Source organism: Novosphingobium resinovorum (assembly GCF_036352595.1).
In the GTDB taxonomy this organism is placed as follows: domain Bacteria; phylum Pseudomonadota; class Alphaproteobacteria; order Sphingomonadales; family Sphingomonadaceae; genus Novosphingobium; species Novosphingobium resinovorum_B.
Window position 1 is genome coordinate 1 of record NZ_JAZFAX010000035.1, and the last position, 46,797, is coordinate 46,797.

The following is a 46,797-nucleotide window of genomic DNA, read 5'->3' on the forward strand; positions in this document are numbered from 1 at the left end:
AGCCAATGCTCGAGATCCCGCTGCCAATCCTCTTCCATCGCCAGCCTCCATCAAAGCTGGCTCCCTATGAATCACGCATTTCCCCTGCAGGGAATCCCGAAAATCACAATTCTGCCAAAGTAGTGCTGGGTTGGGGACTCATTTGCTCCACTCGGTGACGACCGGTACGAGAGCGATGGCTGCAAGATAGTTGTTGGCATGCCGGTCGTATCTGGCGGCGCCAGTTTTTGAGGCGGCCGAAGAGCCGCTCGATCACATTTCTCCGTCGATAGATACGGCGATCGAGCGGATACGGTGTCCGGCGGGCTGCGGTGGACGGTATGATGGCTTTGACGTTTCGGGCCAAGCCACGTGCGCAGGCTATCGGCATCATAGGCCTTGTCGGCAAGCAGGCGCCTGGGCGGGGTAACCGCACCCAGCAACGGTATGGCGATGCTGATGTCGGCGATATTGCCCGGCATCAGGGTGATGGCGACCGGTCTGCCGCGATCGTCGCCCAAGCAGTGGATCTTGCATGTCCTGCCCCCGCGCGCGCGACCGATCGCTTCTTCATACTCCCCCTTTTTGAGCCGGCTGCCGAGCGATGAGCTTTGACATGGCTACTATCGAGCGACAGTTCTTTCGGGACTCGCCCCGCCGCTGCGACCTTCTCGAACAGGCGCTGCCAGATGTGCCGCTGAGACCAGCGATTGTAGCGGTTATAGATCGTCGTCGGTGGGCCATAGGCGGCAGGGACATCACGCCAGCGGCACCCCGTCTTCAACACATGCAGGATGCCAGAGATCACCGTACGGTCGTCGACCCTCGGTTTGCCCGGCTTGCCGTGTGGCAGATGGGGCTCGATAGCAGCCCATGCCTCGTCCGAAAGCCAAAACAGATGGCGCGACATACCCACTCCTGCTCAAACCCACAGGAACAGAAATTTATAACATATAATCAGATATATGTATCGGTTCTCAACCTAGCCAGCGATGCTTGCCTTTCGTGATGGATCGATTTTCCCTCTCGCTATGGACAGGTGGATCGATGCTGAAGATCACGAAATGGCTGCAGCAGCCATTCTGCGCTGCGCTGGTTGCCCTTCTGATGACGGCGACGCCCGCGTAGGCATGGACGCGTACCGGGCATGCGGCAATTGGCTTTGTCGCAGCAGCCAAGCTCAAGGCTGACAATCGCGCCGTGTGGAATACGATTTCCGAACTGCTCGACGGAGCCGAATTCTACGACGAAGCCGTGACCGGCTGCCGCGATCGCCCGGCTGGCGGATCACGGCGTTCCCTGCGAACCGGTGCGGCGCGACGAGCACTCCGGCAAGCGCTTCGCCTTCTTCCGCGACCCTGATAGGAAACTGCTCGAACTCTACGAGCAGCCATGACGCATCATGTCCATCGGATTAGGCCAGTGGGCCCATGGGTTCTGATCAATGCGCGTAGGTATAAAGCCTGCTTTGGAATGGTTCCACGGTTAGTGCGTTTCTCGTTTCAGTAGACGCCTCTCGATCCAATGACCGCCGGTACTGTCCTTAGGCAAATCGCGAGATCATAGATCGTCGATTTCCTAAGCGCATATAGCGCATCCAGCCGCACCCGTGTTTCGTACGACACTTCGTTACGCCCGCTCACCTGCCATAGACCAGTCAGGCCGGGGCGTACGGAGCAATAAGCTGCGAAGCGGTTTCCGTAGCGCTTGATTTCCGCTTCGACGATGGGGCGTGGACCCACGACGCTCATATGCCCAACAAGGATGTTGAACAGTTGCGGGAGTTCATCAAGGCTGCTCTTGCGCAGAATGGCTCCGATGGGAGTTATACGCGGATCCTTGCGCAGTTTCTGGTCGCGTTCCCATTCCAGCCGGGCGTCGGGCGAGGAAGCCAGCAAGTCCTGCAGCACTTCCTGTGAATTCACCACCATCGTCCTGAATTTGAGACACGGGAAGAGCCGACCATCCCTGCCGACTCGCGGTTGGATGAACAGAGCCGGGCCTGGTGCTGACAGTTTGATGGCAACCATGGCAAGGATCAGAAACGGCAGAAATATGAGGATCGCGACAAGTGCAATCGCCATGTCGAAGGCCCTGCCCACACCCGGATAGGGGCGATGCCTGGCGGTGATCCTGGCATCGCGCCCGGTGTTGCTACCCCGGTCGATGGAGGATGATCTGGGCGCCGGTTCGGATCGTCGACCATCATTGTCATAGACGGCAAAGGGGAGGGGCTTTTCGGACATCGCCGCATTGCCGTAAGTCGAGAGAGCTTCCATTATCCACCCGCCTTGGAATATGGGGTTGCCCCGACGGCACCCGTCCTCATCTTGGTTACTGGCATGGTAATACAAGTTAAGGTGCGGTCAATAAGTCGTTGCTGCGTTGCGGCATCAATATCTGATCCGATTGCAATCAATTAATGGGGGAATCGAGGGGGAATTCTATTTTTGGATAGATCGTGAGTGGTTTTCCGGGACACTTTTGATGTATCCGATTTGGATACTTCAGAAAATTAATCGCTCAAAAAGTGTTCGGTTGACGTCTCCTGCCAGCATACTGTGGCTTTGCTGAGTAGAACGCAATCGATTGAGGCGGGCACATCGACGCATGTTGCGAATCGGCATGTGCTTGATGACGGCAATTCCGCAAGGAGCAAGCAGGCCAGGGCGCTTTGAAAAGGGGCGTTCATCCCTCTCGGAATGCGCGGAAGAATTGATCTGCCAATGGCTTTAGTATGTAGCTGAGCATCGTTCGCTTGCTGGTCTGGATGAACGTTTCGGCAGGCATGCCAGGGCGCAGACGCAGATCCTTGAGTTTTACGAGTTCATCCTTGTCCAGTTTCACCGTCACACGGTAGAACGCGCTGTGCGTGGTCTTGTCGTCGGTCCGATCGGCCGAGACATGTGATACCGTGCCGGTGAGTTCGGGCGTCGTCCGGGCTGAAAAAGCGCTGAAACGCAATATGGCCTTCTGGCCGACGTGGACCTGATCGACGTCCACTGGCGACACCGTAGCCTCCACGATCATCCGATCGTCGTCAGGAACGAGTTCCAGGATCGTCTGTCCGGCGGGAACGATGCCGCCGACCGTGCGGTAAGCGAGCTTGTCGATCGTTCCTGCCTGGGGCGCGCGGATGACGGAGCGATCATAGTTATCGTCGGCAGCGACCTGAGCGCGGCGCAATTCACTGATTCGCGCCAGCACGTCCATCAACTCCGCAGCCGCAGTGCTTCGGGCATCGGCTTGCAGAGAGCCCATCTGCAGCCGCAATTCACCAATGTGTGCCGTGCCGGAAGCCGCTGCCTCACGCGCACTGCTTGCCTCGGCACCCAGCCCCGAAGCCGACCGCTCCAAGGAATTGAGCCTGTCGAGCGTGGTATAACGCTTTTCGTAAAGTTTGCGAGTGGCGTTGAGTTCGTCGTTTATAAGTATGGCCTGGTCGGAATAGCTTCTTGCCTTGGTGCGGGAACTGGCGACTTCCGCTTGCGTCTGGCTGATGCGCTGGCCGAGCTGCGCTGCCATCGATCGCCGCGCGTCGCGTCTCAACGTGAATGTCTTGCGTTCCTGTTCCATGAGAGCGGCAATGTTCGGTTCCGCTGCACGGCGCATCAACTCGGAAGGGAACGTCACGCCGTTCGTACCATCTCTTTCGGCTGTGAGACGCGCGGCGCGAGCCAGCAACTGATCGACATTCTCGCCGGTATACGTGGCGGTTGCACCACTTACCGTGGAGTCGAGGCGCAACAAGGCTTGCCCCTTTCGGACATGGTCGCCATCCCGAACCATGATCTCGGCGATAACCCCGCCGGAGGGGTGACCGATTTCCTTGACGTAACTGGATACGGTAACTTCGCCGGAGCCGATCACGGCGCCGGTCATCGGCAGCAAAGCCGCCAGTCCGCCGAGGCCGAATACCAGCGCGCCGCAGAGAATGAATCCCGCGCGCAGTTCACGGCGCAGGCTCCTTGCAGGCTCATATCCGCCATCCTCGGGCATTGCTGGCGGCATATCTGGCGGAATAACGACGTCACTGGCCATGGCATTCACTCGACTGGGGGATCTACGGGCCGCTGCGGCGCCGGGCTGAAGTTGATGCGCTTGAGCATTTCGGCACGCTCGCCCATTTGCACGACTTGGCCCTCGGCCATGATCATGATGTGATCGACTTGCGCGAAAATGGTCGGGCGGTGGCCGACGACGATCACGATCGCCCCCCTTTGCTTGGCAGTGGCGATCGCGCCCAGCAGAGCGTCTTCGCCCGCGGCATCGAGATTGGAATTCGGTTCGTCGAGCACGATCAGGAACGGTTCGCCATAAAGTGCGCGGGCGAGGGCGATCCGCTGCTTCTGCCCCCCGGAAAGGCCGCCGCCACCCGGGCCTCCCAGAGCGTATTCGTATCCGCCTGGCATCGCCACGATCATGTCATGCACATCGGCTGCACGAGCCGCAGCGATGATCGCTTCGGGATCGGCGTTTACCTCGAAGCGGGCGATATTCTGAGCTATCGTGCCTTCGAACAGTTCGATGGCCTGGGGGACATAGCCGATGTCGCGCCCCAGTTGCACCGGGTCGCGCTGGTCGAGAGCCGCTCCATCGAGCCGCACCGCCCCGCGCAGCAGCGGCCAGGCGCCGGTGATCGCCCGCATCAGCGAGGATTTTCCGGAGCCGCTATGCCCGATGACGGCAAGAGCCTCTCCGGCGGCGAGGCGGAAGGAAACGTTGGCGACCGTGATCTTCTGCCGTCCCGGCGGCCCGCAGACGACAGCTTGGACTTCGAGGCTCGTTTGGGGGCGGGGTAACGGCATGGGTGCCTGCAGCGGCGGAACCCTTTCCAGCAGGGAGGTCAGCCGCCGCCAGGCCTGGCTCGCCTCGGTCATCGGCTTCCACTGGCCGATGGTCTGCTCGACCGGCATCAGCGCGCGCGCGCTCAGGATCGAGCCGGCGATGATGACGCCTCCCGTCGCATCGTTGTCGATGACCAGGAAGGCACCGACGGCCAGCACGAACGATTGCAGGAACAGGCGAAAGGCCTTGCCGAGAACCTGCGTGCGGCCGGATACGCCGGCCAGGTCGTCGTAGGCGGCGATCAGGTTCAGGCTGACCCTGTCCCAGCTATCGCGGCGCCGGCCGCTCATGCCCAGTACGCGCAGCACTTCGCCGTTCCGGCGTATGTCCTCTGCCATGGCGAAGCGTGCCGCCCCTACTGCTGCGGCTTGCAGCGCCGGGGCACGCGTCCTGCGGTCACCAAGGACCATCAGCGCCACCATGACCAGAACCCCGGCGAGCGTCGCGAGACCCAGGGCCCAATGGAATATCGTCAGGATCAGCAAAAACATGGCTACATAGGGCAGATCCAGCAGTGCCAGAGGCCCAGGGCCGGTGATGAAGCTGCGTACGAGGTCCAGATCGCGCACGGGGGCTGCGCCCGACGGCATGGGGCCGACCTCTTGCTCATAGCGGCTGATGATGTCGTAAAGCCGATCGCAAAGGCGCTGATCCGCCTGTGCCCCCGTATGCAGCAATACGCGTGAGCGAATGACATCCACGGCGCCTTGAAACCCGTAGGCTATCGTGACCATCAGGAGCAATCCGGAGAGGGTCGCGCCGCTGCGGCTGGCCAGGACGTCGTCGTATACCAGCAACATGAAGAAGGAGCCCGACAGCAGCAGCACGTTGAATACCGCGCTGAACAGCACGATCGGCCAGATCACCGGCAGGACTGCCTGCAGCATTTCCCGCAAGTCGGTAATGAAGGTGCCTCTGAAGCGGTTCATGTGCGGTGCCCGGCAGTTGGAGGATGATCCGGCATGCTGCACAAACCGGGCGCTGGCTTCGGGTGCATCGTCATTCCTTTCCCGGTTCCGATGCCATCTCGTGACCGGGCTCGGTGTCGTTCTCCCTGGCAATGGGCGAGGGAGTGAACCTGCCATCATAGCCGAGCGCGTCCAGTGCGCCGACTACCGGCCCCGTGGGCAAGCCTGCCCAGCCAAGCCCGCGATATGTCGCGGGATCGAAAGTCGCCACGTCGGGGGCGAATGCCTCCGGACGCAATTGGCCCATCGCACCGAGCAGAAGGGCATGCTGGATGTAGAACTGTGCTTCCGACTGGGCTTGCACCTGGCGGGAATTCAGCAAGTCCCTCGCCGTATCCAGCACGTCCAGTGAGGTGACCTGACCGGCCAGCTGTTGCTGCTGCGCTCCATCCAGTGCGCTTTGTGCAGCGGAAACCGCCCGCGCATAAGCGGGCAGCGCCCGGCGGGTGGCCGCGAGCTGATCCCAATAACTGGCAATGCTTTCGCGGACATCGCGCGAGGTTTGCTCCAGTTGCTGGGCAGCGCTATCCGTTACTTGTCTTGCTTCCCTTATGCGCGCGGAGAGCAGGCCGCCGGAATAGATCGGAACGCTGAGACCAAGCTGTACCTGCCCGACAAGCTCGCGCGTGTCGTCGTTCTCGATCGTCAACGGTGAACGGGCGAGGCTGCCTTGAATGCCGAGATAAGGGCGCGCATTGGCCCGAGCCTGAGCGATGCGAGACTGCGCGGCGACGAGGTCGAGGCGAGCGGCTTCGAGGATGGGACTGGAACTCGCCCCAAGTGCCTGAGCGTCTTCTACCGTCGCCGGCAGGGGCGGCAATTGCGGCAAAGGCGTCAATGCCCCGGGGTAATGTCCCACGATCTTGCGGTAACTGTTGCGGCTGGCCAGCAAGCTTCCGGCGGCGATCTCGAGCTGGGCCTGCCCGCTGAAGATGCGGTTCTGGGTCTGCTGGAGGTCGGTTTCCGTAGCGTAGCGGGCGGAATAGCGCGCGTTGATCTGGTCGAACTGTTCGGTCAACTGCGACAGGTTCTCGCGGGCGATATCGACGAGCTTCTGATCGCGCAGCACCGCAGCATAGGCAATGACGACGTTGGCCATCAGATCCTGCTCGGCGGCACGCATATCCGCTATGGCTGCGCCGTAGCCGGCATCCGCATTGCGACGCTGGGCGGCCAGCCGTCCGAAGGTGAACAGTGGCTGGTCGAGGGACAGTGTCAGTTCCGGGGTCAGGCCATGTTGGCGCAGTACCGTGGAGCCGTTCTGCAGGACACGACGCGACGCGTAAGTGTAGGTTGCTTCGCCGGTGAGTGTCGGCCCATATTGCGCCTTCGCCTGACTGACACGGTCCTGGGCCGCGCGCGTCGATGCGCGGCTTGCTTCGACGCCGGGGTTGTGCCGGTATGCGTCGGCCAGAGCCTCGCCCAAGGTTTCCGCGGCGACCGGCGGACCCGATGTCGCAAGCAGGAATGCCAGGAGCGGCGCCCTCCAGCGGGACCGAAAAGGGATGGTGAGCATGTCCATGGTGCCGGTCCAGTCCTGCCCGCTCAAGGTGAACATGGGGCTTCGATGAGTATCGGGGTTGGCCCTTAGCCGGCTTGGCGCCGACCGACTGTCCAAGTCCAGGTCTCGGCAGTTACGAGGCACGCGAGAGATCGCCCTGGAATGTGATCCAGCGTCGGTTATGCTTGGACAGGCATTGGGTATCGGCCGGCCGGTTGAACCTTGTGCAGTCCCAGAGCACGAGTTCGACACCCGTGCGCTTGTCGCTGATATAGAGAAAGGCGACAGTGCGCAGTACGGGATTCTGCGGAGATCCGTAGCGCGATGCGGCCCGATCCCACCCGACAACCTTGCAGTAGGTCTGGGCGCGACATTGGCTCAGCGCTTCCAGAGCAAGTGCCGTTCCGTTGCCGCCGCCTTCTACCTGGATGAAGTGGTCTCCGCCCAGAGCGGGCAATATCGGCTCTCCGACGGTCGGATCACTTCCGGCGTCGAACGCCGTAGGAGCAACCGGAGTTTGCGCTGCGTGAGCGGGCGACAGGAAGGCCAGTTTTGGTTCGGCCGGTTCGACGTCCGCATAGGGGGAGGTAAACGATGTCTTCCGCCCCCAACTGCCGCGCCATTTGAAGAACAGGTGTGTACGGACCTGCGCGATCTTGTCGAGCGATGCGCTCCAGTACGGATATACCCAGTCGGTATGGTAGTGCGTGGCCAGGCCGATCGCCGGCTCCGTTTTGCCCGCGAGGAATGCGGCAGCAGTGTCCCTCGCACGCCTCCAGGCCGTGAGCGTCGGGGGATGGGCCAGTGCACCATCGCAGGTGAAAGTGAATTGGCAGCCGGTCGTACGCTCGGAACCCTGATAGACGACGCCGCATATTGAATGGGGAAAGGCCGGATGGTGCACTCTATTGACCACGACTTGGGCGACGGCAGCCTGCCCCTCCCGATCTTCTCCCGCCTCATAGAGAACCGCGCTCGCCAGGCAGTCCAGCGCCCGCGCATAGTCGGGATCTTCGGAGCTTATGCGCAAGCGTGCAGGCCGATCGGGGCCAACGGCCACGAACGGCGTCGAGGCATTGATTTTCCGGGCCGTCTGGGCCCCCGCATCGACGAATGACAAGGCGTCCCGGCTGGTCGGGACGGCGGCGGTGGGTTGCGCCAGGCTGGCGCGCCCGGATGCTCGTTCGGGTGGGATATGCGGGCGATGATGGCCGACGGTCAGAAGAAGCGAGCCGATCGATGCCAGCATCATCAACAGTATGGCCAAGCCGCGCCGGTGTTCCGGGTGGCATGGCGATGCGGTGGTTGCGGCTGGCCCCGGCGTGATGGGCGGCAAGCCCGAAGCGACTGCTGAGCCCTGCCCCGGGACGTATGCGATGAGGGCGTTCATCGCGCGAATGTCACCGAAAGCATGCCGCAGAACTGGGAATAAGGTTCGAAAGGTGCCGAACCACTGACGAACCGCTTTGCATAGCTGATGCTGGCATCGGCCGAGAGCCAACGGTTGAAACGCAGCCGCGGTCCGCCGGCGATTTCCAGGCGCCGTGCGGCGTAGGGGCGCTTGGCATAGTCTTCGAGCGTGAACTTCGCCGTCCCGAGCCATGACAGGCTGCGTCGCATTTCGTACTCGACTTCGATCCGGGCAGCGGTCAAGGTTACTGCGCCTACGAGGTCGTAAGGACTGGTCGTGTTGTTCTGTTCGATGCTCCCCCGGATGGCCAGAACGCGCGAGGGAAAGTATCGCAGATGGCCTGAAACGGCGAACCCCTTGATGGCACCGAGAGCGGCGTCCGTGAAGTCGTAACGGCGGTAGCCGACACCGAGCTGAGCATAGAGTACGCGCGTGATTTCGTATCGCAGGCCTGCGGTCCCGCTCCAGTTTTCGGCGTCGCGATTATTGAGGAGCGGCGAGAAGGCGTAGTCGAAGCGGTCATATTCGAGGCTGCTGAATGCCGATGTCCGACCGCTGATTTCAAAAGTGACCAGACCGTGGACTCCATAGCGATCCACGTTACGAAAATTCTGATCGATTATCGTGAAGGATGGGTCATCTACGCGCTCGTAGCGTTGTCGTACCACGAGGGCTTGCGCGTCGATCGAGACACGATTGAATTGCTTGCGGGCTGTTAGCGACCCATGAAGGACACGGCGCATCAACGGCTCGCCGTCTGCAAGGTCATTCTCCACGGTGCCGCGTTGAATCGCTTCGCGCCGATAGCCCAGATTCACCGTCAACGAATTCGGTGTCAGCGTACCCCGCGTATATGTACCTTCCAACCGGTATTCGGTGGCATCCTGGTCATGCAGCTTAAGGTAAGTGCTGGTCCGGAGGCTGCCTTGAAAGGAGACATTCTCCAGACGATTCTCCAGATGTACGCGTATACGTGGTTCGGCTTGCAGCACGAGATCGGAGACCTTTACGCTTGTTCTTGTGAATACGTTGTTATCGAAGCGCGTTCCGAAAGTGACAGCAGGCAGTACATCGAAGCCGGCCAGATTGTAGCCGATCGGCGCATATTCGGGGATCACACGCCTGCCTGGTACGTCGTCAGGCTCATGGATGATCGGCCCTATGGTCTGTGCATGGGCAAAATGGCCCCATCCGGTAGAAACCAACAGCGCGGCGCACCCGACGCGAAGACGTGCCGACAGACAGGTTTGACCGTGGATGCGGTTCCAGAACGAGCCGCGTATCATATTCAAAACCGACGCTCGAGAACACGAATGGTATCGCCGGGCTGTACCGGCGTTACACCGTCTAGACGGTAGAGAACCTCGCTTGCGCCATCTTTATGGCGGATATAGACTCTCCGTTCTTCTGCCCGATAGGTGAAGCCCTCGGCTTTGGCTACCGCACTGAATACGCTCAATCCTTCCGCGAATGGGTATTCACCCGGCTTGTTTACTTCCCCGAGGATGTAGTAGGGTCGGAAATTGAGTACATCGATGGAGACGCTGGGGTTGTCCAGGTAGCCGTTGCGCAAGGCGGAGGTGAGGCGGTCGGCCAGACTGGGAGCGCTCAACCCGCTCGCTCGCACGGTCCCTACAAGCGGGAATGCGATGGCTCCCGATCCATCGACTAGGTATTCGCCGGTAAGCTTCTCTTCTCCGTAGACTGTGATCCTCAACTTGTCGCCTGCACCCAGGGTATAGCTCGCATCGCTAATCGCAAGTGTCAGGTCCGATGGTGCTACGGAACTGGCGCACCCGGACACAAGGGAACCAAGCAGCAGGGCCGAAAGCGCAATCAAAAATTTCCTCATGCAATCGCCCCGAAGATCGAATTTACCGAGATGGCATTTATGATTTGCGACATCGAACCCGTGCTGTTCAAATGGATAACCATTCATTCGCGATGAAGTTTGCGGGTTTTTGATCCGTTCAAGAGCTATTTGGGTCTTGGCAATCAGAAGATCTTGATGGCGAATGATAAAGGGAGGCGCGAGTGCGCCTCCCCTTGGAAGATAAGGCCCGATTGATGCGCGGCGACGATCAATTATAGAAATTGTAGTCGCCGAGAACGAGTTGGTTTCCGTTCATTGATCCGATCGCGATTATATAATCGAGGTTCGTGATCGTGCTGTGGATCGAATAGTACTGAGCATGGATATCGATCCCCGGGATGCCTCCGCCGTTCGCGCCATACCCGACGAACGAGATGGTCGATCCGACACCGAATCCGTCAAGATAAAGGAAGTCGTTGTTGCCCGCTTCGTAAACGCCAGCGCCGTGGAAGTCGTAGATGACATCCTGCGCTTTTCCGATCATCGAGGAAGCGCTTGAAAGCGAGGAATCCATGTCCGACAGGCGAATGACGAACGCGTCATTGCCATCGCCGCCATAGAGATAATCGACGCCTTTGCCGCCCGCGAGGGCGTCGTTGCCGCTGGTTCCTCCGATATGATCGCTGCCATCGGTCCCTAGAATGATTGCCATGCCTGCCTCCTGAGTATTCTTACGGATTAATGGTGTGACGAATGCTTGTATTGCGATTTGAAAAATTCGTTTTTTCCGATTTCATAACCCGTAAATGAACCCAGATTTACGGTATACTCATTATAGTTCGAAAGTTTTTTGTTAAACAAGTGGTCTGGCGTTTCGGATAATATTCGGGGTGAGTCTTACGTATCCGTAATGGATGTTGTTAGAATTCGGATTTCTACATTCTTGTGAAATGGAATGAACGGGAATGCGCCGGATTGTAGGTGTGGGCGATGGGGTCTGCGCGAAGGCAAAGATTGGGCAGGTATGGATCGGTTCAAACTGGATGCGAATGCTCGGATGCCTGGAGGGACTCCATCGATTGGATACGAAATGCGTGCGCCGGAAAACGACGATTCCATCGCTCGTCTGAGCCGGAATTCTGCCCGACCCGCCTCACGCCGTTGCCAGATAGGCGGCTGTGAAGGCCGTCGCCTGGGAGCAGGCGGATGAGGTTGCTGCGATATCGCCCGTCGGCTCCCAATTTCGGGGACGACCTCAATACGGAGTTGTGGCCGGCCCTCGTGCCTTCGCTTTTCGCCAACGAGACCGACGAGGGGGAGGATGCGTTCGTGGGCATCGGTACGATCGTCGGCATCGATCCAGGTCCGAGCCGAAATCTGCACGTATTTTCAAGCGGTGTTGGCTATACCGCGATCGATGCCTGGTCTGGGCGAGCGGTCGAATTCCACTGCGTACGCGGACCCGTGACAGCGCGTGTCCTGGGTGTCGATCCCGACCGGGCGCTGACCGATGGCGCGATCCTGACGACCGCCATCGATCGCTATCGGGCTTTGCCGCAAGAGTGCCGGGAGCGCACGGTCGTCGTGCCGCACTACGAAACGATAGCGTTTCCAGGCTGGGAAGAGGCGGTGCGAATGGCAGGCTTCGACCTTGTCGATCCTCGCACCGCGCCGGAGGCGGTCATCAGGAAGGTTTCCGGATCGCGACTGGTTCTCACGGAATCTCTTCATGGTGCGATTCTGGCCGATGCTTTCGGCGTACCGTGGCGGGCCTTTGGAGTTTCGCGTAACTTCTCCACCGCGAAGTGGGCGGACTGGACCGGCTCGCTGGGCATGCGGGCGCAGGTCGTCCTGCTGCCTCCGCCTGACGCAATCCAGTTGTTTCGGTTCGGAAAGCGGCCGGAGCCATTCGGAGCGATTGTCGCCTTGGACCAGGAAGTCGCCTATCGCGAGTTTCGCGCGCGTATCACCTCCAACTCGCGTGCTTCCTTTATGAAGCGGCAAGCCAAGGGCTTGCTGGAGGCACTGCCGGTTGCACGCCGGACCCTGGGTTTCAGCGTCGAGCGTACGGCCCGAGCTTTGATGGACCTCTCAGCGATGCCGCCGTTCCTCAGTGACGCATACAGGCGAGCAATGCTGAGAGACGAGATGCTTGAGCGATTGCACGGCGTGGCCCGGCGATATGGTGCCGGGTTGGCCGTTACAGGGTGACCTTCCTGCGATGGTGGTTAGGCGCGGCTTGACGGGCTCTGCGTGCTCGTCACGGGCCGGCGGTTAACCTGATCCGAGCACCTGCTTGCTAGAAGTGGGGCATGGAACCTCAACGCACCCCCTTTCGTACTGCCGTTCGCACCCAGACAGTCGGTGCTCGGTCGATTCTTTGGCAAGGATGGGCGGCAGGCGCGGTGGCCAGCCTGGCGATGTGGGCTGCCTTGGGGGCGCTGCTGCTGGCGCGCTGAAGGTTCGCCGGTTGCCTGCCGGCGGTGCTGGACTCCATCCATCTCTTGTCCCGGCGATGGTCCGGATCGCATGTATTTCGGATGCACTTGCGATTGAAGGGACGGTTCCGGGCATTCTAGGCTGATCGGGAAAGGCCTTCGGAGCGAAGGCCCGCAGGTGCCGCTCTCGCTCGAGGTCGGTCGTGACTGGCCCGGGGGCAGCTTGACCAGGAATCTATCGGTATTTCTTGACCTGTTGCGGCTGGTCGCTGCGCTGCTGGTGCTCGTCGCCCATGCGGGCGAAATCTATCGCATGGGACTTCCTGCGATGCTGGGGCACAGCGCGAAGGAGGCGGTGGCCGTATTCTTCGTGCTTTCCGGCTTCGTCATCGGCTTTGTCACGCACTGCAAGGAGCGGGACTGGAAAGCTTTTGCAAAAGCGCGGGCGCTGCGGTTGTATTCGGTGGTACCGCTTTCGGTAGCGCTCATAATCGGTTGCTATCAAATCGGTTCGGCGGCGAATCCCGCCGTTTATGACGCGGCGGTTGGCGGGCAGCCTTCCTTGCTTGCGATTCTGCGCTATCTCACTTTCACGAACGAGATCTGGTTTGATCGTGCCATCGTGGGTACGGCGGCGCCGTTCTGGTCGCTCGGCTTCGAAGTCGCCTACTATGTCTGGTTCGCGGTGCTCATTTATGGCCGGGGGCGTTGGCGATGGGGGCTTATGGGGTTGTGGCTGCTGGTCTTCGGTCCCCGCATCGCGCTTGCGCTCGCGCTCTGGCTGATCGGTGCGGCTGCCTGGACGGTGGTTTCCAGGGGCTTTCGAGTGGGACCGATACGCGGTGGTCTGGTGCTGGCGGCAATCGCGTTTGTAGCCTTCGGCTGGCGCAGATGGTGCGCCTTCGTCGCTATGCCGTTGTTCGAATGGGGCCCGCTCCCGGCGCTCGCGATGAGCATGGGCTATTATCTCGCGCTCTGCATCCTCGTGGCTGCCGCGATCGCGGTCTTCGCGGCATGCACCGGTGAACGTTCGATCTGGCCTCCCGTACTCGAGAAGGTGATCCGCTTTTGCGCCGGAGCGAGTTTCACGATCTATATCGCCCATCTGCCGGTCATGGTGCTGATCCTGGCGATCTGGCCTGGGGCTGCCGGTTCGTTCACTGGCGGAGCCGTTGCGACCTGCATCACCGTAATCGCCATGCTCATCCTGGCCGAGTTTGGAGAGCGAAGGAAAGGTATTTATAAATCTTTTGCGTCTTCATTAGTAAAAAATGTAGAATTAATCTTCAGTAAATTCAAAATTGCAATCGATTAAATTCCATTTACCAGAGTTGTTGTGCCGTCATTGTGGATGATGGTCATATCTAGAAACCCGACACAGCGAAGCAATAGGGCTTGCGTGACGGGATTTTAGATAATGTCTTTTTCCTATAAGAACGCATTCGGGTCTATACTTAATAGTTCTTCGGCGGGCGTAAGCACATTTTTCGGCACCGCTGCAGGTGAGACCATTACCGGTACATCCAAATCCGACGTGATGCGCGGCTACGGCGGTGGCGACAGCTATTACGGCGGCCAGGGCGACGACACCTACATCATCTCGTCCGAGAAGGACAAAGTCTTCGAGGCGAAGGGCGAGGGCATCGATACTGTTCGTTCTTCGGTCTATCATATCCTGGGCGCCAACGTCGAAAACCTGATCCTCGAAGGCAACCAGGCCTGGTACGGCGGCGGGAACGACCTCGACAACGTCATCATTGGCAACGAGTACGCGCAGCAGATCAACGGCGGCGCGGGCAATGACGTGCTTGTCGGCGGTGGCGGCAAGGATACCTTCATCATCCAGGCCGGCAACGGCAGCGACGTCATCATGGACTTCGCCACGGGCATCGACAAGATCAGGCTCGGCGGCTACGGCGTGACTAGCTTCGACCAAATTCAGTCGATCGCGCAGCAGGTCGGCAACGATACCGTCCTGCATTTCGGCAACGGCGAGGATCTTATCCTTCGCGATGTGAAGGCGACCAGCCTTGCCTCGGGCGATTTCACTTATGAATTGAACCGCACGGACCTGGTTCAGACTTTCGGCGACGATTTCAACGCGCTCAGCCTCTATTCCAAGGGCGGCACCTGGCGTACCGAGTTCGGTAACGGCGGCCCCGGCACGATCGCCAGCCGCACGCTGCGAACCGAAGCGCAGCTCTACTTCGACCAGGACTGGGGCGGCACCGGCAAGACGCCGCTGGGTATCAATCCGTTCTCGATCGATGACGGCATCCTGACGATCAAGGCCGAGCGGGCGAGCGCAGACGTGCTCCAGTACATGGACGGCCATACCTGGAGTTCGGGCCTGCTCACCTCGAAATTCACGTTCGCGCAGCAGTACGGCTATTTCGAGATCCGCGCGTCCATGCCGGCGGGCAACGGCTTCTGGCCGGCCTTCTGGTTGCTGCCCACCGACAACAGCTGGCCGCCCGAACTCGATATCTTCGAGCAGCACGGCAAGGATCCGAACGTGCTCTACATGTCGACTCACGGAACCAGTACGCCGGGCAAAACGCTTGAGGCGCAGGACCGGGCGGTGGTCGATACCACGCAGATGCATACCTACGGCGTCGACTGGAATGCGGACCGGATCATCTTCTACATCGACGGCACCGAAGTGGCGCGCCAGGCGACCCCGGCGGCGATGAAGAAGGAGATGTACATGCTCGTCAACCTCGCGGTCGGCGGCGCCCAGAGCTGGAGCGGCCCTACCGACGCGAGCACGCCCACCGGCGAGATGAAGATCGACTACATCCGCGCCTACCGCACGGCCGACACCGTATCGACCACGAGCAATGGCAAGCACGTCGTCTATACGTCGACGGGTTCGACTTCTCCGGCGACGGGTGGTTCCACGACGCCCACGCCGACGACTTCGGAAGGAACGACCCCCACTCCCACTCCCACTCCCACCCCAACGCCTACCCCTACTCCGACGACCACCGCGCCGGCGACCAGTTCGGGCGGCACGGCCACCGGGAAGACTTACACCGGCACGGCTGCCAACGACACGTTCCGCGTCAGTTCCAAGCTGGACAAGGTCGTCGAGGCGGCGAACGGCGGCACCGACACCGTGCTGGCCAGCGACAGCTTCATCCTGCCAGCCAACGTGGAGAACCTGACGCTGACCGGCGACAAGGCGCTTGATGGCACGGGCAACGCGCTCGACAACCGTCTGATCGGCAACAGCGCCGTCAACCTGCTCAAGGGCATGGCCGGCAACGACTATCTCGACGGGGCGGGCGGTGCCGACGTCTTGCAGGGCGGCACGGGCGATGACATCTATCGTGTCGACAACGCCGCGGTGAAGATCGTCGAATACGCGAAGGAGGGCAGCGATCTCGTCATCACTTCGGTGAGCTATACCATCTCTGCGAACGTGGAGAACTTGCGCCTCGACGGAACCGCCAACATCAACGGCACCGGCAATGTCGAGGACAACCGGATGATCGGCAATGGCGGCAATAATGTTCTGACGGGCCTTGCAGGCAACGATTACCTCGACGGCGGTGCAGGTAACGACACCCTGGTGGGTGGCAAGGGCGACGATATCTACGTCGTGGATTCGGCGGGTGACCGTGTCATCGAACTGGCTAACGAGGGCAGCGACACCGTGATGTCGAAGGTCAGCTATACGTTGCCAGCCAATGTCGAGACGCTTCGCCTTACCGGCTCTGGGGAGATCAACGGTGCCGGCAATACGCTGGCGAACAAGATCTATGGCAATGACGCGGCGAACAAGCTGTTCGGCTGGGCCGGCAACGATATCCTCGACGGCGGCCTGGGTAACGATATCCTCAACGGCGGGGCGGGTGACGACACGCTCACCGGCGGCGGCGGCGCGGACACTTTCGTGTTCGGTGCTGGTTACGGCAAGGATACGGTGACCGACTTCCAGCATGGCGTGGACAAGCTCGTGCTCGTCAACGTCCAGTCGAGCGCCGTATCGATCGCACACATCGCCAATTCGACGGTGGTGTCCATCGGCGCCGACAAGATCACGCTCACCGGTGACGCCCAGTTCGCGCTGTCGGACATCGCCTTCATGAGCAACGCCGAATACAACGGCTCGATCGGCCTGCTGGCCTGATCGGTAAGTCAAGTGCGTCCGTAATGAAGTAATCTCCGCAGGCGGCGACATCGACCGATCCGCCGGTGGCATGTATCGAAGCCGGGGTACGTTCCTGTACCTCGGCTTCGAGGCGTTCGGCGCATGCTTCTCAATATCCAGACCTTGAGGGCCATCGCGGCGCTGCTGGTGGTGGTCGTCCACCTGGAGGGCTTCGGGGCCGCCTGGGGCCTGGATGACCGCCTGTTCGCCCCTTTTGCAGCCGGCGTCGACCTGTTCTTCGTCATCAGCGGCTTCATCATGGTCCATACGACCGCCGGAGGGAAGACCTCGCCGGGTCTGTTCCTCCTCAACCGCGCGATCCGTATCGTGCCGCTCTACTGGATGTTGACGCTGCTGGTTTTCGCAGTTGCCCTTGCCATGCCCGGTCTGCTGGGCACCACGCAAGCGGACGGTGATGCGCTGGCGCGGTCGCTGGCCTTCATTCCGTACGAGCGGGTGGACGGCACGATGCGGCCATTGCTTTTCGTCGGCTGGTCACTGAACCTGGAAATGGGTTTCTACGTGCTGTTTGCCCTGACGCTGGTGGTGCCGCGAGCCGGCATGCGGGTGGGACTGGCGGTCGGTCTGCTGTCCATGGCGGTTGTTTCGGGCCATCTGCTGCGCGCGCATATCGCGCCCGAACTGCGGTTTCTCAGCCAGCCGATGGTACTGGATTTCGCGGGTGGGATGCTGATCGGGTGGCTGTATCCTCACCTGAGCACGTCGCGAACCGCCGCGAAAGTGGCTGCTGCGTGCAGCATTCCCGCGCTGGTCATGCTCGTGCTCATGGCCCGGTGGCCGCTAGAGGGTGGGTGGCCAGTGTCGTTGCCGCCTGCCTGCGCACTCGTGATCGCGGCGCTGGTCGCGGAAAAGGGCGGTCTGGCGATTACCTGGCGCCCGGTGCTGGCGATCGGGGATGCCAGCTATGCCTTGTATCTCACGCATCCCTTCGTGACACAGGGGCTGGCAATCGGGACGGCGCGGGCAGGGCTGCTCGCACCGCATACGGCGCCGATGTTGATGGTATTGGCGGTTGCCGTCGCCTGCATCTGTGCGATTGCGGTTCATGAGCGTGTCGAGCGGCCGCTTGGACGCCGGTTGCGGCACGTGCTGGCGCCTCGCTCGACGATGCAGCCGCTGCGGGTGGATTTCTCCCGATGAATGCGACTGCGGCATTCGTGCCTCGATCTCGTAGTCGCATGGAAGAACTGCTGTCCGACCGGACGGTGCAGGACGGTGCGTTCGCGGGGTTGATCGTCCTCTCGCGGATTCCTGCAAACCTTGGGACTGCCGGCGCGGGTCTCGGCCTGGGCTTGATGTGCGTTTATGCGGCCCTGCGCATGGACCAATGCCGCGCCGTCCTGCGGCGGTGCTGGCCGCAGTTCGCCTATCCCGCCGCGGCGTTGCTTTCGATCGCATGGGCAGTCTATCCGATCGTCACTGCGCGGGCCGCCGTGCAGATGGCGATGACCGCATTCGCCGGGCTGCTCGTGTCGCAGGCGATCAGGCCTCGCGCAGTAATCGCCGGGCTGTTCGTCGCCTTCGCGGGCTATACCCTTGCTTCGCTGTTCGCGGGACACTCCCGGCCCGATGGCATTTCCGGCGCTCCCGCGCTTTTCGGGCTCGGGGGGGAGGCGAAGAACTACTTTGCGGACAGTGCGGCCACGGCGGCGCTGCTGGCGGTGACGATCGGTGCCATCTTTCTGGAGCGTCTCGCTTTCGTCCGGGCTGGCATCAGTGCCGGGATCGCGATCCTGTGCGTCATCGCCACGGAGCGGGCGCGATCGGCCGGTGCGTTGGCCTCGCTCGGGCTGGCAGGCAGCCTGTTGCTGGCGTGTCTCGCGCTGCGCGGCCGTTCTCCGGCGACGAAGCTGGGTTTCGCGGTTTTCGCGGTGGCAGGGCTGTGCCTGTGCGCGGTCTTTGCCCAGCCGCTTCTGGCGTTGGTACAGGAATTGTCGGGCAAGGACGCAGGGCTGACCGGACGGGGATATCTGTGGTATCGCGCAGACTTCATCATCGCCGAGCGACCGTGGCTCGGAACCGGGTATTTCGGTTTCTGGACACCAGCCAATCCCGATGCCATCGGCTTTTGGCGCTACTTCGACGTGCGGCAGGAGGGGACCGCATTCTCCTTTCACAACAGCTATATCCAGACGCTTGTCGAAACCGGTTACCTGGGTCTTGCGGTCCTCGCCGCGAGTTGGATCGTCGGCGCGTTGGCGATGCTGCGGCGGTTCGTGCTGACGCCTTCCGTGCCGACCTGCTTCTGGCTGGCTTATCTCGTGCTCGAACTGAGCAAGTCGCCGGTCGAACCGATCCGGCCTGCCGCCCTCGTCGCGCCCACGATCATGCTGTTCGCCGCCCTCGGATTCGGTAACTTTCCCGTATTGCGACCATCGCGCTCAGGTTGATGCCGCTCCCAGCCGACGTTCGTCCTCGCGGTCTATGGCGAGAAGCGAGACGCCCTTGCTTTCGGTCATGACGAGCGCCGAGATGAGGCTGATGGCGCCGGCTCCGGCGACGTAGAAAGCAATCGGCAGCCAGTCATCGTACTGCCGCAGCAGGCTGGTCCCGATCAGGGGCGCCCACGAGCCGGCGAAGATCGCGGTGACCTGGTAGCCCAGCGAGACACCGGAATAGCGCATTCGCGTCGGGAACATCTCGGCCATGATGGCGGGCTGTGGGGCGTACATCAGCGCATGAACGAACATGCCCACGAAAATGCCGCCGAGTACGATTGCCGTATGCGTGCTCGAAAACATGGGGAATGCCACGAAGGGCCAGGCGATGGTGAGCGCCGAACCCATAATGTAGACGGGTCTGCGCCCGATGCGATCCGCCATTGCGCCGAACAGCGGGATCAGGATCACATGCAGGATATGGGCACAGAACAGAAGCGTGAGGATCTTGGTCGTATCCACCCCGATATGCGCAAGGTAAGTGATCGAGAACGTGACGACCATGTAATAGAGGATGTTTTCACCCACGCGCAGGCCCATGGCGGTGAACACGCCGCGTGGATAGCGCCGGAACACCTCGGTCAGGCCATAACCCTGGTGCGCGCGGTCTTCGGCTTCCGCCTTTGCTGCTTCGAAGATCGGTGAATCGGTGACTTGCGTGCGGATGTAATAGCCGATGCCGACGATTACCGCCGAAAGCCAGAACCCGATACGCCAGCCCCATCCCAGGAACTGGCCGTCCGAAAGCGTCGCCGAGAGCACGAGCAGCACCACGGTCGCGAGCAGGTTGCCGAGCGGCACGCCCGCTTGCGGGAAGCTTCCCCAGAAGGCGCGGCTGCGATTGGGACTGTGTTCCGCAACCAGCAGGACCGCGCCGCCCCACTCGCCGCCCAGTGCAAACCCCTGGATGAAGCGCAGCGTGACCAGCAGCACCGGGGCCCAGTAGCCGATCGCTCCGAAACTCGGCAGGCAGCCCATCAGGAAAGTGGAGCAGCCGATGAGCATGAGGCTGAACTGCAGCAGCGACTTGCGGCCGACTTTGTCACCGATGTGCCCGAAAATGACGCCGCCCAGGGGACGGGCGATGAAGCCCACGGCATAGGTGGCGAAAGCGGCGATCACGCCGTCGAGATCGTTGCCCGTCGCTGGAAAGAACAGCTTGCCGAATATCAGCGTGGCAGCCGTGCCGTAGAGGAAGAACTCGTACCACTCCACGACCGTGCCGGCCATAGAGGCCCCCACGACCTTCCGCAGATAGGGTAGATCGGCCGTCTGTTCGTGCTGCATCGTTTCCACATCCCGTTTCCCGCCTCGTCACCGTGCCGGGATCGTGTCCTCGGCGCTTGTGGAGACAGGGATATGTTGCAGCGCATTCAAGCCAACTCAAGTCGTTAGAATGGCCAGGTGCGCGATATATCCCGCGAAAAGGGCACAGGACGATGCGATCATCCGCCATTTTGCGGCTTGGAGCATGATCATACGGTGATCCGGCGGATGTCGTAGCGCCCCGGGAAGGGAGTGGTCTGGTCTGGTCGGGATAGCCGCCCCAAGTGCCGCCAATTGCTGGATCTGCGATGATATAGGCACTCTGCCAGGTGAGCGCCGATGGCGTCGCGGCGCTCGCCGCTTGGAAGTCGGGCCCTGATTTCGAAACAGTCATGCTTTTGCTCGAAACTGAACTTTGTCGTGGTCGCACCGCCATAATACGGCTCGTTCCGAGTCTTTCGGTTGCCAAGGCCGCACTCATCTCGACTATCTCGGCGGGCGGGATACCAAAGCAATTCCAGAACCTCAACGCCCGACAGTCCTTGAGCGGCACATGGAAACAATCCGATCGAAGTGTTCGCGACGAATGGGCATGATGGAGCATGGCAGTGTCGAACTGCGCCCCTTTCAGCTCCGGAATGGATGACTTTACAGTTCGCACGAAGGGCAAGTGGCACTAGATGACGCCGGAAGATTCATGGAGATGGAGAAGGCCATTCATGACAGCGGTGCAATGACGAGACCCATCGTGTCGATCCTGATGGTGGCGCGCAATGCTACCAAGCATATCGATGCGGCGCTGCTGTCTGCACGTGCCCAGACTCTGACCGACATCGAGATAATCGTTGTGGATGATGGTTCGATTGATGAGACCCCGGCACGGGTCGCGGCGCACGTTCATGCAGACCGGCGAGTTAGGTTGATCAGCGGGCCGCAAAAAGGGTTGAGCGCTGTTCGCAATGTCAGTCTCAACGCTGCCCGCGGTGGCCTAGCTGCCATTCTGGATAGCGACGATTGTCTTCATCCCCAGCATATCGAGAACCTAGTCCAGCATCACGCAAAGACCGGTGCGCACATCTGCGTCTCGAACATGATCGAATTCGTCGAGGTTCGATCCACTATCCGCAAGAAGGTCTTTGCGCAGGGCGCCTGCTGGCGTCTTTCGCGCGAGGTGACACTGGAGGAGTTCGTCCTGGGAGGCGCTATTGGCACCCGCGCGACCTCGCTCGGATACTGCAAGCCCTTATTTGACATACAATTTTTGCGATACCATGGCATAACTTACGATGAGAGGTTGCGTGTCGGAGAAGACTTTGATCTCGTACTGCGTATGATGCTTGCTGGGGGCATATATCGCTTCGTGCCTCAGCTTACGTACTATTATCGTAAGCATGCAGCTTCGACTTCGCATCGTCTGACGCTTGCCGATATTGAGGGTCTCATCGTGGCGGGCCGGGGTTATCACATCGATGATACTTCGATAGCCGAGATTCTGGAATCGCGGCTCGAGAACCTTGAGGGTGTCCGCCGGCAGATCTGTGCACTTTCCGCTATAAGGCAAGGTCGGTGGATCCAGGCCTTGCGCTTGGCAGGGACGCATCGAGAGGCCTGTCGGCTAACGCTTTCCAGCTTATGGGAAAGCGTTTTGAAGCGTGTGGGTCTGTTTGCGCTCAGCCATTCCTGGCCTGCGGCATCCCGATACATTGCGGAGCTGCCGGATGTAAATCACGCAGACGGTGCAACCATGGAGGCTTGGTCTTTGACGGAGGCTTTATGCGTCCGCTGATCTTTCTGTTTCCGCACAATCGGATGGATGTGGGCGGTAATTCCGCGCAGGTCCGGATCATGGAGGCCTGTCGTCGGTATCGTCAAATCACAGTAGCGTACTATGGCTCCAGGATCGCGGGCCAGGCTTGGATGGATGATCTTCTCGCGATGTACCCGGAGCGACCTTCGGGGACGGCCGATGCCCCAATTTTCGTGATTCATTGGGGGCCGGACATCCCTATGCTACTGGAAGCCCTTGGAAGACGTGACGTGATATACGTTGCTCATAGTACGGGATGGGGATTGGCGATACCGCCGACGGTGCCTATCTTAAGCGTCAGCCAGCACACCATGGCGTATTGGGGACGATATGCACCAAATTGCTACATCGCCCATGTTCCCAACGTGGTTGAGACGCAGATCGGGTTTGAACCGGTCGTCCGTGATATCGATGTTCTTGTTCAGGTGCGTAAGTCGTCTCGCTACCTGTTGGACCGGTTGGTGCCGGCTTTGGCGTTGCAATGCCGGGTAACCCTCCTCGACGGATGGGTTGAGGACTTGTCGGGCTGGTTTCGGCGCTCGAAGGTCTATCTGTATGATTCTTTGGAGCACTGGATAAAAGTCGGTGCGACGGAAGGGTTTGGCCTGCCACCTCTTGAAGCTATGAGCCAAGGATGCGTCGTCTTTTCCAGCATCAACGATGCTCTGGCTGATTATCTCGATCCTGGTTTTAACTGTCGAAAAATTCGAGTTCACTCGCTTGCATGGGATCTTGCGGCGATACTGCAGGCGGTCGAGGACGGTACTCCCTCGCCACCGCAGAGTGAATGGTTTCAAGATTACACGATGGCGCGGGCGACGGCACGCTTGCGCGTCGTCCTCGAAGATGTCGAGCGTTTCTTTGCTTTTACTCGTCAGAATTCGGCAGATATTGAAGACTTGTGGGCAGTATATAGCCCTGGAGTTCTTCAGAGAGTAAGCCGTGCAGTGCGTATTTTGAAGGGCCGAAGGGTTTGATGTGAAATCTGAGTTATGTTGAATAATTCTCGATCATCTCTCCCGTCGAAGATTTTTATTTAAGAAATATAAGCGATAAATTGTCATTATTTGTTCGATGGTCTTGCGATCTTGGCATATGTATGAACATAAATAAAGCGCTATACCGACAGGCAACCATACTATCATGACGGCAAGGTCGGTCCACGGCGGCGGACAGCCACGGATTCCCGTGAGTAACACTAATACCATCAGCGCCGTGCTGGTTAGGGCGGGTCTCAAAGTTCTGGCGACTTCTCGCAGAGAAACGCCCACATATTTGCGAAGCAAGAAAAATCCATATGGTATAATAAGATAGCCGCGAAGCACGCCGGCTATCAGCATGGCTTGCCAGCCCCAGCGGTGAACGGCGACGGCTGCGGTTCCTCCGAGCACGATCTGGACGGTTGTCCACGACAGCACAGTTCGAGATTCTCCGACCGAGGCCAAAGCAGCGATAATCAGGTTGTTGATTTGGGAAGCGACGACGGCGCATGTAAAAATACGAATAGCGTCGGCTACCAATGCCCAGTCCGGCCCGAAGATTAGCGCAACGATTTGCGGTGCCACGGCGAAGATCCCCATAAATGTGGGGAACATGATAAAAGCCGAAAGACGACTCAATTTAAGATACGTCTCCTTGAGAGCATCCCGATCCGCTGCTGTACGGGCGAGCAGAGGCATGGCAATCTGCTGAAATGGGGTGTAGGTTATCTGACTGATGACTTCTGCGATCCGCGATCCCGCACGTATGAAAGCGACGGCGAGAGGGCCTACAAGCGCGCCGGAAATAATTTCCGTGCTACGAATGTTGATCTGGTTCAGGGTGCCAGAAAGGCCGATGTAGCCACCGAAGCGGATCAATTGACTGCATGTACGCCATTCAAAGCGCATTCGTGGGTACCATCGACTACTGGCCCAGACAAAGATAACCGTTGCGCAAGCAGCCGCGATCCGCTGGCCTACAAGAGCCCAGACGCCACAGCCTGCAAGCGCCAGAGGCAGGCCGACCGCCGCTCCGGCTATAGAGGCGGCGATGTTCCGCAAGGCTATCGATTTAAACTGGAGCGCGCGCGTGAGGCGTGCGCTATGTATCGCACCTAGAGGTGTGATGGCAAAAATGGCGGCCAACGCCGTAACTATCGGTTGGAGTTGCGGTTGGCCGAACAGTCCTGCGATCAAGGGTGCTGTGGCTACCGTGATGGAACAGAATACTAAACCCGAGCCGAGATTGATCCAGAACGCGGTGTCTGCCTCGACGTCATTGAGAACTTTGCGTTGCACTACGGCTTCACCGATGCCCACGCTACTGACGATGAGGAACAGGTCGATCACCAGCGCCGCGAGCGCAACCAAGCCAAATGCGGGAGCGCCGAGCAGGCGCGCAAGAATGGCGAATGTCAGAAAAGACAGCGCTTGCGTGCCGAGGCTGGAGAATGTGCTCCATAGCAACGGCTTTGCGATGTGGGGTGGCGGGTTGGTCACGAGGTCAGGGTTGAGCATGCGCTCGAGTTGGCTTGCAGTTCTCCAGCCAAATGGAAAATTCCGCGTGGCAAGCCTGCGGTGAAAAGTATCTACGCGCGGCATCAAGCGCGGCCTCTGCCAAATTCAATCGATCATGATCGTCTTTCAGGGAAATGATCGCCTGAGCAAAATGCCCGGCATCATCTGCTTGTATCACCGCGTCTGCACATTCGCGTTCGATCCCTTGAAGCGTGATGCTCGTCGCGACGATGGCCTTGCCGTATGCCAGCGCCTCGACGAGTTTAATCTTGAGGCCGGACCCGAAGGTCAAAGGTGCAATTACCACGGCTGCATCGGAATAAAGCGAGTGGAGATCGTTCACCAGCCCATGAAAGATCACACCGGAATGAGGCGAGCGGGAGAATGCTGCAGCAACCGTTCCGGCCACGTCCAGCCGCATGTCTGGTACATGTTCTCTAACTTGCGGCCAGACATTATCGAAAAACCACTCGAGCCCGATGACGTTCGGGGCTGTATTGCTACCAACGAATAGCAGGCGATTTGGTATTCCAGGTTGTGCGGCGCTCACTGGACGCATGCCCATGGGCGTCAGGATCGGTTGCGCGCCGTAGACATATTCGGTGATGAACCGTGCTTCTTCCGACTGTATGGCGATCACTGCATCTGCTTTTGAAAGCAGAGCGATTTCATCCTCGCGGCCGAGTTGCGCAACCGAATCGCGTTTTTGGGCCCCAGGATCACGGCGATGAAAAAGGTCGTGCATCACGATTGCGGTGGGGCGGTCGGGTAGTTGATCGAACGCTTCGGCCTGAAATGCGTAATCGGCAATTACGATGTTGGCATACGGTGCTGCCTTGCGGACATAGGTACGGTCTGCTTCCTCCCATGGCGCTGCGATGGAGTAAGGATAAGGGCGGTCGTCAAACCATTTCACCTTGCAGCCTGCACGGCGCACCAGTCGTGACAGCACGCATCTGACGGCATCGAGGAAGACGCGAGGATCGCGTGAAACTACCCAATCGGCATGCCGAAAGACTCCGCGAATGGCGTGGCTTTCGAATATGGCCATCTCGCGGCGCAGGCGCATGATGGGCCAGCGTCCCATGAGGTTTGGCGACGGTTGAAGGAGATGTGGCGTAAATCCGGCGTTGCGGACGGCGGTGGCCAAATCGATCAGATACGCGCTGCTGCCATTGATCCTGCCGATCATGCGTTGCCGACTCACGAAAAGGACATTGCCTTTGGATATGTCGTTTCCATCGGCTGTGCCGCCCTTGGCTGTCACCGTGTCACCTGGATCGAGATCAGTTGGATCCGGAACGTGGGACGATGCGACGGGGGCGATTTTCCTACTGCCTCGCACGCAGTTTTCCCATGAATCACCCGATATGCGGCGGGTGCCTGAGATGCGGCGGTCGTGCCCGCTTGAAGACCGTTTAAGATGGACTGCCAGAAGTGATTGCAGCCTTGGCTCGATTCGCGCGGCGAGCCATGCAACGACTATCGCGATGGTCAGCGCGACTGCAAACGACAGAGCGGCATTGGGCAGACGGAGAGCTTCGATCATGTGCTTGATCGGTGCGTGAACTGCGTAGAGCGGGTAGGAGATCATGCCAAGCCACGCTCCAATCCGACCGAAAAAGGGGGAGGGCCCTGTGCCGGTGGCCAGCATCAGCAAAAGAGGCGAGGCGATTGTGATGAAGGCCAGGTCGTACGCCGCCCGCCATGTCGTGCTCGGATTCGCACCTAGCAAGGTGATGCAAGAAAGCATCAGCAAGGGAAGCGGAACTCGCGATACGCGAGGTTGCCAGTATTCTTGAGTGCTATGAAGCAGTACGCCGAATGTGAATGAGAAACTGATGCGTGACAATGCGACCGACCAGTCGGCAAGGATTACGCCTCGGTCCAGACCACCCGGTTCGAATGCGGAATGCGCGATGCCCAGACCGCTGGCCAGGCAGACGACGGCCAGAGTGATGTTGCTTCCAAACCTGATTGGCTTCGGGGACGGTAAGTATCGAATGGATAGAGCGAACACCATATTCGCCAGCAGCTCGTAGAATAATGACCATGCGGGCGGATTGAACAGGAATATGCCCCAGGGGAACAATACGTCGGGCAACATTGCCATGTTGAGGGGCAGGGCTGTTGCAATAGCGAGAATTCCGGGCGCATCAGCGCTGCCTGTGGCCCGCTGGACGAGCGCTAGGAAAGCCCCCAGCAATGTCCCGATCGCCATCATTGGCTGTAGCCGGATGATTCTGGCGATCAGAAATTCGCGCACAGTCATTGCCTGAGCGAGGTGGGCTCCGTAGGCGTGGGGAATGATGAAGCCGCTGAGGATGAAAAAGAGGTCTACGGCAAGATAGCCGCTGCCGAAGAATCTGCCCCACGATGGAAGAGTGCTGATCGGTCCAAGTGTGCGCAGATGGTAGAAGACGACGGCGAAAGCCGCCACGCCTCGGAGGGTATCGAAGGCGATAAGGCGTCCTTCAAGCGGCTTTTCAGTCGACATAGTAGCCCTTGAACTTCTTGTAGTAGCCGAATGCATCGGTCAGTCCGGCACTGGCGAATTCCTTGATATCCACTAAGCTTAGAGCGACGCCGCCGATCTTGCTGCCGCTCTGGATCAGTAGATCGAGTGTGGTGCGGACCGCTTTTGCGGGCGTCTTGCGCCAACGGACGACCACCAGGGTGATGTCGGACAGTTGCGCCGCCAGCCGGGTCTCGGCAACGCCCAGGACCGGTGCGGAATCGATCACCACGATGTCGAAGCGAGCCCGCAGATTGGCGATCAACGTTGCCAGAGCTTCTTGCGTGATGACATCGTCCGGGCTCGACTGACCCAGTGTGGTGAGAATTTGCAGGCTGCTTCGATCGTCTGCAGTGAGAGCGCGCTCGATCGGTTCCGTACCGTCGAGAACCCGGAACAGCCCTTCGCTCACCCGGTTCGGAGCCAATGCGTCTGACGTCGAATGATGTCGTACGTCGGCATCGACAAGCACGACTTTACGCTTGCCCATCGCAAGTGTCCGGGCAAGGCACATGGAAGTCGTGGACTTTCCTTCCCTGGGCAGGGGCGAAGTGATCGTGACGACGGTGGAATTTCCTCCGGAGGACAAACCAAGGTAGGTCGCTAGATTGCGTATGCTTTCCGTGAAGAGCGACATTGGCCGCATCGTAACGTAGTCCTGAGGCGTGATGCCTACCGCTTTCGATCGCGTGGCGGAATTGAGTGTCGGGATTGCGCCTGCGTAAATCGCGCCGAGTTCGATCTCGATGTCTCCCCGCGTCGCGACGGTGCCTTCGAGATATTCTGCCAGTGCGATGGTCGCGAAGCCGGCGACCAGCGCGGTGCCCAATGCAGCGAGAGCGCCAAGGGCGTAGTTGGGCGAAGAAGGTACGTTGGGCACGGGGGCAACCGATGCAATACTGGCATCCGCATTGGGTAACGCGCCCGCCTGTGCGGTTTCCTTGGCCCGTGTCAGATAGGCGTTGTAGATTGCGCGGCTCGCTTCCGCGCGCCTCTCCAGTTCGAGGCGCCCCACCTGCGCGGAATTGTTCTGAGCCAGCGCGCCCTTGGCTTGTGCGCGGCTCATCTCTAGGGAGCCGAGACGCGATTCCGCGATCTGCACATCACCGCGTAGGCCAGACACGATCCGGGCAAGCTCCGCAGCCAGTTGCCCTCGAACGTCGGCCAGTTCGTTCTTGGCCTCGACGACATCGGGGTGCAGCGATCCGTAGCGGGCGTCGAGCTGTGCGAGCCGGGCGCTGGCCTGCGCTTCCTGCTGGCGCAATTGCCGTACGGTCTCGGAGGCGAGGGCGGTGCCGATGTCGGCGCCGCCGCCTCCCCTGGCAATCTGCGATTGGGCAGTCCCCAGTTTGCCACGCTGTTCCGCGAGTTGCGCCTGTGCATCGGCGATCTGGCGGTTGAGTTCGGAGACTTCCTGCTCGGCCATGGTGGCACCCTGGGCGCTCATCAGGTTGTTGCGGATCATATAGGCCTGAAGGGCGGCATCGTCGGATACGGCTTGACGTCGCAGCGCGGCGGCCTGGCTCTGGACGTAGTGTGCGGCCTGCGTATTACGTGATCTCTTCTTCGCCGTATCGAGGTCGATGTAGCGACGCGCTAAAGCATTGGCGATGAGGGCGGCGCGTTTCGGATCAATCGACGAGGCGGAAATCTCGATCAGGTAGGTGACCCCGACGCGTTTTGCGTAGCTGTTCGCGAGCAGGGTGCGCGCGGCGCGGCGTTCACGATCGACGACCGGTACGTATGTTTCGGCGGACTTGCTCGCCAAGGCATCCGGTTTGCCGCCGCCGAATTCGGCCGTGTCTGCGAGGTCGAGGCCGCGCACGACATCCAGCGTCAGCATCGGCGATCGGATGATCTGCACGGCAGTATCGATCAGGTTGTCGTCGGCAGGGGCAACGAAGCCGCGATCATTAACTTTGACTGGCTCTGTCTCTCGCGGTTCGAGCAGAAGCGCTGCGGTTGCAGTGTAGGTTCTCGGCAGCAGCGCCAACAGTGACGCTGCCAAGGCGACCGTCAGCGTGAAGGCACCCAATAGCAGCCAGCGCCTTCGGAAGACGATCATTGCGATCACGGAAGCATCGGGCAATATTCGTACTGCGGAATCCGGCAATACCTCATCGGAAATAATGCCGAATTTCCTGTGTTTCACCTAATATCTCCAAATAGGATTATATAAATATTGAGCAATATTGTTGTTCATACAAAATTCCGATTTCCCGCAATCTTATGCCCTTAGGTGTAATGCCGATGCGCTTCCGCGCTGGGAACAAAATCTCACTCCGTTTGAGAGGAAGTTTTGGGTTTTTTGGATGGATTCGGATCAAATCTGTGCGGCGCGGGTCGCTTATCTTGTGCATGACCTTGGCGATGCAGCGGTACGTCGGCGTATCGATCTGCTGGCGGGGGAAGGGATTGCGGTGGACGTCGGGGGGTTTCGCAGGCGCGCCGAAGATCGCATCGATATGCGGCGTGCAAATGCCATCGATCTGGGCGGTACCCGGGATGGGTGTCTGGCGCAGCGGGCAATGGCTGTGCTCAGGCATCTTTTCGTGTCGCGAGCGGTCCGCAGCCTGTGCGACGACACTGGTGTCATCTTGGCGCGCAATCTCGAAATGCTGGTGCTGGGGTGGCGTGTGCGCGGTCCGGGGCAAAGGCTGGTGTACGAATGCCTCGACATCCATCGCATCATGCTCGGCACAGGCCTGGTTTCGCGCCTGATGCGATGGATAGAGCGACGAATGTTGGCGCACACTGATCTTGTGATCGTCAGTTCGCCAGCGTTCGCGCGTCACTATTTCGGAGCGCGTCAGGGGCGCACGGGCCGAGTGCTGCTGGTGGAGAACAAGGTGCCGGATGAGCGCGGCGCCTTGCCTGCCGTCATACGGCTCTCGGACCATAGCGCACCCTACGTGATAGGCTGGTTCGGAATGCTGCGCTGTCGCAGGACTCTGAAACAACTGCTCCTGCTGGCCAGTCAGTCCGCAGGGCGTATCACGGTAGTCATCGCGGGAATTCCCAGCCCGGCCGAGTTCGGGGACTTCGCTGAAGAGATTTCCGGTCATCCCGGTGTGCGATATCTCGGCCCTTACCGGGCGGAAGACATCGGGCGTCTCTACGCGGAAGTCGATTTCGTGTGGGCCATCGATTATTTCGAGGAAGGGTTCAATTCCGACTGGCTGCTACCGAATCGACTTTACGAGGGGTTGGCGCGTGGCGTGGTGCCGATAGCGCTGCGTAATGTGGAGACCGGCCGCTGGCTCGAGCGGAATGGAGTCGGCCTGCTCATCGACGACCCGCTTGCGCAGTTGCCTCTTCGGTTGAATGCGCTGAAGCGGCGGGAATTCGACCGAATGCAGGCCGCTATCGCCGGACTTGCAAAGGATGTGCTGTATCAGACCCCGCAAGAACGCCGTGTGATCGTGCAGGCTATCCTGGGGCCGCCGAATGGCTGATGCCTGGGATGACACCGACGTCCTCATCGTCGTGCCTTGTCTCAACGAAGAAGAGCATTTGTCTGCGCTTCTCACCGACTTGCTGGCCGATGCCCGGGGGGCACTGATCGTCGTAGCGGATGGTGGCAGCGAAGATCGCAGTCCGCAACTGGTGGAGGCGTTGGCCGCAAGGCATTCGAACCTCGTCTTGCTCGACAATCCCAAACGGATTCAAAGCGCCGGTGTTAATCTTGCCGCGCGTCGGTATGGGGCTGGCCGGCGATGGCTGGTGCGGATCGATGCCCATGCCGGATACCCGGTCCGGTTTGTCGAGCGCTTGCGGCTGGCAGCCGGCGGGATGCGGGCGACTTCGGTCGTCGTACCGATGGTCACGCGGGGCAGCGCTTGCTTCCAGAAGGCCGCCGCGGCTGCGCAGAATTCGGTGCTTGGGACTGGCGGGGCACCGCACAGGCATCTCGGCCCGGGGCGATGGGTCGATCACGGGCACCATGCGCTGTTCGATCTCGAACTCTTCATGGCCGTGGGTGGCTACGACGAAAATTTCGCGGCGAACGAGGATGCGGAGCTTGATCGCAGATTGCTTGCGGCGGGCGGCCGCATCTGGCTGGAGCCTCTTGCAGCGATCACGTATTATCCCAGAAGTTCGATGGCGGCGCTGTTCCGGCAGTATCGCAATTATGGCAAGGGTCGCGCCCGTAATCTTCGGCGTCACCCGGCTCCGGTCAAGCTGCGACAGGCTCTTCCGCTGGCAGTAGCGCCCGCGATTGCGGCGGGATTGAGCGGGATCGCATTCTCGGCATGGAATGGTGCTGCATTGCTGCTGGCATTGCCCATGGCATGCTGGCTGGCGGTGTCCCTGGTCTTCGGGGCCTTGCTGGGATACCGCAGCGGGTGCCGGTGTGATGCGGCGGCCGGGGTGGCTGCGATCATCATGCATGCGGGATGGTCGCTGGGCTTCCTGTCGGAGGCGCTGGACCAACGCCGACCGCAGGAGGCGCCGGGGCCGCTCCGTTTCGAACCTGCCGACGGCGCAGTTCAGGATCGCACGATGTTCGTCGCATGAAAGGCGCCGCGAGGCACCCTACTTCCCCCACCCTCGCGCGCGCGCGGCGCGTTCCTGAGCGGCGTCGAGAGGAGGCGCTGCCGCCATGTCCTGCGCTGCCCCCATGAGTTCCGCCTGTGCCGATCCGGCCTGGCGGTAGGTACCGGCCTGACCGGTATCGCCGGTCGTCGTACGCTCCAATACCCAGCCAGGGGACTCCCTGCAGGCGATGCCGGATGACCGACCGGCAGCGTAGACGCGGCAATATCCTCCGCCTTCGCGCTGAAAACTCGCGAGGATTCGCAAGTCTTTCGCGTCTACATCCGCGGCGAGCCGCGTTTCCAGCCCCTTGGCGAGACGGCCGGTGGCAAGCAGGGTACCTTCGGGCGTCAGCTTCGCGTCTTCCTGTTGCACCTGCGTGCCCAGGGCGATGCCCAGGACAAGCGCGGCGGCTGCGGCGATGCCGGTGGTCCAGCTCCCCGACCAGGACGGGCGCCGCCTGGGGAGATTCTCGACATTCCGCCGTACTCGCGCGCTGGCGAGGTCGAAGATGCGGGCCGAGGTAGCGGGGGCGGCGCCGGCTTCACGGGTCTGACTGTCCGTCATTCGCTGCTCCGCAGGCTCGGCGGCTGCCGCCACGATCGGCAATGTCAGGCGCTCTGGCACCGGCTCTGCCGTGACCGGGGCGAAATGCGCGTGGAGCGTCTGGCGCAGGCGGCATTCGGCATCCAGTCTCGCCGCAAGGGCAGGGTCCGAGGCGATGGCGGCCGCGATGCGGTCGGCGTCCGGCCCCGCCAATTCACCGTCCGCATAAGCGGCGAATTCTTCGTCAGTGACGCTCATGCGATTTCTCCCAGTTCGCGCAGCAGTGCTTCGCGCCCGCGCCCGAGGCGAGAGGTCAGTGTGCCTTGCGGCACGCCCATGATTTCAGCAGCTTCCTTGTACGCGAAGCCTTCGACGAGGACGAGCATGACCGCCTCGCGCTGGTCTTCCGGCAGGCGCGCCAGAGCGCGGCCTACGTTGCCCAGTTCGACCAGGTTCTCGGCGGCGCGATCATCGCTGCCGCCGACGTTGGCGCCTTCCTCCGCGCTTGTGAAGGTCTGCGAGCGTCTGGTCCTGGCCCGGACTTCATCGATCCACTGGTTGCGCATTATCCTGTATACCCATGCGTCGAGCCGCGTACCGTCCTGCCAGGACTGGCGGGACTTTAGCGCGCGCTCGACCGTCTGCTGGCACAAGTCGTCGGCATCGGCGGCGTCGTGCGTCAGGCCACGCGCAAACCGCCGCAGGCGCGGCAGCAGGGCGGTCAGGTCTTCGCAGAAGCGGTCTGTGCTCATCGAAATGTCATGTCCGCAGGATGAAACGGTTCGACTGCCGCGTTTCATCCCCGAGCGCCATGAATTTTTGCTATCGGATCGTTCCATGAAGTGCCGAACCGTCATTCTTCTGATTTCGCTGGTAATGGCGACCATGACCGCTTCCGCGCCGGTGGCGGCGCAACTGGGCGGTGGTCTCGGCGGTGGATTGCCCGTGGACCTGCCCGAAACCGTTGGCCGAGTCCGCGAGGCGGTGGGGGATATAGTCGCTCCGGTGGCGGATCCCGCTGGCGCGGTTCTTCGCGATGTGCGTGCACTGGCGCGCGAGCGGGTTCGCCGTCTGGCGGACTTCGTGGCTGAACATGGCGACACGGTGGAGTGGGACGAGAAACGCCAGCCTGCCGTTCGCGGCGAAGTCCTGCTGCTCGATCCCGATGCGGCGTCGATCGAGACCGCGCGCCGGGCGGGCTTCGCTTTGCTGGAAAAAAGCGAGATCGAGGGGCTTGGTGTCGCTTATGCCCGGTTCGCCACGCCCTCGGGCATGCCGTTGGCCAAGGCGGTGGAGGCCTTGCGCAAGGCGGTGCCGGACCGGGAAGTCACGGCGGACCAGATCCATTTCCGCTCCGGCCGTACTCCCAATGCAGGCGGGCGTCAGGACGCGCCGTCGGCGCCGCTGCCGCGTGGCGGGACGGTCGGCATCATCGATGGAGGTATCGCAGGCTCCGGGCGTGTCGCGGCCCAGCGCGGCTTTGCCGCCGGTGCGCCGCGGGCCAGCGATCATGCGAGTGCGATCGCGTCCTTGCTTGCGGGCGCCGGTACGACGCGAATCTACGGTGCCGACGTCTACGGCGACGATCCGGCAGGCGGCAATGCCCTGGCGATCGCGCGGGCGCTCGGCTGGATGCAGGGGCAGGGCGTGCCGGTGGTCTCGGTGAGCCTCGTCGGCCCGGCGAACCCGTTGCTGGCGCGGGCCGTGGCCTCGGCACGGGGAAAGGGCATGGTGATCGTTGCGGCGGTGGGTAACGATGGTGCTGCCGCGCCTCCGGCTTACCCGGCTTCCTATTCCGGCGTGCTTGCGGTCACGGGTATCGACGGGGCCGGGCGCGTGCTGATCGAGGCGGGCCGGGCCGCGCATCTCGACTATGCCGCGCCGGGGGCCGACATGTCCGCGCTGGTGCCGGGCAAGGGGCGCGTTTCGCTGCGCGGGACATCCTATGCCGCACCGCTGGCGGCTTCGCGGATGGCGGCGCGGCTGACGGCGCTGGGCAATATGGAGAAGGCCTCGCGCGCGCTCGATGCCGAGGCGCTGAAAGGGCGGTCGCGGACCGGTCGCGGCGTCCTGTGCAATATATGCCGTTCGGGTCTCTGAAGGAATATTTCAAAAAAATCGCATCGGCTGCGGATGAAAGCTGCAGGGCCATCCGTTCCTTTCATCAGACACCCCCGACGGGGGCAACGATGCAAGGAAAGGAGCAAGACCCATGAAGAAGTTCGCTTTCGGAACCGCGCTCGCCACGCTTGGCGCGACGCTCGCGCTTGTCGCCCTGCCGGGGACGGCCAATGCCCAGTTGCTGGGCGGCGGCGGCCTTGGAGGCGGTCTGGGCGGTAGCCTCGGCGGCTCGCTGGGGGGCACCATCGGCGGCGTCGGCAGCTCGATCGACGGTACGGTCGATGGTGCGGGAGACATCGGCGCCTCGCGTGCCGGTCGCAGCGTTTCCTCCGGGGCTGAGGGCCGGGGGAGTGGCCGCGCGAAGAAGTCGGTGACCACGCCTTCGGTGCAGGCACCTGATACGTCGGCGGTCAGCGGCGCGGCGCAGGGTGCGCGTTCGCAGGCGAGCGGCCTTGCTGGCTCCGCCCGCTCGGCTCTGGGCAGCGCTTCGGCGACCGGCGCCGGCACGGGATCGGCTGCGGGTGCGCTGAACGGCGCGGGCGCCAGCGGTTCGGGCAACGGTAGCCTGACGGGTTCGGGCACCCTGCCGGACACATCTGGCGCGACCTCGCAGCTTGCCAGCACCGCTCAGGGCGCGCGCTCCGCCGCCACCGATGCGGCGCAGGCCACTGGAAGCAAGGCGCGCGACGCCGCCAGCGGTCTGGCTGACAGCTCGGCCAGCGGCTCCGGCAACGGCTCGGCTGCCGCGCAGGCTGGCAAGCGCAGCGCCACGGCCACAGGTTCGGGCAGCGGCTCGGCTTCCCGCAGCGGGGTCAGCGGTTCGGCCAGCCTCGGCGTGGGGACGTCCAGCGGCGACCAGTAAGCGTCACGACACGCAACGTCGTGGCCGGTGCGCCCCCGGGAGAGCCACTCGCTCCCGGGGGCGCATTCGCGTGCAGGATTCGCCCCCGAGCGCGGTCAGTCCCCGTTCCCGCCCAGCTTCAGGCCCTTGAGCGCGGCGAAGGGGCCGCTGTCTTCGGGCGTGCCGATACCGGCGGCCTTTCGCGCGGCGTCCGCCTCGGGACCGGTAAGGAACGGGTCGATCGCCAGTGCCAGGCTCTGTGCGACGGCTTCGGCCAGGTCGATATGCGTGCCATCGTATTCGATCTCGTCGAGTTCGTCGGCAGTCAGCTCGATTTCCTCGTCGGGCTCGTACTCGGTGATGCGCGGGACGAAGCGGAAGAATAGCGGCTCGTCGATGGTGACCGGCAGATCCTCGGCCGAGACCGCACAGGGCTGGATGATCGCGGCGGCAAGCGTGCCGCGCGCCTCGACCAGGAAGCCGCCGTCGCGGTCGGCGGTGGCAAGGTCCAGTTCCGCCACGAGGGTGTCGATCCGCACCAGCCCGAAGCGGACCGCGAGTGCCGCGCGCTCGGCCTCGTTGGGGGTGAGGGTGACGTGTTTGCCCTGGATCTGGCGGACGTCGAAGAGGCGGGAGAATTCGGGGGTCATCGGGCGATCCTCGCTGCGAGCAGGTCGTCGTTGGAAAGGGCATCTATCGCGGCGTGAAGCGCACGGACGCGGGCGGCGAGGCGTCCGGCCTGTGCTCCTTCGACCAGCGTGACGTTGCGTTGGAGGGCCGCGGCAAGGGCCGCGTCATCTTCGGGCAGGGCCTCGCGCAGGGCGCCGATGCGGCCGCCCAGCACGCTCATCAGCCTGCCCATGCGCTTGCCGACGACCAGGTCGCCGACGCCCGATTGGCGCAACTGGCCGTCCATGTCATCGACGAACAACTCGGTCAGGCGGACCGAAGGGTTGATGAGCCTGTCGTCGGACACCTTGTCCCGCTCCATGCGCAGCAGGACCAACGCCAGCACCAGCGTCACGGTATCGAAGCGGCCGGGCACGGTATCGGCGACGCCGCATTCGGCATACCAGGGCTTTTCCCGCGCGATTTCGACGATGCGGTGCCACAGCGGGCGGACCACTTCGCGCGAATCCGGGCTTTTGCCGAGGAGGCGGGAGATCAGGGACACGATGGCATCAGGCCTTTCCTGTAGGGCTTGGGTCGGGACGTTCATTCAGCGGCAATTCAAGCGGCTACCGCCAACGCCCATTGCGCGGGCGCTTTCGGGGCCGTAAGGCCGTCAGGCGATATATGGGTATGGGCGTGGCTGGCAATGGCCGTCGCATCCATCCTACGGTTTGGAGTGTTGAAATGCGCAAGGTGGGTCTCAAGGTCGCGGCAGCGGGCTTCGTGCTGGCTGTGGCCACGCTGGTCGGCGGCTGCACGTCGATCCGTGACCATCGCGGTTACCTCATCGACCAGGCGCTGCTCGATTCGGTGCAGCCCGGAATCGACAACCGCACTTCGGTGGAAAAGACTCTCGGCCGCCCGACGTTCGAGAGCCAGTTCGGCCAGAAGGACTGGTACTATGTTTCGCAGCAGGTCAAGACCCCGCCCTTCCGCAAGCCGCGCACGGACGACCAGACGGTCCTGCGTGTCCGCTTCGATCCGGCCGGCAACGTGGTCGGCGTCGACAAGCGCGGCATGGAGCAAGTCGCGCGGATCGATGCGGACGGGCATACCACCCCGACGCTGGGCCGTCACCGCAGCCTGCTGGAAGACCTGTTCGGCAACATCGGCGCGGTTGGCGCCGGCGGCATGGGCGGTACTGGCACCGCGACCGGTCCGGGTCCGAACGGCAGCTGAGGCCCGGCGCTGTTCCGTGTCGTCAACGGCGCGACTTGATTGATGCGGGGCGCGGCATATATCCGCGCTCATGAACAACGACGGGGCGAGCCACGGCCTTATCCAGTGGCACGGAACGACCATCATCGGCGTACGCAAGGGCGGCAGGACCGTCATCGCCGGTGATGGCCAGGTTTCCATGGGCAATACGGTGATGAAGCCGAACGCCCGCAAGGTCCGGCGCATCGGGGAAGGCGGCAAGGTCATCGCCGGTTTCGCCGGTGCCACTGCCGATGCCTTCACCCTGTTCGAACGCCTCGAGCGCAAGCTGGAGCAGTATCGCGGCCAACTGATGCGCGCCGCCGTCGAACTGGCCAAGGACTGGCGCACCGACAAGTACCTGCGCAACCTCGAGGCGCTGATGATCGTCGCCGACGCCGACACCCTGCTGGTACTCACCGGCAACGGCGATGTGCTCGAGCCCGAGGGCGCGGCTGGCGGTGACAGCCAGATCACAGCGATCGGTTCGGGTGGCAACTATGCGCTTGCCGCCGCCCGGGCGATCGATGCCTACGAGACCGATGCCGAGACCATCGCGCGCAAGGCCATGCAGGTCGCCGCCGACATCTGCGTCTTCACCAACGACCGCGTGACGGTCGAGACCGTCTGAGGCGAACAATTCCATGAACGACACTCTCACGCCCAAGGCGATCGTCGCCGCACTCGATGCGCATATCATCGGCCAAGCCGAGGCCAAGAAGGCCGTCGCCGTCGCATTGCGCAATCGCTGGCGCCGTCAGCGCCTCGACGCGGATCTGCGCGACGAGGTGACTCCCAAGAACATCCTGATGATCGGCCCGACGGGCTGCGGCAAGACCGAGATCAGCCGCCGCCTGGCGAAGCTGGCCGATGCACCCTTCGTCAAGGTAGAGGCCACCAAGTTCACCGAAGTCGGCTATGTCGGCCGCGACGTCGAGCAGATCGCGCGCGATCTCGTCGAGGAAGCGATCCGCATCGAGAAGGAGCGCCGCCGCGAATCCGTGCGTGAAGCGGCCAGCAAGGCGGCGATGGACCGACTGCTCAACGCCCTGGTCGGCGACGGAGCCTCGGAAGCGACGCGGGCCGCTTTCCACCAGCGTATCACCGAGAACGCGATGAACGACACCGAGGTGGAGATCGAGGTCGAGGATGCGCCGTCCGGGCCGATGGAGATTCCCGGCATGGGCGGATCGGTCGGCATGATCAATCTCGGGGACATCATGGGCAAGCTGGGCGGCCAGCGCATGAAGCGCCGCAAGATGAAAGTGCCCGACGCCTGGGACAAGCTGGTCGACGAGGAATCGGAAAAGCGGCTGGACCAAGACGACGTTGCCCGCGTCGCGCTGGCGAATGCCGAGCACAACGGCATCGTCTTCCTTGACGAGATCGACAAGATCGCCGTTTCCGACGTGCGCGGCGGCTCGGTTTCCCGTGAGGGCGTGCAGCGCGACCTATTGCCGCTGATCGAGGGCACGACCGTCGCCACCAAGTACGGCCCGATGAAGACCGATCATGTCCTGTTCATCGCCAGCGGCGCCTTCCACGTCGCCAAGCCGAGCGACATGCTGCCCGAACTTCAGGGCCGCCTGCCGATCCGCGTCGAACTCAAGGCACTCAGCGAGGCGGACTTCGTGCGCATCCTGTCGGAAACGCGCGCCAATCTCATCGCGCAGTACAAGGCGCTGCTGGGCACCGAACAGGTCACTGTCGAAGTCACTCCCGAAGCTATCGGCGAGATCGCCCGCATCGCTGCGCTGGTGAACGAGACGGTCGAGAACATCGGTGCCCGCCGCCTGCAGACCGTCATGGAAAAGCTGCTCGAGGAACTCAGCTTCGAGGCCGAGGACCGCAAGGGCGAGACGGTCACGATCGACGAGGCCTATGTGCGCCAGAAGCTGGAAGGCCTTGCCGGCAACGCGGACTTGTCGAAGTATATCCTCTGAGCGCCACAGGCCTTGCAGAATGAAGGGGCGCGGACGGTTGCGTTCGCGCCCCTTATTTGTTCCTTGAATGTTCTTGTGGTTCGGATAGGTTCCCCGCGAAGGAGAATCAGGATGACGCTTGCAGGAGGATGCCAGTGCGGTGCGGTTCGCTATCAGGTGTCGGGGGAGCCGGCTCATGTCGCGTTCTGCCATTGCGTGGATTGCCGCAGGTCTTCCGGCGCGCCGCTGATGGCGTGGGCGGCTTATCCGGCGGCAGGCTTCGCACTGACTCTCGGTGCGCCCGCCCGCTACAGTTCGAATGGCGATGCCGTGCGCCATTTCTGCCCCACCTGCGGGACGGGGCTCTACTATGTGAACGAGGCGGCGCTGCCGGGACTGGTCGATATCCAGGTGGCTTCGCTCGATGAACCCGCCGAACTCCCTCCGCAGGCGCACATCCAGGTCGCCGAACGCGTGGACTGGATGGCTGACATTGCCAGCTTGCCCGAATTCGCGCGCTATCCCGGATAAGTCATAGCTGCAGCACGGCGCCGTCGCCGCGTTTTGCAGGTGGATTGCGCTGCTATGGACTTGCCTGCGGGGCTGGAATGGCTAGGCATCTGAGCTTGGTTGGAGAGAGATGCCTTTATGTACCAGACCCCGGAAGATCGTCCCGTCTATCGACTGCTCACCGGCGCGGATGACCGCGCTTTTTGCGAGCGGGTATCTGAGGCGCTGGCGCAGGGGTGGAGGCTTTACGGCTCACCGTCGCTGGCGTGGGACACGGCGGAGAACTGCATGAAGGCGGCGCAGGCCGTCGTCTGGCATGAGGCTGACGTGGTGAAATAAGCCCGGTTATCGACGGACCAAGGCTGAGATTGCAGGCACCGATTCGACCGGCTGCCTGTTCAGCTGCGGCTGCCCACTCTGCACAAGTTCGTTCTGGGCATGCGCCGGGCTGGCAGGAAGCGCGACGGGGATCGCGGCCAGCGGGGCCGCCGCCAGCGCAAGTACACCAAGACCGGAAAAGCACGGCCGCATCGAATCGAAACTCCTCAGCATGAACGCTCCTGTTGAGGAACCCATGACCCTTTGACAGGTTCCCAGCCGCTGAATGGTGGGTTCGCCGCGATTGCGGCACGGCCTGCGGGGTTTTCGGTTGCCCGGCGGAGCGGCATCGGGATGCTAGGTAGGCCTAAGCCGATGCAGTAACCGGAAGAACGACATGGTCCCCAAGACGGTCGCCCCGCTGGCCCTGGCAATTCTCGCTGCACCTGCCGCGGCGCAGGATATCGTGCCGATCATTTCCCCCGGGCAGGCCGCCGAGGGGATTTTCCAGCGCTCGCGCATGGAAGCCGAGACGCGCCGACAGCACGGCAAGGAAGCAGAGCCCGCGCAGGTCGCCAGCGCGGCACCTGACACGCGGCCTGCGCCCGGAAGCCCGGAATTCCAGAAGCAGGCATGCGATAACCGCCCGCTTTACCGCAAGCAATATGGCGAGGATCACCCGCAGGTGCAGAAGCTGGAAGCCCTATGCAAGGCCTCCGGATACTGAGGCCTACTCCGCCGCCTCGATCATCGCTTCCGCTTCCGCCGCCTGGCGCGCCCACATTTCCGAGTAGAGGCCGTCGCGGCGCAGGAGTTGCGCGTGGGTTCCGCTTTCTGCGAGACGTCCCTCATTCAGCACCAGAATGCGGTCCGCGTCGGCGATCGTCGAGAGGCGGTGCGCTATCGAGAGCGAGGTGCGATGCTCCGCCACCCGGTGCAGCGTCGCGAGGATATCCTGCTCGGTGCGGGTGTCGAGCGCGCTGGTTGCCTCATCCAGGATCAGGATCGGCGGGTTCTTCACCAACGTGCGGGCGATCGCGACGCGCTGCTTCTCGCCGCCGGAAAGCTTGAGCCCGCGCTCGCCCACTTCCGTGGCGAAGCCCTGCGGCAGCCGGTCGATCAGGCCCATCAACGCCGCTCCGCGCGCTGCCGCCTCGACCTCGTCCGGGCCGGCGCCGTCGCGGCCGTAGCCGATGTTGTAGCCGATGGTGTCGTTGAACAGCACCGAGTCTTGCGGCACGATGCCGATAGCGGCGCGTAGCGAGGCCTGGGTTACCTGGCGGATGTCCTGCCCGTCGATCAGAATCCGGCCGGACAAAGGATCGTAGAACCGGAACAGCAGCCGCGCGATCGTGGACTTGCCGGCGCCCGAGGGGCCGACGATGGCGAAGGCCTGCCCCGCCGGCACCTCGAACGAGAGCCCGTGCAGGATCGTCCGGTCGGGCTCATAGCCGAACACGACGTCGTCGAAGACGATCGAGGGCTGGCGCACCGCCAGTGCCGGTGCCCCGGGCGCGTCAGGCACTTCGACTTCGGTGTCGAGCAGGCGGAACATCTCCGCCATGTCGATCAGGCCCTGTCGGATCGTGCGATAGACCATGCCGAGCATGTCGAGCGGCCGGAACAGCTGGGTCAGGTAGGTCTGCACGAACACCAGCTGGCCCGCCGTGTAGTTCCCGCGCCACCAGCCGTAAACCGTCCAGGCCAGCGCCCCGGCCATCAACAGGTTGATGACGATGCCCTGCACGATGTTCAGCATGCCGAGCGAGTTCTCGCTCTTTACCGCCGCCACCGCATAGGCGCGCGTGGCCTGCGCGTAGCGTTCCTCCTCGCGCTTTTCGGCGGAGAAATATTTCACCGTCTCGTAGTTCAGCAGCGAATCGACCGCGCGGGCGAGCGCTTGCCCATCCAGCCGGTTCATCTGCTCGCGCAGTTTGGTACGCCATTCGGTGATGACGCGCGTGACCCAGATGTAGGCGGCGATGGCGACTCCGGTGGCGATCACCAGCCCGGGGCCGAAATTGACGTAGAAGATCACCGCGACCACCAGCAGTTGCAGCACGGTGGGGGCGATGTTGAACAGCATGAAGTAGAGCATCGTGTCGATGCTCTTGGTGCCGCGTTCGATCGTCTTGGTGACCTCGCCGGTGCGCCGCGCGAGGTGGAAGCGCAGCGACAGCTGGTGCAACTGGCCGAACACGTTCTCGGCCAGTTCGCGGGTGGCGTCCTGCCCGACCCGCTCGAACACGATGTTGCGCAGATTGTCGAACGCTGTCTGCGCGAGGCGCCCGGCCGCGTAGCCGAGCACCATCAGCATCGCCAGCTGGACCAGCCTGGGGCCGGTGGTCCCCATAAGGTCCACCGCCCACTTCATCAGGTAAGGCAGGACCAGCTGAGTCGCGGTCGACAGCACGATGAATACGCAGGCCCAGACGATGCGCCAGCGCAGCGCCGGATTGTCCCGCGGCCACAGGTAGGGCAGGAAACGCAGCAGCGTATGCCAGCCGTCATGGCGGGCGGCGGGATCTCGAACGGCGGTCTCGGGAGGCATCGACGCTATTTAGGGTTTCGTCGCCGCGAAACAATCGGGCAATCGTCGATGACGTGATGCAATCGCGCGCCCGTCATTGCGCGAGGTCGAACAGCACCTTGCGGCTCGAAAAGTCGATGGCGACCCGCTTGAACGCCCGCAGTTCGCGCATGCCCAGGAAGATCGCCGGGCGATGCTGAAGTTTCAGCTCGGCGAAGGCCGGCGCGTCGGCATAGGCGATGATGACGTTGCCGATTCCCATGCGGCCCAGTTCCAGCCGGTCGGCGACTTCCAGGTCGACAGGGAGTTCATGCCCGGTAACGCTCGACAGTGCGCCCCTGAGAGGGGCTGGCAGGGGCGATGCCGGGCGATTGCGGCGCGCACCCCTCTGCTCGGCCAGGGCTTGCTGCAACGCGCGGTTGCCCACGGTCCCGCTTGCCCCGGTATCGATCACCACGTCGGTCTTGATGCCGTCGATCAGCGCGTCGGTCAGGATGAGGCGACCGGAGCGATGCCTGGCCCGCACCACGATCTCGAAACCGCGCGTGCCGCCGGTTTCGGCCGGATCGCCGATCGCGATGGTGTTGCGGGTGAAGTCCAGAAGCACGCGCTGGTGCTGGAAGCTGTCGGTGCCCAGGATGCCGTCGGCGCCGATATGCGCGCGTTCGAGCAGGGGTACGGTAAGGTCGTGAAACGCGCGTGGGCCGATGGCGATGGTATCGACTTCGGCGGTGGCGACGTCATGGGCGCCGGCTATGCCGACGACCCGGACCTGCGGCCCCGGCGCCAGGCCCAGCGAACCCGCCAGCGCGGTGGAGACGACGGTGCGCTGTGATCCGGTGTCGATGAGGAAGCGATAAGGGCCGATGCCCTGGACCGCGACATCGATCGTCATGCGTGAATGCATGTCGGCATCGCCCTGCAATGCCGGCGCGCCATCCTTCGGTACGGCGGTTTCCGTTCCCTGGGACAGCGGCGCGGGTGTCGCCCCGAGGATTACGGGATTGGCGATAAGCATCGCCAGCGCCATGCTGAGGCCTGACATCGATCCCTCCTTGCGCGGTTCGGTGCGCCGCGCTTTTCATAGGGGGTGATGATAGCACCACGGCGCGTGGAACACCATGTGAAACAGTGCCGGGCCCCCGCCGGCGATCAGACCGGACGGCGGCGCAACCGGGCGCGCAAGGGCGTGGTGACATGCACCGCCATGCCGGCGAGATCGCCGCGCGATGGATGGCGCAACATGGCTATCGCTGCCAGCCACGCAAGCCCGGATGCGAGGCCGGTCGCGGCGAGGCCGATGAAGCCCAGCGTCTGCGGCGTGCGCCAGACCGTGACCGCCAGCACCGCCGGCGCGATGGTCACCAGTGCGACACCCGCGCTGGCGGCATAGATTCTGAGGGCCGCTTTCCAGCTGAAGCCGACCAGGCGCTGCAGCCACAAGGCATAGAGGCAGAACCAGCCGAGCCCGTAGACCAGCCGGGATGCGGCTGCGGCCTCGACCCCGATCGCCGCGCCCATCGCCAGCGTGCCGACCGACAGCGCGGTGTCGGCAAGGTTGAACCACAGCAGTTGCCTCAGCCTGCCGAGCAGGATCGGCAGGTCCATGTGCAGGGGCAGGGCGACGAAGCAGCACTCGGCCACTGCCACGAGGGCGAGCAGCGGCGCGGCCTCCGCCCAGCCGGGGCCGTAGAGCAGCAGGATCACCGGCTCGCTCAGGACCGCGAGCAGCGCCATCGCCGGCCACACGATCGCGCCGTGCGCGGCGACGACCCGCTCGTAGTAGGGGCCCAGATCCTTGCCCTCGTCGCGCAGCCGCGCGAACGTGGGATAGTAGATCGAGCCCACCGCTCCCGCGACGAGGTAGTGCAACTGGGAGGCGAGGGCGACGCCGCGGCTGAACAGGCCCGCCGCGCTCATCCCTTGCATGCGCCCCACGATCAGGTCGGGCGTACGCATGCCGATTCCACCCGATAGGTAGAGCACCGCGCTGCCGGACCCGAAGCCGATGATTTCGCGGGCACGCTCGAAGCGGACATGGAGGCTGGGCGGCGTCGGGCGCAGCACCTGGGCCGCGACCGCGCGGACACCGGCCTGCGCAATCATCGCCCAGGCCAGCGATTCGGCCGAGAAGCCGAGTGCGGCGAGCGTGAGGGCACAGGCGCTGTTGGCGGTCGATCCGGCGGCGTTGACGATGAAGGTGCCCCGAAAGTCGAGCCGGCGCGACAGCAGTGCCACCGGCACGATGCTCCAGGGGTTGAGCAGGTAGGATCCGGCGATCAGCCCCAGGATCGGGAACAGTCGGGGTTCGGCATAGAAGCGTGCCACCGGCCAGGCGATCGCCAGGATCAGCGCGGCGAGCACGAACGAGAACGCCGCCGCGATCACGGTGCAATGCCGCACGGTGTCCTCGTCGGCGGTCGGATGCCGGCCAAGGTAGCGGGTAAGCCCGAAGTCCTGGATGACCGAAAGGATCATCGCCGCTGCCAGTGCGACCGAGAACAGGCCGATCTCCTCTGGCTTCAGGAAGAAGCGCGAGACGATGACGGAGGTCGCGAACTGCATGATGAACTGGGTATACTGGCTCGCTGCGGCCCAGAGCGCAGCCGACTTGACGCTGCCGCTGCCCCGGCCGGAGTCGGAAGCGCTCGGGTCGGCGGATGGCGTATCCGGATTGTCGGTCCGCGTGGACATGCGATTGGGTCAGACTTATCCGCAGGTGGTCAGGGTCGCGGCCAGGCGAAGGGCCCGTCGTGGCTCGCCGAAGCGCAGCAGCCGTACGACGGTACGCCACATGCCATCGCGCCGTCCTCCCTCGCGCAAGTGCCTCACCAGCAGATCGAAGCCTTCATCGCGCATGGCGCTGGCGGAATAGAGCAGCCCCATCGCCACCTGTTCGCGGACCTGCCGCGCTATGCCGGGGCGCCCGAACAGCGCATCGAGATCGGCGATGGGTGGAAGGCGATCGAGCTGCGCGGTAGGATCGGGCCTGCCTGCAGCCCGTTCCCGCCATGCGACTTGCGCGACGGCGGTGCCGATCTGCTGTTCGGTGGCATGACGGGACGAAACCTGTCCCGGATAGCGTCGATAGCGCAGCAGCCGTTCGGGGATGTTGCCGAGCCGGGTGATGCTGGACAGCCGCAGCCACAAGTCGAGATCTTCGCAGTGGCGGAACGCGGCATGATAGCTGCCCACCGAGCGGACGACGTCGCGGCGATACATGACGGCGGGATGGCAAATCAACTGGCCGCCTGCCTCGATGGCGGCGAGCAGTTGCTCATGGGTCTCGGGGTGATCGGCGCCGCTGCGGACCAGTTGCTCGCCCGCCTCGCCGATGTCCTCGCTCCAGCTGCCGACCACGCCATAATCCGGATGGGTCTGGAGGAATGCGAACTGCTTCCCGAACCTGTCAGGCCGGCAGATGTCGTCCGCGTCCATGCGGGCGACGATGGGCGCCCGGGCCATTTCGATCAGTTCGTTCAGGCTGGCCACCAGCCCGCGGTTTTCGCGCAGCCTTGCCCGAATACGCGGATCGCGCCGTGCATAATCGCGAATGATGGCCGCTGAGCCATCGCTGGAGCCATCGTCGAGAATCAGGAACTCGAAGTCGACGAAGTCCTGCGCAAGCACGCTCTCTATGGCGGACGCAAGGAAGCGATCGCCATTATAGACGCTCATCGCGACGCTGATCGCCGGGGTCGGCATGATTCTACGGCACTCTTTTCATAGGCGCGCACGGCGCCGGTTCGAAGGCGGGCTTAGGCCGCGCATGGTAAAGAAAGGGTGTGAGGGTGCCAGTCCAGCCTTTGGAGGGGTTCTTTGAGATTTTTTCAAAAACGGTGTTGACCGAATCAGAAGCCCCCCTTAGAGGCCGCTTCACCGCAGCGGAGCACGCTTCTGCTACGGTCGCCAACACAGACGGACAGCTAGTTCCCCCGGTCGCAA

At 62.3% G+C, this 46,797-nt stretch carries 39 protein-coding genes and 1 pseudogene; 19 read left to right on the forward strand and 21 right to left on the reverse strand.

Going from position 1 to position 46,797, the window contains the following annotated elements; genetic code table 11:
* Positions 1 to 138: 138 nt before the first annotated feature.
* A pseudogene (locus tag V2S85_RS22535) lies at positions 139 to 889 on the reverse strand (IS5 family transposase).
* A gap of 360 nt (positions 890 to 1,249) precedes the next feature.
* Between V2S85_RS22535 and V2S85_RS22540 the strand changes: the two are divergent.
* On the forward strand, positions 1,250 to 1,375 hold the full coding sequence (locus V2S85_RS22540; protein WP_330705085.1) for a hypothetical protein: 126 nt from the start codon (positions 1,250 to 1,252) through the stop codon (positions 1,373 to 1,375).
* Positions 1,376 to 1,481: 106 nt separating this feature from the next.
* Here the strand turns inward: V2S85_RS22540 and V2S85_RS22545 are convergent, their stop codons facing one another.
* From V2S85_RS22545 to V2S85_RS22580, 8 genes are all read right to left on the reverse strand, one after another.
* Positions 1,482 to 2,258 carry a sugar transferase gene (locus V2S85_RS22545; protein WP_330705048.1) on the reverse strand — a complete coding sequence of 259 codons (777 nt, stop codon included), beginning with the start codon at positions 2,256 to 2,258 and terminating at the stop codon, positions 1,482 to 1,484.
* A 409-nt stretch (positions 2,259 to 2,667) separates the two neighbouring features.
* Positions 2,668 to 4,020, reverse strand: coding sequence for an HlyD family type I secretion periplasmic adaptor subunit (locus V2S85_RS22550; RefSeq protein WP_330705049.1), 1,353 nt, complete (start codon positions 4,018 to 4,020; stop codon positions 2,668 to 2,670).
* A gap of 5 nt (positions 4,021 to 4,025) precedes the next feature.
* The gene (locus tag V2S85_RS22555; protein WP_330705050.1) at positions 4,026 to 5,756 is read right to left on the reverse strand and encodes a type I secretion system permease/ATPase; all 1,731 of its coding nucleotides are present in this window, start codon (positions 5,754 to 5,756) and stop codon (positions 4,026 to 4,028) included.
* A 70-nt stretch (positions 5,757 to 5,826) separates the two neighbouring features.
* Positions 5,827 to 7,353, reverse strand: a complete 1,527-nt coding sequence (locus V2S85_RS22560) for a TolC family outer membrane protein (RefSeq protein WP_330705051.1) — start codon at positions 7,351 to 7,353, stop codon at positions 5,827 to 5,829.
* 76 nt (positions 7,354 to 7,429) lie between these two features.
* A complete protein-coding gene (locus tag V2S85_RS22565) occupies positions 7,430 to 8,563 on the reverse strand; it encodes a cell wall hydrolase (protein WP_330705052.1) in 1,134 nt (377 codons plus the stop codon).
* A 119-nt stretch (positions 8,564 to 8,682) separates the two neighbouring features.
* The gene (locus tag V2S85_RS22570; protein ID WP_330705053.1) at positions 8,683 to 9,993 is read right to left on the reverse strand and encodes an outer membrane beta-barrel protein; all 1,311 of its coding nucleotides are present in this window, start codon (positions 9,991 to 9,993) and stop codon (positions 8,683 to 8,685) included.
* Positions 9,994 to 9,995: 2 nt separating this feature from the next.
* The gene (locus V2S85_RS22575) at positions 9,996 to 10,559 is read right to left on the reverse strand and encodes a polysaccharide biosynthesis/export family protein (RefSeq protein ID WP_330705054.1); all 564 of its coding nucleotides are present in this window, start codon (positions 10,557 to 10,559) and stop codon (positions 9,996 to 9,998) included.
* A gap of 229 nt (positions 10,560 to 10,788) precedes the next feature.
* Positions 10,789 to 11,232 carry a hypothetical protein gene (locus tag V2S85_RS22580; protein WP_330705055.1) on the reverse strand — a complete coding sequence of 148 codons (444 nt, stop codon included), beginning with the start codon at positions 11,230 to 11,232 and terminating at the stop codon, positions 10,789 to 10,791.
* A 494-nt stretch (positions 11,233 to 11,726) separates the two neighbouring features.
* Between V2S85_RS22580 and V2S85_RS22585 the strand changes: the two genes are divergently transcribed.
* The 5 genes from V2S85_RS22585 (at position 11,727) to V2S85_RS22605 (ending at position 19,525) form a co-directional block, all read left to right on the forward strand.
* A complete protein-coding gene (locus V2S85_RS22585; RefSeq protein WP_330705056.1) occupies positions 11,727 to 12,731 on the forward strand; it encodes a polysaccharide pyruvyl transferase family protein in 1,005 nt (334 codons plus the stop codon).
* Positions 12,732 to 13,136: 405 nt separating this feature from the next.
* Positions 13,137 to 14,273 (forward strand): acyltransferase, encoded by a 1,137-nt coding sequence (locus V2S85_RS22590; RefSeq protein ID WP_330705057.1) that lies wholly within the window; start codon positions 13,137 to 13,139, stop codon positions 14,271 to 14,273.
* Positions 14,274 to 14,375: 102 nt separating this feature from the next.
* A complete protein-coding gene (locus V2S85_RS22595; protein ID WP_330705058.1) occupies positions 14,376 to 17,093 on the forward strand; it encodes a family 16 glycosylhydrolase in 2,718 nt (905 codons plus the stop codon).
* A 123-nt stretch (positions 17,094 to 17,216) separates the two neighbouring features.
* Positions 17,217 to 18,275 (forward strand): acyltransferase, encoded by a 1,059-nt coding sequence (locus V2S85_RS22600; protein ID WP_330705059.1) that lies wholly within the window; start codon positions 17,217 to 17,219, stop codon positions 18,273 to 18,275.
* A 38-nt stretch (positions 18,276 to 18,313) separates the two neighbouring features.
* Positions 18,314 to 19,525: an O-antigen ligase family protein gene (locus V2S85_RS22605; protein WP_330705060.1), complete on the forward strand. Its 1,212-nt coding sequence runs from the start codon at positions 18,314 to 18,316 to the stop codon at positions 19,523 to 19,525.
* Here V2S85_RS22605 and V2S85_RS22610 read toward each other — a convergent pair.
* Positions 19,517 to 20,803: an MFS transporter gene (locus V2S85_RS22610; RefSeq protein WP_330705061.1), complete on the reverse strand. Its 1,287-nt coding sequence runs from the start codon at positions 20,801 to 20,803 to the stop codon at positions 19,517 to 19,519. The two genes, V2S85_RS22605 and V2S85_RS22610, sit on opposite strands and share 9 nt — an antisense overlap.
* Before the next feature lie 365 nt (positions 20,804 to 21,168).
* Here V2S85_RS22610 and V2S85_RS22615 point away from each other — a divergent pair, with 365 nt between their 5' ends.
* The 3 genes from V2S85_RS22615 to V2S85_RS22625 all read left to right on the forward strand — a co-directional run bounded on the left by V2S85_RS22615 (position 21,169) and on the right by V2S85_RS22625 (position 23,623).
* Complete coding sequence (locus V2S85_RS22615; RefSeq protein ID WP_330705062.1) at positions 21,169 to 21,435, forward strand: hypothetical protein; 267 nt, start codon at positions 21,169 to 21,171, stop codon at positions 21,433 to 21,435.
* Between the two features lie 101 nt (positions 21,436 to 21,536).
* Positions 21,537 to 22,625, forward strand: coding sequence for a glycosyltransferase family 2 protein (locus V2S85_RS22620; RefSeq protein ID WP_330705063.1), 1,089 nt, complete (start codon positions 21,537 to 21,539; stop codon positions 22,623 to 22,625).
* Entirely contained in the window at positions 22,613 to 23,623 is a 1,011-nt protein-coding gene (locus V2S85_RS22625) for a glycosyltransferase family 4 protein (RefSeq protein ID WP_330705064.1), read from the forward strand. Before V2S85_RS22620 ends, V2S85_RS22625 begins: the two co-directional genes overlap by 13 nt.
* 33 nt (positions 23,624 to 23,656) lie before the next feature.
* On the opposite strand, the gene V2S85_RS22630 is transcribed toward V2S85_RS22625, so the two are convergent.
* The 3 genes from V2S85_RS22630 to V2S85_RS22640 are packed head-to-tail and all read right to left on the reverse strand — an operon-like array spanning position 23,657 to position 29,811.
* Positions 23,657 to 25,144 carry a lipopolysaccharide biosynthesis protein gene (locus V2S85_RS22630; protein WP_330705065.1) on the reverse strand — a complete coding sequence of 496 codons (1,488 nt, stop codon included), beginning with the start codon at positions 25,142 to 25,144 and terminating at the stop codon, positions 23,657 to 23,659.
* The gene (locus tag V2S85_RS22635; protein ID WP_330705066.1) at positions 25,131 to 27,641 is read right to left on the reverse strand and encodes an acyltransferase family protein; all 2,511 of its coding nucleotides are present in this window, start codon (positions 27,639 to 27,641) and stop codon (positions 25,131 to 25,133) included. Before V2S85_RS22635 ends, V2S85_RS22630 begins: the two co-directional genes overlap by 14 nt.
* Positions 27,631 to 29,811, reverse strand: coding sequence for a polysaccharide biosynthesis tyrosine autokinase (locus V2S85_RS22640; RefSeq protein ID WP_330705067.1), 2,181 nt, complete (start codon positions 29,809 to 29,811; stop codon positions 27,631 to 27,633). The genes V2S85_RS22635 and V2S85_RS22640 overlap by 11 nt, the downstream gene beginning before the upstream one ends.
* Before the next feature lie 160 nt (positions 29,812 to 29,971).
* On the opposite strand from V2S85_RS22640, the gene V2S85_RS22645 reads away from it, so the two are divergent.
* Complete coding sequence (locus V2S85_RS22645; RefSeq protein WP_330705068.1) at positions 29,972 to 31,114, forward strand: hypothetical protein; 1,143 nt, start codon at positions 29,972 to 29,974, stop codon at positions 31,112 to 31,114.
* On the forward strand, positions 31,107 to 32,177 hold the full coding sequence (locus V2S85_RS22650; protein ID WP_330705069.1) for a glycosyltransferase family 2 protein: 1,071 nt from the start codon (positions 31,107 to 31,109) through the stop codon (positions 32,175 to 32,177). The genes V2S85_RS22645 and V2S85_RS22650 overlap by 8 nt, the downstream gene beginning before the upstream one ends.
* 18 nt (positions 32,178 to 32,195) lie before the next feature.
* Here the strand turns inward: V2S85_RS22650 and V2S85_RS22655 are convergent, their stop codons facing one another.
* Together V2S85_RS22655 and V2S85_RS22660 are read right to left on the reverse strand one after the other, a co-directional pair.
* Entirely contained in the window at positions 32,196 to 32,999 is an 804-nt protein-coding gene (locus V2S85_RS22655) for a transcriptional regulator (protein ID WP_330705070.1), read from the reverse strand.
* A complete protein-coding gene (locus tag V2S85_RS22660; protein ID WP_330705086.1) occupies positions 32,996 to 33,493 on the reverse strand; it encodes an RNA polymerase sigma factor in 498 nt (165 codons plus the stop codon). The genes V2S85_RS22655 and V2S85_RS22660 overlap by 4 nt, the downstream gene beginning before the upstream one ends.
* Before the next feature lie 133 nt (positions 33,494 to 33,626).
* On the opposite strand from V2S85_RS22660, the gene V2S85_RS22665 reads away from it, so the two are divergent.
* Together V2S85_RS22665 and V2S85_RS22670 are read left to right on the forward strand one after the other, a co-directional pair.
* Positions 33,627 to 34,841: a S8 family serine peptidase gene (locus V2S85_RS22665; protein ID WP_330705071.1), complete on the forward strand. Its 1,215-nt coding sequence runs from the start codon at positions 33,627 to 33,629 to the stop codon at positions 34,839 to 34,841.
* Positions 34,842 to 34,953: 112 nt separating this feature from the next.
* A complete protein-coding gene (locus tag V2S85_RS22670; protein ID WP_330705072.1) occupies positions 34,954 to 35,724 on the forward strand; it encodes a hypothetical protein in 771 nt (256 codons plus the stop codon).
* A 95-nt stretch (positions 35,725 to 35,819) separates the two neighbouring features.
* Here the strand turns inward: V2S85_RS22670 and V2S85_RS22675 are convergent, their stop codons facing one another.
* Together V2S85_RS22675 and V2S85_RS22680 are read right to left on the reverse strand one after the other, a co-directional pair.
* Positions 35,820 to 36,353 carry a DUF177 domain-containing protein gene (locus V2S85_RS22675; RefSeq protein WP_330705073.1) on the reverse strand — a complete coding sequence of 178 codons (534 nt, stop codon included), beginning with the start codon at positions 36,351 to 36,353 and terminating at the stop codon, positions 35,820 to 35,822.
* Entirely contained in the window at positions 36,350 to 36,877 is a 528-nt protein-coding gene (locus V2S85_RS22680) for a ubiquinol-cytochrome C chaperone family protein (RefSeq protein ID WP_330705074.1), read from the reverse strand. The genes V2S85_RS22675 and V2S85_RS22680 overlap by 4 nt, the downstream gene beginning before the upstream one ends.
* A gap of 182 nt (positions 36,878 to 37,059) precedes the next feature.
* Between V2S85_RS22680 and V2S85_RS22685 the strand changes: the two genes are divergently transcribed.
* The 6 genes from V2S85_RS22685 to V2S85_RS22710 all read left to right on the forward strand — a co-directional run bounded on the left by V2S85_RS22685 (position 37,060) and on the right by V2S85_RS22710 (position 41,049).
* On the forward strand, positions 37,060 to 37,554 hold the full coding sequence (locus V2S85_RS22685) for an outer membrane protein assembly factor BamE (protein ID WP_330705075.1): 495 nt from the start codon (positions 37,060 to 37,062) through the stop codon (positions 37,552 to 37,554).
* A gap of 70 nt (positions 37,555 to 37,624) precedes the next feature.
* Entirely contained in the window at positions 37,625 to 38,203 is a 579-nt protein-coding gene (hslV, locus tag V2S85_RS22690; protein ID WP_330705076.1) for an ATP-dependent protease subunit HslV, read from the forward strand.
* Positions 38,204 to 38,216: 13 nt separating this feature from the next.
* The gene (gene hslU, locus V2S85_RS22695) at positions 38,217 to 39,515 is read left to right on the forward strand and encodes an ATP-dependent protease ATPase subunit HslU (protein ID WP_330705077.1); all 1,299 of its coding nucleotides are present in this window, start codon (positions 38,217 to 38,219) and stop codon (positions 39,513 to 39,515) included.
* Positions 39,516 to 39,626: 111 nt separating this feature from the next.
* Entirely contained in the window at positions 39,627 to 40,025 is a 399-nt protein-coding gene (locus V2S85_RS22700; RefSeq protein ID WP_330705078.1) for a GFA family protein, read from the forward strand.
* Positions 40,026 to 40,142: 117 nt separating this feature from the next.
* Entirely contained in the window at positions 40,143 to 40,343 is a 201-nt protein-coding gene (locus tag V2S85_RS22705; protein WP_330705079.1) for a DUF1737 domain-containing protein, read from the forward strand.
* A 376-nt stretch (positions 40,344 to 40,719) separates the two neighbouring features.
* Positions 40,720 to 41,049: a hypothetical protein gene (locus V2S85_RS22710; RefSeq protein ID WP_330705080.1), complete on the forward strand. Its 330-nt coding sequence runs from the start codon at positions 40,720 to 40,722 to the stop codon at positions 41,047 to 41,049.
* A 3-nt stretch (positions 41,050 to 41,052) separates the two neighbouring features.
* On the opposite strand, the gene V2S85_RS22715 is transcribed toward V2S85_RS22710, so the two are convergent.
* The 4 genes from V2S85_RS22715 to V2S85_RS22730 form a co-directional block, all read right to left on the reverse strand.
* On the reverse strand, positions 41,053 to 42,873 hold the full coding sequence (locus V2S85_RS22715) for an ABC transporter ATP-binding protein/permease (RefSeq protein ID WP_330705081.1): 1,821 nt from the start codon (positions 42,871 to 42,873) through the stop codon (positions 41,053 to 41,055).
* 73 nt (positions 42,874 to 42,946) lie between these two features.
* On the reverse strand, positions 42,947 to 43,897 hold the full coding sequence (locus V2S85_RS22720) for an aspartyl protease family protein (protein WP_330705082.1): 951 nt from the start codon (positions 43,895 to 43,897) through the stop codon (positions 42,947 to 42,949).
* Between the two features lie 107 nt (positions 43,898 to 44,004).
* The gene (locus tag V2S85_RS22725; protein ID WP_330705083.1) at positions 44,005 to 45,546 is read right to left on the reverse strand and encodes an oligosaccharide flippase family protein; all 1,542 of its coding nucleotides are present in this window, start codon (positions 45,544 to 45,546) and stop codon (positions 44,005 to 44,007) included.
* 15 nt (positions 45,547 to 45,561) lie between these two features.
* A complete protein-coding gene (locus V2S85_RS22730) occupies positions 45,562 to 46,557 on the reverse strand; it encodes a glycosyltransferase (RefSeq protein ID WP_330705084.1) in 996 nt (331 codons plus the stop codon).
* Positions 46,558 to 46,797 lie beyond the last annotated feature (240 nt).

Excerpts from the sequence above, each read along its gene's own strand:
- V2S85_RS22705 (WP_330705079.1), top strand. The coding sequence starts at position 40,143 with ATGTACCAGACCCCGGAAGATCGTCCCGTCTATCGACTGCTCACCGGC.
- V2S85_RS22555 (WP_330705050.1), bottom strand. The coding sequence starts at position 5,756 with ATGAACCGCTTCAGAGGCACCTTCATTACCGACTTGCGGGAAATGCTG.
- V2S85_RS22730 (WP_330705084.1), bottom strand. The coding sequence starts at position 46,557 with ATGCCGACCCCGGCGATCAGCGTCGCGATGAGCGTCTATAATGGCGAT.
- hslU (WP_330705077.1), top strand. The coding sequence starts at position 38,217 with ATGAACGACACTCTCACGCCCAAGGCGATCGTCGCCGCACTCGATGCG.
- V2S85_RS22605 (WP_330705060.1), top strand. The coding sequence starts at position 18,314 with ATGGAAGAACTGCTGTCCGACCGGACGGTGCAGGACGGTGCGTTCGCG.
- V2S85_RS22665 (WP_330705071.1), top strand. The coding sequence starts at position 33,627 with ATGACCGCTTCCGCGCCGGTGGCGGCGCAACTGGGCGGTGGTCTCGGC.
- V2S85_RS22700 (WP_330705078.1), top strand. The coding sequence starts at position 39,627 with ATGACGCTTGCAGGAGGATGCCAGTGCGGTGCGGTTCGCTATCAGGTG.
- V2S85_RS22630 (WP_330705065.1), bottom strand. The coding sequence starts at position 25,144 with ATGCTCAACCCTGACCTCGTGACCAACCCGCCACCCCACATCGCAAAG.
- V2S85_RS22560 (WP_330705051.1), bottom strand. The coding sequence starts at position 7,353 with ATGTTCACCTTGAGCGGGCAGGACTGGACCGGCACCATGGACATGCTC.
- V2S85_RS22725 (WP_330705083.1), bottom strand. The coding sequence starts at position 45,546 with ATGTCCACGCGGACCGACAATCCGGATACGCCATCCGCCGACCCGAGC.
- V2S85_RS22620 (WP_330705063.1), top strand. The coding sequence starts at position 21,537 with ATGGAGATGGAGAAGGCCATTCATGACAGCGGTGCAATGACGAGACCC.
- V2S85_RS22600 (WP_330705059.1), top strand. The coding sequence starts at position 17,217 with ATGCTTCTCAATATCCAGACCTTGAGGGCCATCGCGGCGCTGCTGGTG.
- V2S85_RS22585 (WP_330705056.1), top strand. The coding sequence starts at position 11,727 with ATGAGGTTGCTGCGATATCGCCCGTCGGCTCCCAATTTCGGGGACGAC.
- V2S85_RS22655 (WP_330705070.1), bottom strand. The coding sequence starts at position 32,999 with ATGAGCGTCACTGACGAAGAATTCGCCGCTTATGCGGACGGTGAATTG.
- V2S85_RS22645 (WP_330705068.1), top strand. The coding sequence starts at position 29,972 with ATGGATTCGGATCAAATCTGTGCGGCGCGGGTCGCTTATCTTGTGCAT.
- V2S85_RS22670 (WP_330705072.1), top strand. The coding sequence starts at position 34,954 with ATGAAGAAGTTCGCTTTCGGAACCGCGCTCGCCACGCTTGGCGCGACG.
- V2S85_RS22625 (WP_330705064.1), top strand. The coding sequence starts at position 22,613 with ATGCGTCCGCTGATCTTTCTGTTTCCGCACAATCGGATGGATGTGGGC.
- V2S85_RS22595 (WP_330705058.1), top strand. The coding sequence starts at position 14,376 with ATGTCTTTTTCCTATAAGAACGCATTCGGGTCTATACTTAATAGTTCT.
- V2S85_RS22575 (WP_330705054.1), bottom strand. The coding sequence starts at position 10,559 with ATGAGGAAATTTTTGATTGCGCTTTCGGCCCTGCTGCTTGGTTCCCTT.
- V2S85_RS22550 (WP_330705049.1), bottom strand. The coding sequence starts at position 4,020 with ATGGCCAGTGACGTCGTTATTCCGCCAGATATGCCGCCAGCAATGCCC.
- V2S85_RS22675 (WP_330705073.1), bottom strand. The coding sequence starts at position 36,353 with ATGACCCCCGAATTCTCCCGCCTCTTCGACGTCCGCCAGATCCAGGGC.
- V2S85_RS22710 (WP_330705080.1), top strand. The coding sequence starts at position 40,720 with ATGGTCCCCAAGACGGTCGCCCCGCTGGCCCTGGCAATTCTCGCTGCA.
- V2S85_RS22685 (WP_330705075.1), top strand. The coding sequence starts at position 37,060 with ATGCGCAAGGTGGGTCTCAAGGTCGCGGCAGCGGGCTTCGTGCTGGCT.
- V2S85_RS22580 (WP_330705055.1), bottom strand. The coding sequence starts at position 11,232 with ATGGCAATCATTCTAGGGACCGATGGCAGCGATCATATCGGAGGAACC.
- V2S85_RS22610 (WP_330705061.1), bottom strand. The coding sequence starts at position 20,803 with ATGGCCGGCACGGTCGTGGAGTGGTACGAGTTCTTCCTCTACGGCACG.
- V2S85_RS22715 (WP_330705081.1), bottom strand. The coding sequence starts at position 42,873 with ATGCCTCCCGAGACCGCCGTTCGAGATCCCGCCGCCCGCCATGACGGC.
- V2S85_RS22720 (WP_330705082.1), bottom strand. The coding sequence starts at position 43,897 with ATGTCAGGCCTCAGCATGGCGCTGGCGATGCTTATCGCCAATCCCGTA.
- V2S85_RS22660 (WP_330705086.1), bottom strand. The coding sequence starts at position 33,493 with ATGAGCACAGACCGCTTCTGCGAAGACCTGACCGCCCTGCTGCCGCGC.
- V2S85_RS22570 (WP_330705053.1), bottom strand. The coding sequence starts at position 9,993 with ATGATACGCGGCTCGTTCTGGAACCGCATCCACGGTCAAACCTGTCTG.
- V2S85_RS22650 (WP_330705069.1), top strand. The coding sequence starts at position 31,107 with ATGGCTGATGCCTGGGATGACACCGACGTCCTCATCGTCGTGCCTTGT.
- V2S85_RS22635 (WP_330705066.1), bottom strand. The coding sequence starts at position 27,641 with ATGTCGACTGAAAAGCCGCTTGAAGGACGCCTTATCGCCTTCGATACC.
- V2S85_RS22545 (WP_330705048.1), bottom strand. The coding sequence starts at position 2,258 with ATGGAAGCTCTCTCGACTTACGGCAATGCGGCGATGTCCGAAAAGCCC.
- hslV (WP_330705076.1), top strand. The coding sequence starts at position 37,625 with ATGAACAACGACGGGGCGAGCCACGGCCTTATCCAGTGGCACGGAACG.